55 protein-coding genes (1 of these 55 cut by a window edge) are annotated in these 55,024 nt (G+C 74.5%); 27 read left to right on the top strand and 28 right to left on the bottom strand.

Features of this window, described 5'->3' with window-relative positions; genetic code table 11:
• Positions 1 to 574 carry the 3' end of a glycosyltransferase family 39 protein gene (locus tag AC069X_RS03025; protein ID WP_478724459.1) on the top strand. Its footprint begins 920 nt before the window's first position, so 574 of the gene's 1,494 nt are visible here — the last part of the coding sequence; its start codon lies beyond the left edge, outside the window; its stop codon occupies positions 572 to 574.
• Positions 575 to 928: 354 nt separating this feature from the next.
• Here the strand turns inward: AC069X_RS03025 and AC069X_RS03020 are convergent, their stop codons facing one another.
• The 5 genes from AC069X_RS03020 to AC069X_RS03000 all read right to left on the bottom strand — a co-directional run bounded on the left by AC069X_RS03020 (position 929) and on the right by AC069X_RS03000 (position 5,257).
• On the bottom strand, positions 929 to 1,099 hold the full coding sequence (locus AC069X_RS03020) for a hypothetical protein (RefSeq protein ID WP_478724457.1): 171 nt from the start codon (positions 1,097 to 1,099) through the stop codon (positions 929 to 931).
• 51 nt (positions 1,100 to 1,150) lie between these two features.
• Positions 1,151 to 1,657: an NUDIX hydrolase gene (locus tag AC069X_RS03015; protein ID WP_478724455.1), complete on the bottom strand. Its 507-nt coding sequence runs from the start codon at positions 1,655 to 1,657 to the stop codon at positions 1,151 to 1,153.
• 106 nt (positions 1,658 to 1,763) lie between these two features.
• Positions 1,764 to 3,389 carry an apolipoprotein N-acyltransferase gene (lnt, locus tag AC069X_RS03010; protein ID WP_478724453.1) on the bottom strand — a complete coding sequence of 542 codons (1,626 nt, stop codon included), beginning with the start codon at positions 3,387 to 3,389 and terminating at the stop codon, positions 1,764 to 1,766.
• A 53-nt stretch (positions 3,390 to 3,442) separates the two neighbouring features.
• Entirely contained in the window at positions 3,443 to 3,958 is a 516-nt protein-coding gene (locus AC069X_RS03005) for a hypothetical protein (protein WP_478724451.1), read from the bottom strand.
• A gap of 123 nt (positions 3,959 to 4,081) precedes the next feature.
• Positions 4,082 to 5,257, bottom strand: a complete 1,176-nt coding sequence (locus AC069X_RS03000; protein WP_478724449.1) for an FAD-dependent oxidoreductase — start codon at positions 5,255 to 5,257, stop codon at positions 4,082 to 4,084.
• A gap of 107 nt (positions 5,258 to 5,364) precedes the next feature.
• Here AC069X_RS03000 and AC069X_RS02995 point away from each other — a divergent pair, with 107 nt between their 5' ends.
• Positions 5,365 to 5,967 carry a TetR/AcrR family transcriptional regulator gene (locus tag AC069X_RS02995; RefSeq protein ID WP_478724447.1) on the top strand — a complete coding sequence of 201 codons (603 nt, stop codon included), beginning with the start codon at positions 5,365 to 5,367 and terminating at the stop codon, positions 5,965 to 5,967.
• Positions 5,964 to 6,962 (top strand): ADP-ribosylglycohydrolase family protein, encoded by a 999-nt coding sequence (locus tag AC069X_RS02990; protein ID WP_478724445.1) that lies wholly within the window; start codon positions 5,964 to 5,966, stop codon positions 6,960 to 6,962. Before AC069X_RS02995 ends, AC069X_RS02990 begins: the two co-directional genes overlap by 4 nt.
• A gap of 282 nt (positions 6,963 to 7,244) precedes the next feature.
• On the opposite strand, the gene AC069X_RS02985 is transcribed toward AC069X_RS02990, so the two are convergent.
• Positions 7,245 to 8,396, bottom strand: coding sequence for a hypothetical protein (locus AC069X_RS02985; RefSeq protein ID WP_478724443.1), 1,152 nt, complete (start codon positions 8,394 to 8,396; stop codon positions 7,245 to 7,247).
• Positions 8,397 to 8,603: 207 nt separating this feature from the next.
• Positions 8,604 to 9,398 carry a glutamate racemase gene (locus AC069X_RS02980; protein ID WP_478724441.1) on the bottom strand — a complete coding sequence of 265 codons (795 nt, stop codon included), beginning with the start codon at positions 9,396 to 9,398 and terminating at the stop codon, positions 8,604 to 8,606.
• Positions 9,399 to 9,940: 542 nt separating this feature from the next.
• On the opposite strand from AC069X_RS02980, the gene AC069X_RS02975 reads away from it, so the two are divergent.
• From AC069X_RS02975 to AC069X_RS02950, 6 genes are all read left to right on the top strand, one after another.
• A complete protein-coding gene (locus AC069X_RS02975) occupies positions 9,941 to 11,119 on the top strand; it encodes a glycosyltransferase (protein ID WP_478724439.1) in 1,179 nt (392 codons plus the stop codon).
• Between the two features lie 263 nt (positions 11,120 to 11,382).
• Positions 11,383 to 11,928 (top strand): DUF6643 family protein, encoded by a 546-nt coding sequence (locus AC069X_RS02970; RefSeq protein ID WP_478724437.1) that lies wholly within the window; start codon positions 11,383 to 11,385, stop codon positions 11,926 to 11,928.
• 82 nt (positions 11,929 to 12,010) lie between these two features.
• Positions 12,011 to 12,838, top strand: coding sequence for an MOSC domain-containing protein (locus tag AC069X_RS02965; RefSeq protein WP_478724435.1), 828 nt, complete (start codon positions 12,011 to 12,013; stop codon positions 12,836 to 12,838).
• A gap of 210 nt (positions 12,839 to 13,048) precedes the next feature.
• Positions 13,049 to 13,648 carry an Rv1733c family protein gene (locus AC069X_RS02960; RefSeq protein ID WP_478724433.1) on the top strand — a complete coding sequence of 200 codons (600 nt, stop codon included), beginning with the start codon at positions 13,049 to 13,051 and terminating at the stop codon, positions 13,646 to 13,648.
• Positions 13,649 to 13,774: 126 nt separating this feature from the next.
• Entirely contained in the window at positions 13,775 to 16,258 is a 2,484-nt protein-coding gene (locus tag AC069X_RS02955) for a right-handed parallel beta-helix repeat-containing protein (RefSeq protein ID WP_478724431.1), read from the top strand.
• Positions 16,259 to 16,369: 111 nt separating this feature from the next.
• Complete coding sequence (locus AC069X_RS02950) at positions 16,370 to 16,855, top strand: SRPBCC family protein (protein ID WP_478724430.1); 486 nt, start codon at positions 16,370 to 16,372, stop codon at positions 16,853 to 16,855.
• A gap of 118 nt (positions 16,856 to 16,973) precedes the next feature.
• On the opposite strand, the gene AC069X_RS02945 is transcribed toward AC069X_RS02950, so the two are convergent.
• Positions 16,974 to 18,137: a PLP-dependent cysteine synthase family protein gene (locus tag AC069X_RS02945; RefSeq protein ID WP_478724428.1), complete on the bottom strand. Its 1,164-nt coding sequence runs from the start codon at positions 18,135 to 18,137 to the stop codon at positions 16,974 to 16,976.
• A 209-nt stretch (positions 18,138 to 18,346) separates the two neighbouring features.
• Here AC069X_RS02945 and AC069X_RS02940 point away from each other — a divergent pair, with 209 nt between their 5' ends.
• A complete protein-coding gene (locus AC069X_RS02940; RefSeq protein WP_478724427.1) occupies positions 18,347 to 18,889 on the top strand; it encodes an ATP-binding protein in 543 nt (180 codons plus the stop codon).
• Positions 18,890 to 18,999: 110 nt separating this feature from the next.
• Here the strand turns inward: AC069X_RS02940 and AC069X_RS02935 are convergent, their stop codons facing one another.
• Positions 19,000 to 20,262 (bottom strand): ROK family protein, encoded by a 1,263-nt coding sequence (locus AC069X_RS02935; RefSeq protein ID WP_478724425.1) that lies wholly within the window; start codon positions 20,260 to 20,262, stop codon positions 19,000 to 19,002.
• A gap of 164 nt (positions 20,263 to 20,426) precedes the next feature.
• Positions 20,427 to 21,101 (bottom strand): alpha-ketoglutarate-dependent dioxygenase AlkB family protein, encoded by a 675-nt coding sequence (locus AC069X_RS02930; RefSeq protein WP_478724423.1) that lies wholly within the window; start codon positions 21,099 to 21,101, stop codon positions 20,427 to 20,429.
• 37 nt (positions 21,102 to 21,138) lie between these two features.
• Here AC069X_RS02930 and AC069X_RS02925 point away from each other — a divergent pair, with 37 nt between their 5' ends.
• From AC069X_RS02925 to AC069X_RS02915, 3 genes are all read left to right on the top strand, one after another.
• Positions 21,139 to 21,882, top strand: coding sequence for a maleylpyruvate isomerase family mycothiol-dependent enzyme (locus AC069X_RS02925; protein ID WP_478724421.1), 744 nt, complete (start codon positions 21,139 to 21,141; stop codon positions 21,880 to 21,882).
• A 90-nt stretch (positions 21,883 to 21,972) separates the two neighbouring features.
• Positions 21,973 to 23,238, top strand: a complete 1,266-nt coding sequence (locus tag AC069X_RS02920) for a GDSL-type esterase/lipase family protein (RefSeq protein WP_478724420.1) — start codon at positions 21,973 to 21,975, stop codon at positions 23,236 to 23,238.
• A 165-nt stretch (positions 23,239 to 23,403) separates the two neighbouring features.
• Complete coding sequence (locus AC069X_RS02915; protein ID WP_478724418.1) at positions 23,404 to 23,733, top strand: CU044_2847 family protein; 330 nt, start codon at positions 23,404 to 23,406, stop codon at positions 23,731 to 23,733.
• An 11-nt stretch (positions 23,734 to 23,744) separates the two neighbouring features.
• On the opposite strand, the gene AC069X_RS02910 is transcribed toward AC069X_RS02915, so the two are convergent.
• Positions 23,745 to 24,755, bottom strand: coding sequence for a spherulation-specific family 4 protein (locus tag AC069X_RS02910; protein ID WP_478724416.1), 1,011 nt, complete (start codon positions 24,753 to 24,755; stop codon positions 23,745 to 23,747).
• Between the two features lie 179 nt (positions 24,756 to 24,934).
• On the bottom strand, positions 24,935 to 25,633 hold the full coding sequence (locus tag AC069X_RS02905; protein WP_478724414.1) for a TetR/AcrR family transcriptional regulator: 699 nt from the start codon (positions 25,631 to 25,633) through the stop codon (positions 24,935 to 24,937).
• A gap of 170 nt (positions 25,634 to 25,803) precedes the next feature.
• Here AC069X_RS02905 and AC069X_RS02900 point away from each other — a divergent pair, with 170 nt between their 5' ends.
• Entirely contained in the window at positions 25,804 to 26,262 is a 459-nt protein-coding gene (locus AC069X_RS02900; protein ID WP_478724412.1) for a nitroreductase/quinone reductase family protein, read from the top strand.
• Positions 26,263 to 26,402: 140 nt separating this feature from the next.
• Here AC069X_RS02900 and AC069X_RS02895 read toward each other — a convergent pair whose 3' ends face one another.
• Entirely contained in the window at positions 26,403 to 27,593 is a 1,191-nt protein-coding gene (locus AC069X_RS02895; RefSeq protein WP_478725083.1) for a geranylgeranyl reductase family protein, read from the bottom strand.
• A gap of 361 nt (positions 27,594 to 27,954) precedes the next feature.
• Here AC069X_RS02895 and AC069X_RS02890 point away from each other — a divergent pair, with 361 nt between their 5' ends.
• The gene (locus AC069X_RS02890; RefSeq protein ID WP_478724410.1) at positions 27,955 to 29,319 is read left to right on the top strand and encodes a M20/M25/M40 family metallo-hydrolase; all 1,365 of its coding nucleotides are present in this window, start codon (positions 27,955 to 27,957) and stop codon (positions 29,317 to 29,319) included.
• A 408-nt stretch (positions 29,320 to 29,727) separates the two neighbouring features.
• Here AC069X_RS02890 and AC069X_RS02885 read toward each other — a convergent pair whose 3' ends face one another.
• Positions 29,728 to 30,765 carry an NUDIX hydrolase gene (locus AC069X_RS02885; RefSeq protein WP_478724408.1) on the bottom strand — a complete coding sequence of 346 codons (1,038 nt, stop codon included), beginning with the start codon at positions 30,763 to 30,765 and terminating at the stop codon, positions 29,728 to 29,730.
• 224 nt (positions 30,766 to 30,989) lie between these two features.
• Between AC069X_RS02885 and AC069X_RS02880 the strand changes: the two genes are divergently transcribed.
• Positions 30,990 to 31,979, top strand: a complete 990-nt coding sequence (locus tag AC069X_RS02880) for a LacI family DNA-binding transcriptional regulator (protein WP_478725081.1) — start codon at positions 30,990 to 30,992, stop codon at positions 31,977 to 31,979.
• On the opposite strand, the gene AC069X_RS02875 is transcribed toward AC069X_RS02880, so the two are convergent.
• From AC069X_RS02875 to AC069X_RS02850, 6 genes are all read right to left on the bottom strand, one after another.
• Complete coding sequence (locus AC069X_RS02875) at positions 31,969 to 32,181, bottom strand: hypothetical protein (protein WP_478724406.1); 213 nt, start codon at positions 32,179 to 32,181, stop codon at positions 31,969 to 31,971. The two genes, AC069X_RS02880 and AC069X_RS02875, sit on opposite strands and share 11 nt — an antisense overlap.
• 167 nt (positions 32,182 to 32,348) lie before the next feature.
• Positions 32,349 to 33,647: a DUF6986 family protein gene (locus AC069X_RS02870; protein ID WP_478724404.1), complete on the bottom strand. Its 1,299-nt coding sequence runs from the start codon at positions 33,645 to 33,647 to the stop codon at positions 32,349 to 32,351.
• 184 nt (positions 33,648 to 33,831) lie between these two features.
• On the bottom strand, positions 33,832 to 34,794 hold the full coding sequence (locus tag AC069X_RS02865) for an electron transfer flavoprotein subunit alpha/FixB family protein (protein WP_478724402.1): 963 nt from the start codon (positions 34,792 to 34,794) through the stop codon (positions 33,832 to 33,834).
• Positions 34,795 to 34,853: 59 nt separating this feature from the next.
• Positions 34,854 to 35,639 carry an electron transfer flavoprotein subunit beta/FixA family protein gene (locus tag AC069X_RS02860; RefSeq protein ID WP_478724400.1) on the bottom strand — a complete coding sequence of 262 codons (786 nt, stop codon included), beginning with the start codon at positions 35,637 to 35,639 and terminating at the stop codon, positions 34,854 to 34,856.
• Positions 35,640 to 35,842: 203 nt separating this feature from the next.
• On the bottom strand, positions 35,843 to 36,373 hold the full coding sequence (locus tag AC069X_RS02855) for a flavin reductase family protein (protein ID WP_478724398.1): 531 nt from the start codon (positions 36,371 to 36,373) through the stop codon (positions 35,843 to 35,845).
• A gap of 284 nt (positions 36,374 to 36,657) precedes the next feature.
• Entirely contained in the window at positions 36,658 to 37,008 is a 351-nt protein-coding gene (locus AC069X_RS02850) for a TlpA family protein disulfide reductase (RefSeq protein ID WP_478724396.1), read from the bottom strand.
• Positions 37,009 to 37,224: 216 nt separating this feature from the next.
• On the opposite strand from AC069X_RS02850, the gene AC069X_RS02845 reads away from it, so the two are divergent.
• Entirely contained in the window at positions 37,225 to 37,953 is a 729-nt protein-coding gene (locus tag AC069X_RS02845) for a lysophospholipid acyltransferase family protein (protein WP_478724395.1), read from the top strand.
• A gap of 22 nt (positions 37,954 to 37,975) precedes the next feature.
• Here AC069X_RS02845 and AC069X_RS02840 read toward each other — a convergent pair whose 3' ends face one another.
• A complete protein-coding gene (locus tag AC069X_RS02840) occupies positions 37,976 to 38,554 on the bottom strand; it encodes a CGNR zinc finger domain-containing protein (protein WP_478724393.1) in 579 nt (192 codons plus the stop codon).
• 82 nt (positions 38,555 to 38,636) lie between these two features.
• On the opposite strand from AC069X_RS02840, the gene AC069X_RS02835 reads away from it, so the two are divergent.
• Complete coding sequence (locus AC069X_RS02835; RefSeq protein WP_478724391.1) at positions 38,637 to 39,887, top strand: MFS transporter; 1,251 nt, start codon at positions 38,637 to 38,639, stop codon at positions 39,885 to 39,887.
• On the opposite strand, the gene AC069X_RS02830 is transcribed toward AC069X_RS02835, so the two are convergent.
• The 5 genes from AC069X_RS02830 to AC069X_RS02810 all read right to left on the bottom strand — a co-directional run bounded on the left by AC069X_RS02830 (position 39,823) and on the right by AC069X_RS02810 (position 45,210).
• Positions 39,823 to 40,422 carry a transglutaminase-like domain-containing protein gene (locus AC069X_RS02830; protein ID WP_478724389.1) on the bottom strand — a complete coding sequence of 200 codons (600 nt, stop codon included), beginning with the start codon at positions 40,420 to 40,422 and terminating at the stop codon, positions 39,823 to 39,825. The two genes, AC069X_RS02835 and AC069X_RS02830, sit on opposite strands and share 65 nt — an antisense overlap.
• Before the next feature lie 95 nt (positions 40,423 to 40,517).
• Positions 40,518 to 41,579, bottom strand: coding sequence for a threonine aldolase family protein (locus AC069X_RS02825; protein ID WP_478724388.1), 1,062 nt, complete (start codon positions 41,577 to 41,579; stop codon positions 40,518 to 40,520).
• Positions 41,576 to 42,325: an SDR family NAD(P)-dependent oxidoreductase gene (locus AC069X_RS02820; RefSeq protein WP_478724386.1), complete on the bottom strand. Its 750-nt coding sequence runs from the start codon at positions 42,323 to 42,325 to the stop codon at positions 41,576 to 41,578. The genes AC069X_RS02825 and AC069X_RS02820 overlap by 4 nt, the downstream gene beginning before the upstream one ends.
• A 26-nt stretch (positions 42,326 to 42,351) precedes the next feature.
• Positions 42,352 to 43,758, bottom strand: a complete 1,407-nt coding sequence (locus AC069X_RS02815; RefSeq protein WP_478724384.1) for a DUF6421 family protein — start codon at positions 43,756 to 43,758, stop codon at positions 42,352 to 42,354.
• A 303-nt stretch (positions 43,759 to 44,061) separates the two neighbouring features.
• A complete protein-coding gene (locus AC069X_RS02810; protein ID WP_478724383.1) occupies positions 44,062 to 45,210 on the bottom strand; it encodes an LLM class flavin-dependent oxidoreductase in 1,149 nt (382 codons plus the stop codon).
• Positions 45,211 to 45,259: 49 nt separating this feature from the next.
• Here AC069X_RS02810 and AC069X_RS02805 point away from each other — a divergent pair, with 49 nt between their 5' ends.
• Both AC069X_RS02805 and AC069X_RS02800 read left to right on the top strand, forming a co-directional pair.
• A complete protein-coding gene (locus AC069X_RS02805) occupies positions 45,260 to 45,889 on the top strand; it encodes a helix-turn-helix transcriptional regulator (RefSeq protein WP_478724381.1) in 630 nt (209 codons plus the stop codon).
• A gap of 188 nt (positions 45,890 to 46,077) precedes the next feature.
• On the top strand, positions 46,078 to 46,770 hold the full coding sequence (locus AC069X_RS02800) for a glycerophosphodiester phosphodiesterase (RefSeq protein WP_478724379.1): 693 nt from the start codon (positions 46,078 to 46,080) through the stop codon (positions 46,768 to 46,770).
• A gap of 208 nt (positions 46,771 to 46,978) precedes the next feature.
• On the opposite strand, the gene AC069X_RS02795 is transcribed toward AC069X_RS02800, so the two are convergent.
• Entirely contained in the window at positions 46,979 to 47,518 is a 540-nt protein-coding gene (locus AC069X_RS02795; protein ID WP_478724377.1) for a GNAT family N-acetyltransferase, read from the bottom strand.
• A 131-nt stretch (positions 47,519 to 47,649) separates the two neighbouring features.
• On the opposite strand from AC069X_RS02795, the gene AC069X_RS02790 reads away from it, so the two are divergent.
• The 4 genes from AC069X_RS02790 (at position 47,650) to AC069X_RS02775 (ending at position 50,826) form a co-directional block, all read left to right on the top strand.
• Positions 47,650 to 48,264 (top strand): DUF5134 domain-containing protein, encoded by a 615-nt coding sequence (locus tag AC069X_RS02790; RefSeq protein ID WP_478724375.1) that lies wholly within the window; start codon positions 47,650 to 47,652, stop codon positions 48,262 to 48,264.
• Positions 48,265 to 48,366: 102 nt separating this feature from the next.
• The gene (locus AC069X_RS02785; RefSeq protein WP_478724373.1) at positions 48,367 to 49,305 is read left to right on the top strand and encodes a M56 family metallopeptidase; all 939 of its coding nucleotides are present in this window, start codon (positions 48,367 to 48,369) and stop codon (positions 49,303 to 49,305) included.
• Between the two features lie 182 nt (positions 49,306 to 49,487).
• The gene (locus tag AC069X_RS02780) at positions 49,488 to 50,153 is read left to right on the top strand and encodes a phosphatase PAP2 family protein (protein ID WP_478724371.1); all 666 of its coding nucleotides are present in this window, start codon (positions 49,488 to 49,490) and stop codon (positions 50,151 to 50,153) included.
• 37 nt (positions 50,154 to 50,190) lie between these two features.
• Positions 50,191 to 50,826: a TetR/AcrR family transcriptional regulator gene (locus AC069X_RS02775; protein ID WP_478724370.1), complete on the top strand. Its 636-nt coding sequence runs from the start codon at positions 50,191 to 50,193 to the stop codon at positions 50,824 to 50,826.
• 13 nt (positions 50,827 to 50,839) lie between these two features.
• Here the strand turns inward: AC069X_RS02775 and AC069X_RS02770 are convergent, their stop codons facing one another.
• Positions 50,840 to 52,327: an LVIVD repeat-containing protein gene (locus AC069X_RS02770; protein WP_478724368.1), complete on the bottom strand. Its 1,488-nt coding sequence runs from the start codon at positions 52,325 to 52,327 to the stop codon at positions 50,840 to 50,842.
• A 76-nt stretch (positions 52,328 to 52,403) separates the two neighbouring features.
• On the opposite strand from AC069X_RS02770, the gene AC069X_RS02765 reads away from it, so the two are divergent.
• From AC069X_RS02765 to AC069X_RS02755, 3 genes are read left to right on the top strand one after another with little or no spacing between them, the layout of a single operon-like run.
• Entirely contained in the window at positions 52,404 to 53,060 is a 657-nt protein-coding gene (locus AC069X_RS02765; RefSeq protein WP_478724366.1) for a DUF305 domain-containing protein, read from the top strand.
• A gap of 52 nt (positions 53,061 to 53,112) precedes the next feature.
• Positions 53,113 to 54,474: an FAD-dependent oxidoreductase gene (locus tag AC069X_RS02760; protein WP_478724365.1), complete on the top strand. Its 1,362-nt coding sequence runs from the start codon at positions 53,113 to 53,115 to the stop codon at positions 54,472 to 54,474.
• 36 nt (positions 54,475 to 54,510) lie between these two features.
• Positions 54,511 to 54,921 carry a hypothetical protein gene (locus AC069X_RS02755; protein ID WP_478724363.1) on the top strand — a complete coding sequence of 137 codons (411 nt, stop codon included), beginning with the start codon at positions 54,511 to 54,513 and terminating at the stop codon, positions 54,919 to 54,921.
• Positions 54,922 to 55,024 lie beyond the last annotated feature (103 nt).

Raw genomic sequence — 55,024 nt, 5'->3', positions numbered from 1 at the left:
CCTGGACCGGTACGTGCTGTTCAGCATGCTGGGTCTGGCCCTGCTGATCGGGGCCGCGCTCGCCGCCGCCGTACGGGCCTGCGCGCCCCGGCTGCCGAGGGCGTCGGCGCTGCTCGTGCCGGGGGTGGTCGGGATCGCGGTGGTGGCCCTGCTGCCGGTGGAGCTGGCCAAGCGGGCCCCGGCCAGCCGGGTCGACGACGTCCTGGCGGTCGCCGGTGAGGTGGCCCGGCTGAAGGGGCACGGGGACGCGGTGCTCTTCGTACCGGCCGCAAGGCGGGACACGGCCCTCGTGTCGCCGGGGGCCTTCGCGGGCCTGGCGGACGTGGCGCTGGCCGAGGACCCGGTGGCGTCGGCGACGCTGAAGGGCGAGGAGACCGAGGACACCGCGCTGCTGCGGGCTCGGCTGCTGGAGCGGCGCCGGGTGCTGCTGGTGACAGACGCGGCGCGGGTGGCGAAGCCGTCGGGGGCGCGCCGGGACCAGGTGAAGGCGGCGGTGCTGCGGGAGCACTTCACGGTGGTGGAGGACCGGCAGGTGCGCGGGCGCCGGGTGACGGTGTACGAACGCACGCGGTAGGGGGCCCCGGGGGCCGGCGCGGGCGCGGTGGCCGGGGGCCGGGACGCGATGCGGCCGGACGCGATGCGGCCGGGAGCGGGCCGGCGCGGGGGCCGGGGCGGGGATTCACAGCGGATTCACACGGAACACCGGGCTCCGGGCACAGTTTCGCCGGGGAGGCTCGGGTGCATGATCCCTCGCACCCTCCCCCGACCGTCCGGCCGCCGCCGGGGGGGAGGACCCCGACGCGGACATCGAGTTCGCGACGGTCGCCCCGGCCGACGGGGCGGAGACCGGGTCCGTGGAGGACGTGGCCGGCGGCTTCCCGGTGGCGGCCGCCGGGCAGCCGGGGGACGTGACGGTGACCGTCGTCGGCTACCCGAGCACCGAGGACGCCCCGCTGCGCTGCTCGAACGCGACGAGCCTGTACTCCGCCACGCAGCGCCGCATCGACTGCCCCGCCCTCGGCGGCGGCACCAGCGGCAGCCCCTGGCTGGCGGACGGCGCGCTGGCCGGGGTGCTGGGCGGCCACGAGGGCGGCGGCACGGTCCCGGAGGTCTCCTACAGCGCGGTCATGGGCGGCGGGGCACTGGAGCTCTACCGCGAGGCCGCGGGCTGGACGGTCCCGGGCGTCGGTGCCTCGAACCAGGTCGGTTCCTCCGTCAGGGAGCGCCGGATGCGGTCCAGCGCGAACGGCTCCAGCGGCGGCAGGGCGTCCGGTTCGAACCAGGCCACCTCCAGCAGTTCCCCGTCCGCGGACCGGGGCTCGCCGCCGGTGGCCCGGCAGCGGAAGGTGATGTCCTGGAACTGGCAGACGTCGCCGTTGGGGTAGGTGACGGGTTCGAGCATCTGGACGAGGACCACCCGCTCGGGGACGCACCGCACGGCCGTCTCCTCGTACACCTCGCGGACCGCCGTCTCGGCCGGCTGCTCCCCCGGCTCGGCGATCCCGCCGACGACGGACCACTTCCCGGTGTCGGCCCGGCGCCCGAGCAGCAGCCGGCCCCGGTCGTCGACGACGACGGCGGTGACGCCGGGCAGCAGGAGCAGCCGGTGGCCCGCGCCGCTCGCCCTGATCTCGCGGATGAACTCGGGTGTGGTCATGCCCCGACCCTAGGGCCTGCCCGTCGTCAGACTGCCGTCGTCGCCCGCGGGGCAGACGGGAGTCTGACGACGGGGCCTGGGGTGTCCGGGCCGCCGCCGTGCGGCGTCATGCGGCCCGGCGGGCGCGGACCCGGCGGGTCAGCACCGCGCCCAGTCCGCCGGCCGCGGCCAGGAGCAGCGCGTACTCGGGCAGCGGGCCCAGGCGGGTGGCCGGGGTCTGCCCGGAGCGCAGCGGGACCTCGGCGACGAGGGCGTCGGCGGTGAACAGCTCCGTCCGCTGCGTGACCTTCCCGTCGGGCTGGATGACGGCGCTGACCCCGCTGGTCACGGGGACGAGGACGGTCCGGCTGTGTTCGACGGCGCGGATCCGGTCCATGGCCAGCTGCTGGTAGGTCATCTGGGTCCGGCCGAAGGTGGCGTTGTTGCTGGGCACCGCGATGACCTGGGCGCCGGCCTGGACGGTGGAGCGGACGGCGTCGTCGAACGCGGCCTCGTAGCAGGTGACCATGCCGATCCCGCTGCCCGCCATGTCGAAGACGCCGGGCTCCTTGCCGGGGCCGAAGTCGCGGCGGACGCGGTCCACGTCGGAGCTGAAGAGCCGGACGAAGGAGCGCATCGGGATGCGCTCGCCGAAGGGCTGGATCTTGCGCTTGTCGTAGGTGTCGGTGGGGCCCTTGACGGGGTCCCACAGGATCATCGTGTTGCGCAGCGGTCCGGTCTCGGGGGCGAGTACGGAGCCGATCGCGACGGGCACGCCGATGGCCTTGACCGCGTTGTCGATGACGGCGTAGGCGTCGGGCTGGGTGTACGGGTCGATGTCGGAGGAGTTCTCCGGCCACAGGACGAAGTCCGGCTTGGGGACGCGGCCGGCCTTGACGTCCTCGGCGAGCTGGACGGTGCGCTTGGCGTGGTTGTCGAGGACCTGGCGGCGCTGGGCGTTGAAGTCGAATCCGGCGCGCGGCACGTTGCCCTGGATGACCGCGGCCACGGCGGTGCCGTCCTCGGCGGCGGCGGAGATGAGCGGGCGGGCCGCGAAGGCCGCGCCGACCGGCGCGGCGACGGCGAGCGCGGCCAGGGCGGCGGCGGAGCTCCGGGGGTGGCTGCGGACCGTGCGCAGGACCTCGTACAGGCCGAAGCCGCACAGGGCGACGCCGAAGGAGAGCAGCGGGGTGCCGCCGAGGGCGGCGAGCGGGGTGAGGACGCCGTCGGCCTGTCCGAAGGCGAGCTTGCCCCAGGAGAACCCGCCGAAGGGCGCGCGGGCCCGCAGGGCCTCGCCGGCGGTCCAGACGGCGGCGCCCCACAGGGGCCATGCGGGCAGCCGGCCGACGAGGGCGACGCCGAGGCAGGTGAGGCCGATGAGGAGGGCTTCGAGGGTGACGAGGGCGATCCAGGGGACCGGGCCGACGCCCTCGCTGGTCCAGACGAGGAGCGGCAGCAGGAAGCCGGTGCCGAAGAGGAACCCGAGGCCGAACCCGGCCCGGGCGCGGCGGCCGCGCAGGCAGCCGGCGAGCAGGGCGAGGGCGAAGGGGGCCAGCCACCACAGGGGGCGGGGCGGGAAGCTGAGGTAGAGCAGCACCCCGGCGAGGGCGGCCAGGGCGGCGCGCACCAGCCAGGCGGCCTTGTGCTCCCCCTGCCGGGGGGAGGCGGCGGCTTCGGACGGGGCGACCGCGGTGGCCGGTCCGGCGGGCTGCGAGGGCTCGCTCTCGGCGGCGCGGGTGACACTGCTGCTCATCTGGCGGAGTGTACGTCCCCTCGCGCCGGGGACCGGCAAGGAGCCGCCGCGGGTCAGCGGGCGAGGGTGCGCAGGTGGGCGCGGATGACCCGAACGGCGTTCTCCGCGTCGTCGACGGTGACCGTGAACAGCTTGCCGTCGCCGAGCCGCAGCTCCACGCCCTCGCCGCGCCGGACGATCACGGCGGTGCCCTTCTCGGGGCGCCAGCGGTAGCCCCAGCCGCCCCACTGCTGCGGGGTGATGCGGGGGCGGAACTCGGCGGAGGCCACCTCGGCGAGCCGGATCTTGCGGCGGGGCAGTCCGATGTGGCCGCAGCGCACTTCCAGGGCCTCCGAGTCGACGGTGACCGCCACGTACACGAAGGCGAGGGTGCCGTAGAGGATGAGCAGCCCGGCCGCGAGGCAGCCGACCACGGACATCAGCAGCGGGACGAACCCGCCGGTCCAGGAGTTGTCGACGGCCAGCTCGATCCCCAGCGCGAGACAGGCCGCACCGGCTGCGGCGAGCAGCCACTGCGCACGGTTGGAGGCCCGGCCCGTCCAGAGGGGACCCGGGGGGTGACCCGTCATGAGCAGCAGCGTACTCAGGTTCCGCATGTCCGCCACCGCCTCTGCGCCACACGGCGCATCGCGCTCCGAGGGCTGGCGCCTGCCCTCGCCCGGTCCGGGCAAACGCGTCCGGGAACGGCCGGTCTACGAGGGCAGGAGGCCGACCAGGGCGTCGCGCAGGGCGGGGCGGCGGGTGTTCACGAAGCGGTGCAGGGTCCGCGAGCCGAGGGCCACGCGCTGGGCGCTGCGGCGGCGCTCCGCGTCGTACGCGCGCAGGGCGGCGGGCAGGCCGCCGCGGCCGTGGGCGGCGACGGCGCGGGTGAGGGCCTCGGCGTCGAGGAGGGCGGTGCAGGCGCCCTGGCCGAGGTTGGGGGTCATGGCGTGCGCGGCGTCGCCGACGAGGGCGATCCGTCCGGCGGCGGTGAAGGAGGGCAGCGCCGGGTGGAGGTGGCGCATGTCGTACCGGATCCAGGTCGCGGGGTCGGTCTCGGCGAGCACCCGCGGTACCGGGTCGTGCCAGCCCTCGAAGGCGGCCCGCAGGCCCGCGGCGGTGGTGCCCTCGGGGACGGTGGCGTACCAGTTGGTGCGGCCCGGCTCGACGGGGGTCATCCCGAAGAACCGGCCCTCGCCCCAGGTCTCCCCGTACACCCCGGTCTCGAAGCCCGCGATGCCGATCCAGGCGACGGTGCCGAGGGCGCGCACCCGGCTGCGGGTGCCGAAGTGGGCGGTGCGGACGACGCTGTTGATGCCGTCGGCGCCGACGACGAGGTCGGCGTCGAGGCCGGCGGGGTCGAGGCCGGCGGGGTCGGCGAGGCGCCGTCCGTACTCGACGTCCGCGCCGCCGAGCCGGCCGAGTTCGGCGAGCAGCACGTCGATCAGGTGGGGCCGGGCGACGAGGAGTTCGGGGCGGCCCGCCTTGCGTTCGACGCGGTCCAGGGGGAGGGCGGCGAGCACCCCGCCGTCCGGGCGCCGGATGTGGGCCCGGCGGTACGGGACGGCCCGCGCCCGGAGGGCGTCGCCGAGGCCGAGCCGGTCCAGGGCGGACTGGGCGGTGGGATGGATGCCGAAGGCGGTGCCGTAGCGCTCCGGCGCGGTACGGCCCTCCAGGACGCGTACGGACCAGCCGGCGCGGCGGAGCCCGATCGCGGTGGCGAGCCCGCCGACGCCCGCGCCGACGACGACGGCCGTGCCGGGGGCGGCGGCGGCCCGCGCCCCTGCGGCGTCCGCGCCCGTGGCCGCGTCGGCGCGCGCCGTGCCGTTCGTGTCGTTACAGCCGTTCGTGTCGTTCCAGCCGTTCGTGTCGTTCCGGCCGTTCTCCATGGCGAACCCCTCGTTCCGTCGGACCAGCAGGGACGTGCGAACCGCACAGGACCACCACAACCGTGGTACCCCATCCGTGGTACCACGGTTGTGGTTATGCTGGCAAGGTGAATCAGGACCGGAGGGACCGGCTGCGCGACGCGGCCGTGGCGGTACTGGCCGGGGCGGGCGGGCGCGGGCTCACCCACCGGGCCGTGGACGCCGCCGCCGACGTGCCGCTGGGCACCGCCAAGAACTACTTCCCGAGCCGTGACGCGCTGCTGCGGGCCGCCGCCGAGCGCTGCCTGGAGCAGTACCGGGCCCTGGCCGCCGCCCTGGCGGCCGCCGGGCCGGGGCCGTCGGACCGGGCCGGGCTGGCCGCGCTGCTGGCGGGGCTGCTGCGGGACGTGGCCGGGCCGGGGCGGCCGCGCGTACTGGCCTACCTGGAGCTGCAGGCCGAGGCCGCCCGTCGGCCCTGGCTGGCCGGGCTCCTGGACCCGATCGCCGCCGGCGACTTCGCCGCGCACCGCGCCCTGCTGGCCGGAGCCGGCCTCCCGGCCGGACGGGAGCAGGTCCGCGCACTCACCCTCGCCCTGCACGGGACGCTCCTCCACCTCACCGCCGGCGCCCCCGGCACCCTGGCCTCGGCCGGGCTCGACGACCTCGACGGCTTCGCGCGCGGCCTGCTGGACGCCGTATGCCCGGCGACGCACCCCGGGGAGGCCGGGTGACCACCCGGCTCGACCGGGCCGTGGGAGCGGTGCTCGGCTCGGCCGCGGGCGACGCGCTGGGCGCCCCGTACGAGTTCGGGCCCGCGGGGCAACTGGGCGTACGCGGCGAGGAGATGGGCGGGGGCGGCGGCTGGGAGCCGGGCGAGGCGACGGACGACACCCAGATGGCCGTCCTCGTCGCGGAATCCCTGCTGGAGCACGGCGGCCTCGAACTCCCGGACGTCTTCGCCCGGTTCCGGCGGTGGGCCGCCGGGCAGCCCAAGGACATCGGGCTCCAGACGGAGGACGTGCTGACCAGCGGCCTGCCCTGGGACCGGGCGGCCGCCGCCCACTTCCAGGTCAACGCGCGGGCCGCGGGCAACGGTTCCCTGATGCGGGCCCCCGGCTCGGCGGTGTACTTCGCGCCCGGCGGGCGGGAGGCCACCATGGGCGCGGCCCGGCGGATCGCGGCCCTCACCCACGGGGACCGGGCCGCCTGGGAAGGCACCGCCCTGCTGCACGAGCTCGTACGGGTGGCCCTGGACGGCGGCGATCCACTGGCCGCGCTGCCGGAGGCGCTGGGCGCGGTGCACCCGGACCACCGCGACCGGTACGCCCGCGTGCTCGGCCCCGACTGGCACCCGGACCTGGCCACGGAGTTCAACGGGGCGGTGTGGCCCTGCCTGGGCTCGGCGGTGTGGGCCCTGCGCACGGCCGACGGGTTCGCCGGGGCGGTACGGGCCGCCGTGGACCTGGGCGGGGACACCGACACGGTGGCCGCCGTGACGGGCACGCTGGCCGGCGCGGTGTACGGGCAGGCCGCGATCCCCGAGCGGTGGACGGAGCCGCTGCACGTCCCCCTGCCCGGCTCCGGCGACCGCGTCCTGGACGCCGAGGCCCTGCGCACCCTGGCCCGGCGCCTCGCGGAGGCCGGCGAGGGGCTCCGCGAGGAGCCCGGCCAAGGACGTCGCACGGAGCCCCACCACAGCGCGACGCGAGGGCCGGCCGAGGCGTGACGCGGGGGCTGCCCGAGGCTGCCGCACGGGGGCCGGCCAAGGCAAGCGCGCGGAGCCCGGCCAAGGACGCTGCGCGGGGGTCGGCCGGAGCCTCCGCGTGGCAGCCGACCGAAACGGGCGCGCGCGGGGACCGGGACATGCGCCCGGGACATCACCGGGGCATGACGCGGCACCCGGCCGAAGCCCCCGCGTGGGAGTCGGCCCAGGCGTGACGTGGCGGCCGGACCGGGCCCGGGGCACCCCAGGGGTTGGGGTGCCCCGGACCGGTCGCGGCGGTCCGGGTCAGCCGCAGCCGCAGCCCCCGCAGCCGCCCCCACCTCCGTCGCCGCCGCCGCAGCTCACGCCGCCACCGCCGCAGCCCGTCGCGGTCGTGCCGGCGGTTCCGGTGGCCGTGGCCCGCTTGGCCTCCTTCTTCCGGTCGGCCTGCCTCCGCAGCCGCTCGTACTCCCGGCGGCGCGCCTCCTCCTGCTCCCGCCGCCCCCGGGTGGTCGCCCGGTAGGACACCCCGGCCGGGCTCCACGGTCCGAGCCCGTGCCGCCGGCGCGGCAGCAGGGGGACGCCCGTGACCTGGCAGGAGATGCCGTGGTCCTGGTGCACGGCGTACGCCAGGACCACCTCGGCCCCCTCGCGCGGCACCCCGTGGAGCAGCGCCTCGAAGGGTTCGGCGCGGGCGTCGACGTCGTGCAGCCCGTCCCGCGGCAGGCCCGCCGTCCCCGCGGCCAGCAGCCGGACCCCCGGCTGCGTGTCCCCCCGGCCCGGGCGGTAGCAGACCAGGGGCCGGGCGGTGGTGTCGTCGGCGTCCGGCAGCAGCCAGAAGTGCCCGGAGGGGGAGATCCGTACGCCGACCACCAGCACGGGCTGGTCGTCCGCGTACAGCCGTCGCGCGGCCAGGTCGGCGGTCCAGCCCCGGCCCAGCAGGGTGCCGCCGAGCACCAGCAGGACCAGCGCGACGCGCTGCTGGCCCACCGCGTCGTACGGCAGGGCGCCGGGGTTCGTCCCGATGTCCTCGACCAGGCCCTCCACGAGGACCCCGGCGGCGACGAGGCAGAGGAAGGCACCGGCCAGGATCCGCGTGTTGCCGCGCCGTTCCTGCCCGGAGGGGAGCCGGTCCGGCAGCGGGAAGCGGGCCGCCCCGGCGGCGGCGAGTGCCAGCCCCTCCTGCCGGCGCCGGGCCCGCAGCCGCAGCAGGGCGCCGGTCAGCGCGTACAGGGCGAGCAGGCCCACCAGGACGGCCGCGGGGCCGCCGTGCCCGGGCAGGGCCAAGGCGGCTTCGGTGACGAGCACGGCCGCGGCCCCCGCGGCCGCGCCCGGCAGGAACCGGTACCACAGGGGCAGGGCCACCAGCAGCACCGCCGCCGGATAGAACCGCCACGCCGTGCCCACCCGGTCGGCCGGTCCTCCGTCACGGAGGACCAGTACGAGTGAGACGGTCACCAGGACAGCGAGGAACCAACTCCCCGCACCAGGGGCGAAGATGACCGGGGTCCGGGCCTTGCGCCAGCGCCCGGACTCCTCAACGCCCCATGTCCGCACATCACTTGCCGGTATCACCCCGGCGGGAAGGTGCTTGGCATAGGCATCCACGGGCCCAGTATGCGAGCCCGGCCCGTCCGGTGAAACCGCCTTTCGCCGCCCGTCCTCTCAGCGCTGGTGGGCCTGCTCCCGGTCCGCGAGGAGCCGGCCTTCGGCGTAGCCCAGGGCGGCGTCCGACAGGACGGACGGCCGCCCGCTGTGCAGCACGGTCAGCCCGCCGGTGCGGGGCAGCTCCGGCGCCGGTTCGACGCCGATGCGGCGCAGCGCCTGTACGGCGACGGCCTCGGCGGAACCGTGGAACACGATCTCCGCTCCCCCGGTGCGGGCGGCGAGGGCGGCCCGGATGGTCTCCTCGACGAGCTCGTAGTGGGTGCAGCCGAGGACCACGTCCGTGACGTCGGCCGGGGTGAGCTCGGCGGCGGCCTCGACGGCGCGGACGACGGCGGCCTCGTCACAGCGGTCGACGGCGTCGGCGAGACCGGGGCAGGGCACCTCGGTGACGGGGACTCCGGCGGCGAAGTCGCGGATCAGCCCCCGCTGGTACGGGCTGCCGGTGGTGGCGGGGGTGGCCCAGATCGCCACCCGCCCGGCGGCGGCCGCGGCGGGCTTGATCGCCGGGACGGTGCCGACGACGGGGATCCCGGGCTCCAGATCGGCCCGCAGGGCGTTCAGGGAGTGCACGGAGGCGGTGTTGCAGGCCACGATCAGCGCGTCGGGGCCGTGCGCGGCCGCGGCCCGGGCGACGGCGCGGGCCCGCTCGGTGAGGTCGGCGGGCGTACGGGGCCCCCAGGGCATCCCGTCGGGGTCGGAGGACAGCAGCAGATCGGCGTCGGGCCGCAGCCGACGCGTCGCGGCGGCCGCAGCGAGGAGGCCGATTCCCGAGTCCATGAGCGCGATCTTCACCTGGTCACCTTAGTCGACCCGTCCACCCCACCCCGGCCCCGCCACCCCTCCCCACCCCGGACCAGCCCGGACCCCCGCCGACCCGGAAGCACCGCAGCCCCGCCCGGCCCCGGGACGCAGCCCCACCCGGGCCGGGGGGAACCGGACCGGGACCGGGGCCGAGGGCGGGGCCCCGGGGGGACCGTGCCGGGGCCCGGGGGGAACCGGACCGGGGGCTGGCGGCTGCGGGCCGGGCCCACCGGGGGGCCGGGGCCCGGAGGCGGGGGGCCCGGGGGCAGCCCGGCCGGGCCCCAGGGTCCGGGGCAGGGCCCCGGTTTCGGGAAGGGGCGGGGTGGGGGAAACAGCCCCGCAGCCCACCCCGCGCCGGGTCGGGAGCACCGCAGCGCAGCGGCGCCCAGGGGCCAGCCCTACCGGAGGCCGGGGGCCGGAGGCCGGGGCGCGGCCCTGCCGGGAGGACGGGACCCCCGCCGCCGGAGGCACCCGCGCTGCGACTCGCCCCGAAGACGGCGACACGCCCCCGCCCCGTCGGCGACACTGCCGCCATGGGCCTCCTCATCGCCGCCTGCGCCTCCCTCGCCGCCTGGCTCTGGCTGACCCTCGCCCACGGCATGTTCTGGCGTACCGACGTCCGTCTCCCGCCGCGCAGCGCCCCCGCCCGCTGGCCCGCCGTCGCCGTCATCGTCCCGGCCAGGGACGAGGCCGAGGTGCTGCCCCGCAGCCTGCCCTCCCTCCTCGCCCAGGACTACCCAGGCGAGGCCCGGATCGTCCTGGTCGACGACGGCAGCACCGACGGCACCGCCGCCCTCGCCCGCCGCCTGGCCGCCGAGCAGCCCGGGCTCCCGCTCGACGTGGTCGGCCCGGGCGACCCGCCGCCCGGCTGGACCGGCAAGCTCTGGGCGCTGCGTCACGGCATCGCGCATGCCCGGGGCCGCGCCGCCGGCCGGGGTCCCGAGTACCTGCTCCTGACCGACGCCGACATCGCGCACGAGCCCGACAGCCTGCGCGAGCTGGTCGCCGCCGCGACCACCGCCGGCCTGGACCTGGTCTCCCAGATGGCCCGGCTGCGCGTGGCCGGCTTCTGGGAGCGGCTCGTCGTCCCCGCGTTCGTGTACTTCTTCGCGCAGCTGTACCCGTTCCGCCGGATCAACCGTCCCGCGGCCCGGACCGCCGCCGCGGCCGGCGGCTGCGTGCTGCTGCGCACCGAGGCGGCCGTCCGTGCCGGGATCCCGGAATCGATCCGCCAGGCCGTGATCGACGACGTGTCGCTGGCCCGCGCCGTCCAGCGGTCCGGCGGGCGGATCTGGCTCGGGCTGGCGGAGCGGGTGGACAGCGTGCGCCCGTACCCCTTGCTCGGGGACCTGTGGCGGATGGTGTCGCGCAGCGCGTACGCCCAACTGCGCCACCGGCCCCTGCTGCTGGCGGGGACGGTGGCCGGGCTGGCGCTGGTGTACCTGGTCCCGCCGGTGGCGCTGTTCGCCGGGCTGGCGGGGTGGGCGGGCGGGGCCGCCACGGCGTGGGCGGGCGGACTCGCCTGGCTGCTGATGGCGGGGACCTACCTGCCGATGCTGCGCTACTACCGGCTGTCGGCCGCGCTGGCCCCGCTGCTGCCGTTCACGGCGCTGCTGTACCTCCTGATGACCGTCGATTCGGCCGTGCAGCACTACCGGGGGCGCGGCGCCGCCTGGAAGGGCCGTACCTATGCCCGCCCGAGCGACGCCTGAAACCCACCTGGACAGAAGCGGCAAAACCTCCGCCTGAGGGAACGTCATTCGAGGTCACGGCGTTGTGACAGCACGTCAGGCCGGGGTGGGCACAAGGGGCGACGAGTGAGCACGACTGACATCAAGACGGGGCGGAAGTGACGAATCGTGCACGTGAACGTCAAGTGAAAGCTGTGGCCCTGACCTGGGAATATGCAGGTCAGGGCGGTGTTGACGGCACCTGGCTATGGACCCCGTGAAGTCGTGGGCTTAACTTGTCTCCCATGACCTCCCCCCGCTCCACTTATGGCGGCGGTTACTACTCCGCGCCCTCCTTCCCGGACACCCCCATCTACGACTCCCTCGTCGCCGAACGCGGCACTCCGCAGATCGCCCCGATCCGCGTTCCGGCCGCCTACGAGGCCCCCAGTGCCGGTTACTCGAGCGGTGGATTCCTTCCGGCCCTCGCCTCGTCCATGCCCGCCCTGCCGCCCGCGGCACCGCAGCTGCCCGCGCCCTCGTACGGCTACGGCCATCCCCAGCAGGCCGCCCCGCAGCCGCAGCAGATGCCGGTTCCGCTTCAGCACGCGCCCGCCCCGTACATCCCGCAGCAGCAACAGTTCCCGGCCCGGACCGGGTACGTGCCGCAGCCCCAGCCGCAGCCGCAGCAGCCCCGCCCGGCCGCCATGGGCACCGGGTACGAAGCCATGCGTCCGGCGGCTCCGCGTCCGATGGCGCCCATGGCCCCGATGGCCCCCGTCGCCTCGGCGGCGGGCGTCCCCACGTACGAGGACCCGTACGGCCGCCAGTACCAGCAGCGCGCCTACTGACCGGAACGCCGGCGCTCCGCACACCGTGTCCCGTGCACACGGTTCCCGGGGGGCCGGCGGGGGCAGCTGTCACAATGCCCCCATGTCGAATTTGTACGTCCAGTCGCTCCACGTCCATCCCGTCAAGTCGGTAGCGGGGACCGCTCCCGGCGAGATCGTCGTGGAGCCCTGGGGACCCGCCGGCGACCGCCGCTGGGCCGTGGTCGACACCGCGGGCGCCGTGATCACCCAACGCCAGCAGGCGCGGCTGGCCTTGGCGTCGGCGCGGCCGCTGCCGGGCGGGCGGATCGAACTGTCGGGGCCCGGCATGCCCGCGCTCGTCGTGGAGGTGCCCGAACCCGGCCCGCTGGAGCCGGTCGTGCTGTTCGGCAAGAAGATCGAGACGGTGGTCGCGGCGACCGCGGCCGCCGAGTGGTTCACCGCCTACCTCGGGCAGCCCGCGCGGCTCGTGCACCTCGACGACCCGGCCGGCCGCCGCCCCGTCGATCCCGACTACGCGCTGCCCGGCGAGACCGTCAGCCTCGCGGACGCCTACCCGCTGCTGCTGGCCACCAGCGCCTCGCTGGACGCCCTCAACGCGCTGATCGCCCAGGGCGAGCACCCGGAGGAGGGCCCGCTGCCCATGAACCGCTTCCGGCCCAACCTGGTGGTCGGCGGGCCCGCCGCCGCCTGGGCCGAGGACGACTGGCGGCGCATCGCCATCGGCGACGCCGTCTTCCGCGGGGTCCGCGAGTGCGGCCGCTGCATCGTGACCACCACCGACCAGCGGACGTCGGAGCGTGGGCGGGAACCGCTGAAGACGCTGGCCCGGCACCGGCGCATCGGGAAGTCGCTGGCCTTCGGGCGCCAGCTGGTCCCGGTCGTCACGGGCACGGTGCGGGTGGGCGACGAGGTGCGCGTCCTGGAGTGACCGCGCCGTCCGCGCACAGACGTCCCGTCCGCGCACGGAGGTCCCGTCCACGCGCCGCTGACCACGGCAGGCAGACGGAATGACACCTTCGGGGGGCTTGCGGCATCCGCTGGAACCAACGGGCCGCGCGGGGCCGTTGGAGCATGCAAGACCGCATACACAAGACGAAGACAGGCATGGGGCAGGGGGAGCCGGACCGTGCGGACAGCAATGGGTGTATGGCGCTGGCGGCGCAATCCGCTGCGCCGGCCGACCGATCTCTTCGAAGCGTGGGTGGCGTTCGCCGCGCTGGTCTGCGTGCTGCTGGTGGCCCCGGCCGTCGGCTGGGTGGCGGGCCTCCAGGTGGACGGCACCTTGCAGCGGGCCGCGCGCGAGCAGCGGGACGAGCGGTACCTGGTCCCGGCGGTGGTGGTCCGGCCCGCGGCGGGCGCGCCCGCCGGGGCGGCCGCCGATCCGTCGGCGCAGCGTCAGGCGCCCGAGCGGACGCAGATCGTGGCCTCGTGGACCGCGCCCGACGGCAGCAGCCACCAGGGCACGGTCCCGGCGGCCGAGGAACCACCGCGCCCGGGCGACCGGTTCCGGATATGGACGGACATCCGGGGCCGGGTGGTGGGGCAGCCGCTCGATCCCGGCGCCGCGTCCTTCCACGCGGGCGCCGCCGGCCTGGCCGCCGCGCTGACCGCGGCCGCGCTGGCGGAGACGGTCCGCCGGCTGGTCGTACGAAGGCTCATGCATCGGCGGTACACAGGGCTGGACCGGGCGTGGGCGGCGGCGGGACCGGACTGGGGCCGGGCGGGCGCAGGCAGCTGACCTGGCCACTCACCGGCGCCACGCGCGCTACCGTGGAGCCGGAGGCCGCACCGGTCGCTCCAGTTGCTTTCAGTCGCTTCCGCCGGTCCGGCAGCGCGAACACCAGGGTGGGGGCACGACAGCACGATGGCACAGGGCACGGTCCAGGTGACGCACGGCGGGGCCTCGCGATGGCGGCGGCGTTCCGGTGAGTATCCGACGCTGACCGCCGCGCTCGCCGCGGCGGGCGACGGCGACGTGCTGTCGATCGCCCCCGGCACCTACCGGGAGAACCTGGTCCTGCGCCATGCCGTCACCCTGCGCGGGCCCGAGGGAGCGGTGGCCGGGTCCGTGCGCATCGCCCCGCTCGACGGGATCGCGCTGACGGTGTGCGCCTCGGCCGTGGTCCAGGACCTGTACCTGGAGGGGGCCGACCGGGCGGCTCCGGCACTGCTCGTCGAGGAGGGCTCGCCCGAGCTCACCGACCTGCGCGTGCACACCCGTTCGTCGTCCGGCATCGAGGTGCGCGGCGGGGCCCGGCCCTTGGTGCGCAGGTGCACCGTGGAGAACCCGGCCGGGGTCGGGATCTCCGTCCTGGACGGTGGCGGCGGGGTGTTCGAGGAGTGCGAGGTGGTGGCCGCCGGGCAGGCCGGCGTCTCCGTGCGCGGCGGGCACCCGCGCCTGGAGCGCTGCCGGATCCACCACGCCGTCGGCGCGGGCATCGCGGTCACCGGCGAGGGCTCGGGCCTGGAGGCGCTGGGCTGCGAGGTGTACGAGGTCAAGGGCGCCGGCGTGCAGATCGCGGCGCGCGCCGCGGCCCGGCTCACCGACTGCGCGGTGCACCGTACGTCGGCCGACGGGGTCACCCTGGACACCGACGCGGTGCTCACGCTCGCCGGCTGCGACATCCACGACATCCCCGAGAACGCCGTCGACCTGCGGTCCCGTTCGGTGCTCACGCTCAGCCGCACCACGGTGCGCCGGTTCGGGCGCAACGGGCTGTCGGTGTGGGATCCGGGGACCCGGGTCGACGCCGACTCCTGCGAGATCCACGACAGCACGGGCGACTATCCGGCGGTGTGGGTGAGCGACGGGGCCACGGCCTCGCTGGCCGCCTGCCGTCTGCACGACGTGCCGGACGCGCTGTTCGTGCTGGACCGGGGTTCGCGTGTGGACGTGGTCGACAGCGACCTCTCACAGGTGCGCAACACCGCGGTCTCGGTGAGCGACGGGGCGAGCGCGCGGCTCGACGACTGCCGGATCAGGGAGGCGGGCACCGGGGCGTGGTTCCGCGACCACGGCAGCGGCGGGTCCCTCGCCGACTGCACGATCGACTCCGTGCAGACGGGTGTGATCGTCACCAAGGGCGCCGACCCCACCCTGGAGCGGTGCACGGTCACCTCCGCCGCCGAGGCCGGCTTCTACGTGTCGGCGGGCGGCCGGGGCACCTTCACGGCCTGCCGGGTGACGGGCAGTTCGGGCTTCGGCTTCCACGTGATCGACGGCTGCCGCGCCACCCTGGCGCGGTGTCACACGGAGCGCTGCGCGCGCGGGGGCTACGAGTTCGCGGAGGACGGGCCGCTGGCCGAGGACTGCACCGGCGACGAGAGCGGCACGGTCCGGCCGGCCCAGCCGGCGGGCACGGCCGGCGGACCCGCCGGGGCGCTCCCTGGGAGCGCGGGACCGCGTACGGCAACGGCGGAGCGGGGCACGGCGGTTCGGGCGGCGGACCGGGTGCCGGCCTCACGGCCCGCGGCCGGAGCGGAGCCCGCGGAAGCGGTCCCGGCGCACACGCACGCGTCGGCGGCGGCGCGGGGCTCGGGCGAGGTGCTGGGCCAGCTCGACGCGCTGGTGGGGCTGGACAGCGTCAAGCGCGAGGTGCGTGCCCTCACCGACATGATCGAGGTCGGGCGCAGGCGGCAGCAGGCGGGCCTGAAGGCGGCGTCGGTGCGCCGGCACCTGGTGTTCACGGGCTCCCCTGGCACGGGGAAGACGACGGTCGCCCGGCTGTACGGGGAGATCCTGGCCTCCCTGGGGGTGCTGGAGCGCGGGCACCTGGTCGAGGTGTCCCGCGTCGACCTGGTCGGCGAGCACATCGGCTCGACGGCGATCCGTACGCAGGAGGCCTTCGACCGGGCGCGGGGCGGGGTGCTGTTCATCGACGAGGCGTACGCGCTGGCCCCGGAGGACTCGGGCCGGGACTTCGGTCGCGAGGCGATCGACACGCTGGTGAAGCTGATGGAGGACCACCGGGACGCGGTGGTGGTGATCGTCGCCGGGTACACGGAGGAGATGGAGCGCTTCCTGACGGTCAACCCCGGGGTGGCGTCGCGGTTCTCCCGCACCATCACCTTCGGGGACTACGGGCCGCAGGAGCTGCTGCGGATCGTGGAGCAGCAGGCGGAGGAGCACGAGTACCGGCTCGGCGAGGGCACCGGGGAGGCGCTGCTGAAGTACTTCACGGAGCTTCCCAAGGGCCCGGCCTTCGGCAACGGCCGCACCGCGCGGCAGACCTTCGAGGCGATGGTGGAGCGGCACGCCGGCCGGGTGGCGCAGCTGGCCGACCCGGGTACGGACGAGCTCACCCTGCTGTTCCCGGAGGACCTGCCGGCGCTGCCGGCCGCGTGCTGATCCGCCGGCGGGTGGGGACATCCGACGGGGGTCCGGCTATGGTGCGCGCGGCGCACCCGCGCCGCCGTACGTCTCGCCCGCGCCGCACGCCTCACCCCAGGGGGTAACGCCATGGCCCGCCGACTCCGTCCCGTGGAGCTGGACTTCATAGCCGAGGCCCCGGCCCGCCTGGCCTTCACGGCCCGGGCCGCGGCCCCGCCCGGCGCCGTGTACAGGGCGCTCGCCGAGGAGGTCACGGCCTGGCCGTCCTGGTTCCGGGCGGTCACGCTGGCCCGGCCGACCCGGGGCGGGGCGGGCCGGGAGGTCCGGCTGATGGGCGGGGTCCGCTTCCAGGAGACGATCGTGGCCGCCGATCCCGGGCTGCGGTACGCGTACCGGGTCGACGAGACCAACGCGCCGGGCGTGAGCGCCCTGCTGGAGGAGTGGCTGCTGGCCCCGGACGCGGCCACCGCCGGGACCCTCGTCCGCTGGACCTTCGCGGCGGGCGGCCCGGCCCCCTTCCGCCTGGCGCTGGCCGCGGCCCGCCCGGGCCTCGGCCGGTCCTTCCGTACGGCGGTCCGCACCCTGGACACCCGGCTCGCGGCGCGCACCCCCTGAGCCGCCGGCAGCCGTGCGCACACCCCGGACGCGGGCGCCGGACGCGGACCCCGTGCGCAGGCGCCCGGACCCCGCCCCGGAACCGCGGGCTCCGGCCTGAGGGCTGCGGCCCGCGGCCTCAGGCCTGCGGCTCGCGCCAGTCGCCGGTCTCCAGCAGGGTCCGGATCGTCTTCGCGTACGGGGCGATGTCGAGGCCCTGGGCCGCGAGCCACTCGTCCGAGTAGTACTTGTCGAGGTAGCGGTCGCCCGGGTCGCAGAGCAGGGTCACGACGCTGCCCTTGCGGCCCTCCGCCACCATCTCGGAGACGATCTTCAGCGCGCTCCACAGGCCGGTGCCGGTGGAGCCGCCCGCCTTGCGCCCTATGGCCTGTTCGAGGGCGCGGCAGGCGGCGACGGACGCCGCGTCCGGCACCTTCATCATGCGGTCGATGGCACCCGGCACGAAGCTCGGCTCCATCCGGGGCCGGCCGATGCCCTCGATGCGCGAGCCGCAGTCGCTGCTCGCGTGCGGGTCGTTGTTCGTCCAGCCGTCGAAGAAGCAGGAGTTCTCCGGGTCCGGGACGCAGACGCGGGTGTCGTGCTGCATGTAGTGGACGTAGCGCGCGATGGTCGCGGAGGTGCCCCCGGTGCCGGCCGTCGCCACGATCCAGGCCGGCTCGGGGTACCGCTCCAGACGCAGCTGCTGGTACATCGACTCGGCGATGTTGTTGTTGCCGCGCCAGTCGGTGGCGCGCTCGGCGTAGGTGAACTGGTCCATGTAGTGGCCGCCGGTGCGGGCGGCGAGGTCGGCGGACTCCTCGTACATCTTCATCGAGTCGTCGACGAAGTGGCATTCGCCGCCGTGGAATTCGATGAGCCGGCACTTCTCCGGGCTGGTGGTCCTCGGCATCACGGCGATGAACGGCACACCGATGAGCTTCGCGAAGTACGCCTCGGAGACGGCGGTGGAGCCGCTGGAGGCCTCGATGACCGGGCGGCCGGGGCGGATCCAGCCGTTGCAGAGCGCGTACAGGAACAGCGAACGCGCGAGGCGGTGCTTCAGGGAGCCCGTGGGGTGCGTGGACTCGTCCTTCAGGTACAGGTCGATGCCCCACGCCTCGGGCAGCGGGAAGCGCAGCAGGTGCGTGTCGGCGGAGCGGTTGGCGTCCGCCTGGACCTTGCGCACGGCCTCCTTGAGCCAGGCTCGGTAGTCGGCGTCGCTGCGGTCGACGTCGACCGTCGTCGTCACCGCGGTTCCGGCCGTGTTCGAGGCCGGTGTACCGGTGGTACCGGTGGTGCTCATGCGCCTTGCTCCTTTGTCGGTTCCGTGGCCCCCTCCTTTCGCAATGTACCCCCCTCACCTGCGCAAATGATGACTTTGGGTTTCCATGCGGATCGCTTTCGGTCTCATCCTGCCGCGTTCGGTTGCAAGCGGCGCCACGGTGGGTGACCCTGGTGACTGCGTCACCGAGGGTGCAGCACCCGTAACAATGATGTCGGGGAGTCGCAGCCGTGATCAGTCATTCCCGCAGGCACTGCGTCGTCGAACTGCAGGCCCTGCCAGCGCGGATCGGTCAGGTCCGCAGAATCGTCTCCGCGCAACTGCGCCACTGGCAGCTCGACCCGCTCATAGACCGGGCTGCGCTCGGCGTGACGGAGCTGCTCAGCAACGTCCACCGCCATGCGCAGCCGGACAAGGTGTGCACGGTCGAGATCGAGCTCCGTCTCGGGCGCCTGACCGTATCCGTCCACGACAGCGATCCGCGGCTGCCCGTCCGGCGGGCGGCCGATGACCTGGAGACCTGCGGACGCGGCCTGGCGCTCGTCGAGGCGCTCAGCGAGGCCTGGGGCGCCCGCCACCGCCCGGACGGCACCGGCAAGGTGGTCTGGTTCTCGCTGCGGGTGGCCCCCGCGGCGGCACCGCCGCGCACGGTCCGAATCGGCGTGAAGAAGACCGTACGCGAGCCCGCGCACCCGGTGCTCGCCGCCGTCGACGCGCGGGCCGTCGCGACCGGCGTGCCGGCAGCGTCCCCGGTCGGCGCCAGGCCCGGCTGACTCCCCCGCGGGCACCCCGCCCCCGGACCCGCCCCGGCCCGGAACCCGGCGCCGGACGGTCCCCAGGCCGCGGCGCCGGACGGTCCCCAGGCCGCGGCGCCGGACGGTCCCTAGGCCGCGGCGCCCAGCGCCCCGAGCGGGTCGTCCAGTACGGGCTGCCACGCCAGCTCCGCCGCCCCGACCAGGCTGTTGTGGTCGAGGGTGCACGGCAGGATCGGCACGCCCCCGCTGCGGCCCCACAGGCTGCGGTCGGCGACGACCGCGCGCAGCCGCTCCGGGTCGGCGTACAGCAGCTCCCGGTGCAGTCCGCCGAGGATGATCCGGTCCGGGTTCAGGATGTTGACCAGGCCCGCCAGCCCCAGCCCGAGCCGGTCGATGAGCTCCTCGGCGGCGGCCCGGACCAACGGCTGCGCGTACTCGGAGCGCAGCAGCTCACGGGCCTGCGCCAGCAGCGACACCTCGGGCCCGGGCGTGCGGCCGGCCGCGGTGAGGAAGGCCAGCGGGTCGGCCTCCACGTCCAGGCAGCCCCGGCTGCCGCAGTGGCAGGCCCGCCCCTCCGGGTTGACGGTGAGGTGGCCGACCTCCAGGGCCAGGCCCGCGCTGCCGCTGTGCAGCCGGCCGTCCAGCACCAGCGCCCCGCCCACCCCCCGGTGCCCGGTGGCCACGCAGAGCAGGTGCTGGGCGCTGCGGCCCGCGCCGTGCCGGTGCTCGGCGAGCGCGGCGAGGTTGACGTCGTTGCCGGTCAGGGCCGGTCCGTCGATGCCGGCCGCCTTCACGCACTCGGCGAAGATGGCCCGTACCGGAGCGCCGGCCGGCCAGGCCAGGTGCAGGGGGTTGAGGGCGGTCCCGTCGGGCTCCGCGACCGCCGACGGCACCGCGAGGCCCGCGCCGACGCAGCGCCGCCCCGACTCCGCCAGCAGCCGCGCGCCCGCGTCGACGACCGCCCCGAGCACCTGCGCGGGGTCGGCGGAAACGGTGACCTTGCCGGGTGCGGTGGCCACGATGCGCCCGCCGAGGCCGACCAGCGCGGCCCTGAACCCGTCCGGGTGCACCTGCGCGGCCAGCGCCACGGGGCCGTTCTCGTCGACGGCGAGCCGGTGCGAGGGCCGGCCCTGGGTGCCGCCCGCGCCGCCCGGGCGGGAGTCGACGCTGATCAGGCCGAGCGCCTCCAGCTCCGCGGCGACGGCCCCGGCCGTGGCGCGGGTGACGCCGAGCTCCGCCGTCAGGACCGCCCGCGTCGGGGCCCGGCCGGTGTGGACGAGCTCCAGCGCCGGGCCGAGTGCGCCGCGCCCGCGCTCCAGCTTGGTCCTCGCGGACGCCGCCGACGCCGTGCTCGCGTCCCCCGCCCCCAGCGGGGCCCCGTTGCCGTTCATGGAGGGATCCTCGCATGATCGGGCCACACCTCCCGCTCCCGGCCAGGCCGTCTGGTGCTGTGGCCGGAACGGCTCACCGCGTCGCGGCGCCCGGCACGGCACTAGGCCCTGTCGTCAAACTTCCGTCTGCCCCGCCGGCGACGACGGCAGTTTGACGACAGGCCCTAGGGATCCAGGCCGCCGACCCGCAAGGTGATGTTGAGGCGCCCCTTCAGCCCCAGTCCCGCCGGGCCGGTGCCGGGCAGCACCTTCGGCACACCGTGGTAGGCGAGCCGGCTGGGGCCGCCGAAGACGAACAGGTCCCCGCTGCGCAGCTCGACGTCCCGGTACGGGCGGCCCCGGGAGTCGGTGTTGCCGAAGCGGAAGAGGCAGGAGTCGCCGAGGCTGAGCGAGACCACAGGGGCCCCCGACCGCTCCTCGGCGTCGCGGTGCATGCCCATGCGGGAATCGCCGTCGTAGAAGTTCACGAGGGCGATGTCGTACGCCTCCGCGCGCGGCGGGGGCGTCCCGTACGCGTCGGCGACGGCCCGCCGGCCCAGCTCCGCGAGCCAGCCGGGCATCGGCTTGACGGGCGCCCCGTCCCCGTCGACGGCGGTGCGCGCGTAGGCGTACGGGTACCAGTGCAGGCCCAGGCACACCTGCCGGGCGGTCATCGTCCCGCCGCCGGGGGTGCGCACGGTGCGCAGCCCGGCGGGCGGCAGGGCCCAGGCGCGGCAGGCGTCGAGCAGCTCCCGCTGGCGCCGGGGCCCGAGCCAGTCGGGCAGGTGCACGGCGCCGGGCGCGATCTCGGCCCGCTCGCGCGGGAAGAGTTCCCCGCGCGGGAAGAGTTCCCCGTCCACCCCTCCATTGTCGGGGAGCGGCTGGCAGACTCGCGGCATGAAGATCATCGAGTACGTGGAGACCCTGGCCCGGGAGGGCGGGCTGCTCGCCGATCAGGCCGAGCGCGCGGGTACGGACGCCCTGGTGCCCACCTGTCCGCAGTGGCGGGTCGCCGACCTGCTGCGGCACACCGGGGCGGTGCACCGCTGGGCGGCCGGTTACGTGCGGGACGGCCTGGTGGAGCGGGTGCCGTTCCCGGAGCCGCCGGAGCTGACGGGGGCCGAGCTGCTGGCCTGGTTCCGGGAGGGGCACTCCGACCTGGTCCGGACCCTGTCCGGGGCACCGGAGGAGGTGGTGTGCTTCACCTTCCTGCCGACGGCGCCGCCGTCGCCGCTGGCGTTCTGGGCGCGGCGGCAGGCCCACGAGACGGCCGTGCACCGTTTCGACGCCGAGTCCGCGCGGGGGATCGCCTTCTCGCCGGTTGCCCCGGAGTTCGCGGAGGACGGGGTGGACGAGCTGCTGACCGGCTTCCACGCCCGGCCGCGCAGCCGCGTGCGGACCGAGGAGCCCCGGGTGCTGCGGGTCCGGGCGGCGGACACGGGCGCGGTGTGGACGGTCCACCTGTCGAAGGAGCCGGCCCGTACGGTGCGGGGGGACACCGGTGAGGAGCCGGACTGCGAGGTGATCGGGGAGGCGTCCTGGCTGTACGCGGCCCTGTGGAACCGGGTGCCGCTGGCCGGTCCGGGCGTACGCGGGGACGCGTCGCTGGCGCGGTTGTGGCAGGAGACGTCGGGCATCTGAGTCCGGGAGGAGGGCCGCGCGCCGGGTGGGGGCGGGAGGGACCGGGGAAATCGGCGTGCGGAGCCGGAGGCGGGTTGGCAGGCTGGCGCCATGAGCTCCGCGTCCTCCCCCTCCTCCCCCTCCTCCCCGTCTTCTCCGTCCGCGTCGTCCTCGTCGTCGCCCGGCTCCTCCGCGGCCTCACCCGGATGGACCACCACCCCCGTGGAAGAGCGCTGGCTGCGCGGGGCCCTGGAGGTGGAGCGCACGGCGCTCGGGGTGCGGCCGCACCGGCTGCCGGCCCGGGCCCGCGCCCAGTGCGCCGACGGGCAGCTGGCCATGGCGGAGGCCCAGCCCTCCGGGGTGCGGCTGGTGTTCCGCACCCGGGCGACGGTCGTCGAACTGGACGCCGTGCGCACCAAGATGGCCTACCGTGGCGCCCCGCCGCGCCCCGACGGCCTGTACGACCTGCTCGTCGACGGCCGGCCGGCCGGACAGGGTTCGGTGACGGGCGGGCACGTCGTGACGGTCGACATGGCCACCGGGTCGGCCGAGACGGCCCCCGGCCCGGTCGGCACGGTCCGCTTCTCCGGGCTGCCCGGCCGGGTCAAGGACGTGGAGATCTGGCTCCCGCACAACGAGGTCACCGAGTTGGTCGCCCTGCGGACCGACGCCCCCGTCGAACCCGTCCCGGACCGGGGCCGCAGGGTATGGCTGCATCACGGCAGTTCGATCAGTCACGGTTCCAACGCGGCGAGCCCCGGCACGACCTGGCCGGCGCTGGCCGCCGCCCTCGGCGGGGTGGAGCTGGTCAACCTGGGCCTCAGCGGCAGCGCCCTGCTCGACCCGTTCACCGCCCGCGCCCTGCGGGACACCCCGGCCGACCTGATCAGCGTCAAGATCGGCATCAACCTGGTGAACCACGACGCGATGCGGCTGCGCGCCTTCGGCCCGGCCGTGCACGGCTTCCTCGACACGATCCGCGAGGGGCACCCCACCACTCCGCTGCTGGTCGTCTCACCGATCCTGTGCCCCCTCCACGAGGACACCCCGGGGCCCACCGCCGCCGACTTCTCCGAACTCGCCGACGGCAGCCTCCGGTTCAGGGCGACGGGAGACCCGGCGGAAGTGGCCGCGGGGAAGCTGACCCTCAGGGTCGTCCGGGAGGAGCTGGCCCGGATCGTGCGCGGCCGGGCCGCCGCCGACCCGAACCTCCACCACCTCGACGGCCTCGGCCTCTACGGCGAGGCCGACTTCGCCGAGGTCCCGCTCCCCGACGACCTCCACCCGGGCCCGGCCACCCACCGCCTCATCGGCGCCCGCTTCGCCGCCCACGCCTTCGCCCCGGACGGCCCGTTCGGCGCCGGCCTCCTGCCGTAGGCCTCGCGCCGCAGTCCTCGAACCCCGGGCCGCGAACCGCAGGCCGCGAACCGCGGGCGGGGAGCCGTGCGGTGGGCCGGTCATCCGTACGGGCCACCGCGCGTGCGGCGCACCGGCGACTCCGGGATCGTCGGGAGGGAGCGGGGACCCACCGGAGGAGGAGCCATGACGCAGCTGGCCCGGATCCCGCTGGCGGACGGCGGCACCCTGCTCGTCGAGGCTCCCGGCGCGGCGCAGGGGCCGGTCAAGGCGGGGCGCGTCGGCGATGCCGTCCACCAGCTGCCGCAGACCCTCCAGGACGCCCTGGGCTCGGTCACCCAGGCGGCGCGCGCCACGCTCGACCAGCTGCGCAAGGCGGGCCCGGACGGGATCACGTTCGAGTTCGGCATCGATCTCGCGGTCGAGGCCGGGGCCGTGATCACCAAGAGCACCGCCAACTGCCACCTGAGGGTGACCATGTCGTGGACGAAGGACGCTCCCGGTGGGGAGGACTGAGGGCCGGAGCGTCAGCCGGCCGGCTCCGCCCCTCCCAGCGTGGCCGCGTAGGCGGTCTGGGAGCGGTACTTCCAGGCGGGGGCCGTGTCCCAGGGGTTGGGCATCGCGGCGCTCGTCGCGTAGGCGTAGCCGGCGCCGCGGGTGAACGCGGTGCGCAGGGTGGTGCGCATGGCGGCGCTGTCCGGGACCTCGTGGACGAGGTGCCAGAACGCGGTGCCGCTCGGGTCGAGTTCGGCACCGTCGCGGTAGCCGCCCCCGGTGCCGAAGACGTTCCCCTGCCAGCCGCCCGTGGTGTACGCCGCGTACGTGTCCTCGTACGTGACGAAGACGTCGGCCGTGCGGTGGGACGGGTCGAGGTAGCAGTCGGCGATGGCGGTGCCGGGGTTGTTGACGACGAGTTCGTCCACGTCCGGGTCGGCGGCGTGCATGGTGTCCTGGACGTGGCGGCGCAGTGCGGCGTAGTGGTCTCGGGTGGCGTTGCCGGGGCCGCAGTCGCGGCTGACCACGTCGAAGAAGATGCCGTCGACGTGGAGCCGGGAGCCGCCGTCTTCGCCGCCGTCTTCGCCCCCGTCCTCGTCGCCCTCGTCGTCGCCCTCCTCGTCGTCCGACGGCTTGAGGTAGTTGTCGATGGAGGCCTTCACGGCCTCGATGTCCCGGTTGCCGTGGTCGGTGTGGACGTAGCCGAGGACCTTGGTCTTCTCGCCGGTGGCGGTGGTGCCGGCGCGCAGGGCGTCCGCGCGGGCGCGCCAGGGGCCGTCGAAGGGGGCGTCGCCGTTGCCGGGGTTGAGCACGACGACGGAGGCGGCGGGGCCGGTGGAGGTGAGGGCGGACAGCACCGGGTCGTCGGCCCAGACGTAGGCGGGGACGCCGATCTCCAGGCCGCGCACACCGGGTATCCGGGGAGTGGGCGTCACCGGTGACGCCGTCTGTCTCGCCGAGGCGGGTACCGCCGGCGCCGGGGCGGCCAGCAGGCCGACCAGGACGACGGCGTACAACGCCTTCAGTACGCGGGCGGGTGGCACGGCTGTTCCTCCGGCTGCGGCGGGGGCGGGGACCCGAGGAACACTAGACGCGCGGAAACCCGGCGACGGGCGAACCACCCGGATTGGTATGAGGAACAGACAAGCGACTTGTCACCGGGGCCGGGTCGCGCACCCGGCCGCCCAGCCGATGCGGCCGAAGCGGCCGAAGCGGCCTGCGGCTATACGGCCGGCAGTCCGACCGAGTGCGCCAGCTGCCCGGACGCGTGCGCGAAGAAGGCCTCGCGCTCCTCGACGACCCGGTTGAACTGGCCGAACAGCTCGAAGGAGACGAGGCCGACGAGCTGAGCGCAGGCCGCGACCAGGGCCGCCGTCACCTCCGGGGGCAGGCCCTCGGCGAAGTCCCCGGTCATCCGGGCGGCTTCGGGGCGCAGCGCGGCGGGCAGGGGCGGCAGGGCGAGGCCGCGGCCTTGGTAGGCGGTGCGCAGGATGCCGATGAGGACGTTGGCGACGCGGGAGGCGGGGCCGACCGTGTCGAGGGGGGCGGTGTAGCCGGGGACCGGCGAGCCGTAGACGAGGGCGTACTCGTGCGGGTGGGCCAGCGCCCAGGTGCGGACGGCCCCGCAGACCTCGGTCCAGCGGGCGCGGGGCGGGGCACCGGCGGCGAGGGCGGTGGCGTCGGCGGCTTCGGCGGCGGCGCCGAGGCTGTCGTAGGCGTCGATGATCAGCGCGGTGAGCAGTTCGTCACGGCTGGGGAAGTAGCGGTAGAGGGCGGAGGAGACCATGCCCAGCTCGCGGGCGACGGCCCGGAGGGAGAGTTTGGCGGCGCCCTCGGCGGCCAGCCTGCGGCGCGCCTCGTCCTTGATGGCGGCGGTGACCTCGATACGGGCCCGTTCCCTGGCTCCTCGCACGGTGCTCATGCGGAGCAGTGTGCCATGCCCCTGGAGCAGTGCACAAAGATCAGAGCAGCGCACACTTGCGAGAGCACTGCTCTTGTTTTGGTGCACCGATCCGTGCACACTGATCTCAAGCGAGAGCAGTGCTCTCGGAACGAGAACTTCTTCGACCCCGCCAGCGCCCGGAGGCCACCATGACCGCGTCCGCCCCGTACTACGCCCAGGCCGGCCGCTTCGCCGTCCGCTTCAACGCACTCTTCGGCAAGCTCGCCCGCCTCGGCATCAGCCTGGCCGGCACGGCCGAGCTGTCGGTGCGCGGCCGCACCTCCGGCACGATGCAGCGCATCCCCGTCAACCCGCACACCCACGAGGGCGTCCAGTACCTCGTCTCGGCCCGCGGCCACTCCCAGTGGGTCCGCAACATGCGCGCGGCGGGCGGCGGCGAGCTGCGCGTCGGCCGCAGGATCCGCACCTTCACCACGGAGGAGCTGACCGATCCGGCGCAGAAGGCGGCCGTGCTGCGCACCTACCTGGAGAAGTGGGGCTGGGAGGTCAACCGGTTCTTCCAGGGCGTCACCGCCAAGTCCACGGACGCCGAACTCAGGGCCGCCGCCGGCGACCACCCCGTCTTCCGCATCACGGTGTCCCGCTGAGCACGGCCGGCTCCCGAAGGCCGTCCGGCGGCCGGCGGCCGCAGTGGCCCCCGGATACGGCGGAGCGCCGGCACCGAGGGAAACCGGCGCTCCGCGGCGGGCTCTCAGCCCCGCGAGCCCGCCGCGGTCCCGCGAAGCCCCTACCCCCGGCGGCCGCGCGCCTGGCTGTCGTCCAGGAGGTGCAGTGCCCTGCGGGCCAGCGGGTGCGTACGGACCAGGTCGGGCAGGGTCGTCGAACCGCGCGTGATGCGGGCGAAGGCCGTCCAGGCCGGCCGCAGGCCCGTGAGCACCGCGTGCATCAGCCCCGGACGGGCCTCGAAGACGGTCAGCATCCGCTTGCCGACGGCCATTTCCACACCGAGGCCGGCCTTGACCGCGAAGGCGTAGTTCAGGGCCTGGCGCCGCGCGTCCACCGCGTCCTGCGCCTCGGAGATCTTCACGGCCCACTCCCCCGCGAGCCGCCCCGAGCGCAGCGCGAAGGAGATGCCCTCCCGGGTCCACGGCTCCAGGAGACCGGCCGCGTCACCGGCCACCAGCACCCGGCCGCGCGAGAGCGGGGAGTCGGGCTTGCGGCAGCGCGTCAGGTGTCCGGAGGAGACGGCCGGTTCGAAGCCGGCCAGGCCCAGCCGGGCGATGAAGTCGTCGAGGTACCGCTTGGTGGCCGCCCCGTCGCCCTTCGCCGAGATGACCCCGACGGTCAGCGTGTCGCCCTTGGGGAAGACCCAGCCGTAACTGCCGGGCAGCGGACCCCAGTCGATCAGGACGCGGCCCTTCCAGTCCTCGGCGACCGTCTCCGGTACCGGGATCTCCGCCTCCAGACCGAGGTCGACCTGGTCCGTCTCCACGCCGACGTGGGCGCCGATCCGGCTGGCGCTGCCGTCCGCGCCGACCACCGCCCGGGCCAGTACGGTCTCGCCGTCCGCGAGCACCACCGCGACCGTACGGCGGTCCGGTACGGCCGCGCCGTGCTGCTCGACCCGGGACACGGCCGTACCCGTGCGGATGGTCGCGCCGGCCTTCTCCGCCTCCGCGACCAGCGCCGCGTCGAACTCGGGCCGGTTGACGAGCCCGAACAGCATGTTCTTCGAACGCCGGGTCCGGGCCAGCTTGCCGTCCAGGGAGAAGGTGACCGCGTGGACGCGGTCCTGGAGCGGCAGGACGAAGCCCGGCGGGAGGGCGTCGCGCGAGGGGCCGATGATGCCGCCGCCGCAGGTCTTGTACCGGGGCAGCTCCGCCTTTTCCAGCAGCAGGACGCTGCGCCCGGCGGTGGCCGCCGCGTACGCCGCCGACGCTCCGGCCGGTCCGGCGCCGACCACGACGACGTCCCACACCTCCCCCGTGCCCCCGCCCGGCTCACCCGCCTCGCCGGGCTCCTCTTCGGCCGCCTCCGCGTCCGTCCCTCCGGCGGCCCCGGCCGGGACCGCCCCCACCGGGGCGCCCGCCACCGGGGCCGCCTCCCGCGCGGTCCCCTCGTCCGCCCCCTGACCGGCCTGCTCTGCGCTCGCGCCGTTCACGTCGTCGTCGCTGCTCACGATGTGGTGCTGCTCCTGATCCCCGGTTGGTCCGATGCCGTGGAAATCCTACGGCGAGCTGCCGCCTCGTCCCTCTGTGCGAGGATCGTGACAGTCTTTCGCCTTGCATTCGCCGTACCCCGGCACCCATAACAACGTCGCACCCACGAGGAGCGTGCCCATGTCCCAGAATCCGATCGCCGAGACCGTCGCCTCGCTCATGCCCCGCGCCAAGGCGGAGCTGACCGAGCTGGTGGCCTTCCAGTCGGTCGCGGACTGGGCCCAGTTCCCGCAGAGCGAGAGCCAGGCCGCCGCGAACTGGGTGGCCGACGCCCTGCGCGCCGAGGGCTTCCAGGACGTGGCGCTGCTCGACACCCCGGACGGCACCCAGTCCGTGTACGGCTTCCTGCCCGGTCCCGAGGGCGCCCCGACCGTTCTCCTGTACGCGCACTACGACGTGCAGCCGCCGCTGGACGACGCCGCCTGGATCTCCCCCGCCTTCGAGCTGACCGAGCGCGACGGCCGCTGGTACGGGCGCGGCGCCGCCGACTGCAAGGGCGGCTTCATCATGCACCTGCTCGCCCTGCGCGCCCTGAAGGCCAACGGCGGCGTGCCCGTCAGCGTCAAGGTGATCGTCGAGGGCTCGGAGGAGCAGGGCACCGGAGGACTCCAGCAGTACGCCGAGGCCAACCCCGGGCTGCTGGCCGCCGACACCATCGTCATCGGCGACGCGGGCAACTTCCGCCTCGGCCTGCCGACGGTGACGGCCACCCTGCGCGGGATGACCCTGATCAAGGTCAGGATCGACACCCTCGGCGGCAACCTGCACTCCGGCATGTTCGGCGGGGTCGCGCCGGACGCGCTCGCCGCGCTGATCCGCCTGCTGGACTCGCTGCGCTCGGAGGACGGTTCGACGACCGTGGACGGCCTGGCCTCGGACGCCGTCTGGGAGGGCCTCCAGTACCCGGAGGCGGACTTCCGCGCCGACGCGAAGGTGCTGGACGGCGTCGAGCTGATCGGCGAGGGCACCATCGCGGACCGGCTGTGGGCCCGTCCCGCCGTCACCGTGCTCGGCATCGACTGCCCGCCCGTCGTCGGCGCGACCCCCTCGGTGCACGCGAGTGCGGGCGCGCTGATCAGCCTGCGCGTGCCGCCGGGCGTGGACACCGCCGAGGCCATCAAGCTCCTCGAAGCGCACCTCGTGGCGCACACCCCGTGGAAGGCGAAGCTGGAGCTCGAGGTCGTGGGCCAGGGCCAGCCCTTCCAGGCGGACACGAGCAGCCCGGCGTACGCGTCGATGGCGGCGGCCCTGCGGGAGGCGTACGACGGCCAGGAGATGCAGATCAGCGGCATGGGCGGGTCGATCCCCCTGTGCAACACGCTGACCTCCCTCTACCCGCGGGCGGAGATGCTGCTCATCGGTCTGAGCGAGCCGGAGGCGCAGATCCACGCGGTGAACGAGAGCGTCTCCCCGGAGGAGCTGGAGCGGCTGTCGGTCGCCGAGGCCCTGTTCCTGGTGAACTACGCGGCGTCCAAGAGCGTCTGACACCGTCCGAGGCCGTCCGAGGCCTGCCGAGGCCGTCCGGCTCCGACGCGGCGGGGTTCCCGCGTACGCCCAGGGCGCAGTGCACCCTGGGCGTACTCCGCTCCCGGCGAAGTCGGGCGTCCGGGGCGGGTGAGGGCACTACGGTCGCGGTCATGGATCTCGTTGAAGTCATCCCGGACCGGCTCCACATGCCGCGCTTCGCCATCGGCCAGGCCTGCCTCTGGCAGGACGGTGAGGCGACTGGGAACTCCCGCTGTACGCACACGCCCTGACGGTCGTCCCGCAGGCCCCGCCGACCCGGGTCGACCGGGAGCTGGAGGCCGGTGAGGTGCCGGACTTCGGCGGCACTGGCGGCGGCGGTCTGAGCACGGCGGGACCCCGGTGCGCACGACCGGGGTCCGGGCCGCGTCACGGGGTGGGGCGGCCCGACTCCAGGTAGAGCGGGGCGCCGCGCTCGCGGGCGCGCAGGGCGCCGCGCAGCCGTGCGTGGCGCTGCGGCGGCAGGAGGTCCGCGGCCTCCGCCTCGGTGACGAAGCGCCAGGCGCGCAGTTCCGGGCCGGGGAGCCGCAGCCGCGCGATCTCCCGCTCCGTCAGGCGCCCCCCGTCGAACAGCAGGCGCAGCCCCCCGTACGCCGGGGACCGGGGCGGCTCCCAGTCCACCACCAGCAGTCCGGGGACCCGGTCCAGAGTGAGGCCCAGCTCCTCCGCGACCTCCCGTACGCCCGCCCGGGCCGGCGCCTCGCCCGGTTCGACCACGCCGCCCGGGAACTCCCAGCCCGGCTTGTACGTCGGATCCACCAGGAGGACCCGGTCCCGGTCGTCGAAGAGCAGCACCCCCGCCGCCACCGTCTCCCGCGTCGGTTCCGGGGTCTGCACGATGTCGCACACCGCCGCCGTGCCGGTGCTGACGGCGTCGGCGATCCGCTGCGCCGTCTCCCGTACCGTCAGGCGGCCGTTGTCGATGAGGTGCGCGTCGGCGGTGAGCCAGCCGAGGGCCTGCTGGTAGACGGGGATGTGGTCGTACGCCCACTGGCGGACCCGTACGTCCACCACCTCGGGCGCGCCCGGCTCCTGGCGAGTGGCGATGCGCTCGCGAAGGATCGTTTCCTCCGGGGCGAGCAGCACGTGCCGTACCGGGATCCGGCGCGCGGCGAGACCGCCGAAGATCTCGTCGCGATACTCCTGCCGCAGCAGCGTCATCGGCACCACCAGCACCCCGCCCAGCTCCGCCAGCATCGCCGCCGCCGTGTCCACGACGAGCCTCCGCCAGCTCGGCAGGTCCTGGTAGTCGTCGACCTCCGCGAGGCGTTTGGGCGGCAGGAGCCGGCGCAGCGCGTCTCCGATGAGCTCCGGGTCGTACAGGCTGCTGTCCGGAAGGAGTCCGGCCAGTTCGCGGGCCGTGCTGGTCTTCCCGGCACCGAACGTGCCGTTGATCCAGACAATCACGTCTACCCCTCTCCCTATGGCTCGCCTCCGAAGCCTCCCGGTGGCTTGCCCGCCCCACCCTGCCACGGAAACCCGCTCACCGGCCGAGTGCTTATGCTCGGGGGCGGGGCCGGGATCACAGCCGGGGTCGCGGCCCTTCCGAGCCGCCCGCCGTCCCAGGAGGTTTCCCCGCCGTGCCGCAGCCCCGCCACCCGTCCGAGCACCGCTACGGCAACCGGCCGACCATGAAGGACGTGGCGGCACGGGCGGGCGTCGGCCTGAAGACGGTCTCGCGGGTCGTCAACGGCGAGCCGGGCGTGACCCCCGACACCGAGCGGCGGGTGCGGGAGTCCATCGAGGCGCTCGGTTTCCGGCGCAACGACAGCGCCCGGGTGCTCCGCAAGGGCCGTACCGCCACCGTGGGCCTGGTCCTGGAGGACCTCGCCGACCCCTTCTACGGTCCGCTCAACCGGGCCGTGGAGGAGGTCGCCCGCACCCACGGCGCCCTGCTCATCAACGGCTCCAGCGCCGAGGACCCGGAGCGCGAGCGGGAGTTGGCGCTCGCGCTGTGCGCCCGCCGGGTGGACGGGCTGATCGTCATCCCCGCCGGGGACGACCACCGCTACCTGGAGCCCGAGATGAGGGCGGGCGTGGCCACCGTGTTCGTGGACCGTCCCGCGGGCGGGATCGAGGCGGACGTGGTGCTGTCGGACAGCTTCGGCGGTGCCCTGGACGGGGTGGCGCACCTGATCGCGGCCGGGCACCGGCGGATCGGGTTCATCGGCGACCACCCCCGCATCCACACCGCGACGGAACGCCTGCGCGGCTACCGCGAGGCGATGGCCCGGGCGGGCCTGCCGGTGTCCGAGAGCTGGGTCTCCCTCGGCTCCACCGCCCCGGAACGGGTGGCTGCGGCGGCCGGGGCCATGCTGGCCGGCCCGGAGGCGGTCACCGCGGTCTTCGCCGGCAACAACCGGGTCACCGTCACCGTCGTACGGGTCCTCGCGGCGCTGCCCCGGCCGGTGGCACTGGTCGGCTTCGACGACTTCGAGCTGGCCGACCTGCTGCGCCCCGGCGTCACGGTGGTCGCCCAGGACCCGGCCGCCCTGGGCCGGGTGGCCACCGACCGCCTCTTCCAGCGCCTGGCCGGCACCCCCCTCCCCCCGACCCGCATCGAACTCCCCACCCGTCTCGTCCCCCGTGGCTCGGGCGAACTCCCGCCGGTCACCGGATGACCGCCCGCAGCACGGGCACGGTCCCGCCGGTGGCGGCGAGCCCGGCGACCACGGCGAGCGGGACCGGCACCCCGCCGAGGTGACTCACCCCGCCGAGGTGACTCAGCCCGCCGGTGACGAGGCCGGCGAGCAGGGCGCCGAGGAGCACGCCGGCGGCGTGCAGGGTGAGCAGGGGCGGATCGGCGTCCGGCGCTTTGGTCACGGGGTGATTCCACCGCCGTCGGCACCCTTGCGCCGCCCCCACCGGACGAACCCGTACCGCTTCCGGACACCGCCCCCTCACGTGTGCGGTGATGGACAGCGTGCGCCGGCTCGTGCCGACGGCCCGGCTCCGGTGATCCGGGGCCGGGCCGTGCGGGGGGCCGGGGGTCAGGCGGTCGCCGTCAGGGTGGCCGAGCGGCGCGGGATGGCGAACGCGTCCAGTTCGGCCCGGGTCAGGCCGGTGAGGGCGGTGACCTCGTCGTTGCCGACGGCGCCGCAGTCGAGGCCGCGGACCAGGTAGCCGGCCAGGGCCTTGGCGGTGGCCGGCTCGTCCATGACGTCGCCCTCGATCTTGGCGACGTACGCCTTCAGGCGCGCGGCGGCGGCCTCCAGGCCCTCGCGGTAGAAGGTGAAGACGGCCGCGTAGCGGGTCGGGAGGTGCGCCGGGTGCATGTCCCAGCCCTGGTAGTAGGCGCGGGCCAGGGCGCGCCGGGTCAGGCCGTAGTGGAGCTTCCAGCCCTCGTGGACCTTCTCCGTGGAGCCGATCGGCAGCACGTTGGTGGAGCCGTCGGAGACGCGTACGCCGGTGCCGGCGGCGGCCACCTGCATGATCGCCTTCGCGTGGTCGGCGGCGGGGTGGTCGCTGGCCTGGTAGGCGGCGGAGACGCCGACGCAGGCGCTGTAGTCGAAGGTGCCGTAGTGCAGGCCGGTGGCGCGGCCCTTGGAGGCCTCGATCATCCGGGCGACGGTGGCGGTGCCGTCCGAGGCCAGGATCGACTGGCTGGTCTCGATCTGGATCTCGAAGCCGATGCGGCCCGGGCGCAGGCCGCGGGTGCTCTCGAAGGCCTCCAGCAGCTTGACGAAGGCGCTGACCTGCTCCGCGTAGGTGACCTTCGGCAGGGTGAGGACGAGGCCCTCGGGCAGGCCGCCGTGCTCCAGCAGGCCGGAGAGGAAGATGTCCGTGGTGCGGATGCCGCGGTCGCGGACGTTGGACTCCATGCACTTCATGCGGATGCCCATGTACGGGGCGTTGGTGCCGTTGGAGAAGGCCTCCGAGACGAGGCGGGCGGCGCGGGCCGCGGCCTGGTCCTCTTCCTCGTCGGAGCGGACGCCGAAGCCGTCCTCGAAGTCGACGCGGAGGTCCTCGATGGGCTCGGAGGCGAGCTTGGCGCGGACGCGGTCGTAGACGGGTACGGCCAGTTCGTCGGAGATGCCGAGTACCTTGGCGAAGGTGGCGGCGTCCGGGGCGTGCTCGTCCATGGCCGCGAGGGCCTGGTCGCCCCAGGAGCGGATGGTGCCGGCGGCGAAGACGTCACCGGGTACGTAGACGGTGTGGATGGGCTGACGGGTGCCGGGGTCGCCCGGGTAGTGGCGCGCGAGTTCCGCGTCCACCGGCGCCAGGGAGGCGCTGATGCCCTCGCTGACCGCGCCTGCGAGGCTCGTCGCCACCTTCTCCTGCTGACCCATCGTGCACTCTCCTCTTTTCCGCTTCACGGAAGCTTAGATCCGCATAGCAGAATTTAGTCACGGGGTTCCGCTCCGTCAATGGTCCCTCCGCCGCCTGGGACAAACGACTCGGGGCCGTGCGGTGACAATCACCACACGGCCCCGTAGGCCCAAGACGCGCAGGTCAGGGACCAGGCGCGGGTTTTCAGCCCTTGCGGGCCTTGATCTCGCCCGTCAGCTGCGGGACGACCTCGAAGAGGTCGCCGACCACGCCGTAGTCGACCAGCTCGAAGATCGGGGCCTCGGCGTCCTTGTTGATGGCCACGATGGTCTTCGAGGTCTGCATGCCGGCCCGGTGCTGGATCGCGCCCGAGATGCCGGAGGCGATGTACAGCTGCGGGGAGACCGACTTGCCGGTCTGGCCGACCTGGTTGGAGTGCGGGTACCAGCCGGCGTCGACGGCGGCGCGGGAGGCGCCGACCGCCGCACCGAGGGAGTCCGCGAGGTCCTCGATGATCGCGAAGTTGTCGGCACCGTTGACGCCGCGGCCGCCGGAAACGACGATCGCGGCCTCGGTCAGCTCCGGACGGCCGGTCGACTCGCGCGGGGTGCGGGAGACGACCTTGGTGCCGGTGGCCAGGGCGCCGAAGGTGACGGCGAGCGCCTCGACGGCACCGGCGGCCGGGGCGGCCTCGACCGGGGCCGAGTTCGGCTTGACGGTGATGACCGGGGTGCCCTTGGACACGCGGGACTTGGTGGTGAACGACGCGGCGAAGGCGGACTGCGTCGCGACCGGACCCTCGTCACCGGCCTCCAGGTCGATGGCGTCGGTGATGATGCCGGAGCCGATGCGCACGGCGAGGCGCGCGGCGATCTCCTTGCCCTCGGCGGAGGACGGGACGAGCACGGCGGCCGGGGACACGGCGTCGTACGCGGCCTGCAGCGCGTCCACCTTCGGTACGACGAGGTACTCGGCGAACTCGGGGGCGTCGGCGGTGAGGACCTTGACGGCACCGTGCTCGGCGAGCACGGCGGCGGTGGCCTCGGCACCGGCGCCCAGGGCGACGGCGACGGGCTCGCCGACGCGGCGGGCCAGCGTCAGCAGCTCAAGGGTGGGCTTGCGGACGGCACCGTCCACGTGGTCGACGTAGACGAGAACTTCAGCCATGGGACTGCTCTCCTGCTATTGCGAAGTGTCTGGGGGCTTGAGGGGGGTGACCGAAGTCCTTAGATGAACTTCTGGCCGGCCAGGAACTCGGCCAGCTGCTTGCCGCCCTCGCCCTCGTCCTTGACGATCGTGCCGGCGGTGCGGGCCGGACGCTGCGCCGCGGAGTCGACCGTGGTGTAGGCGCCCTCGAGGCCGACCTCCTCGGCCTCCAGGTCCAGGTCGGACAGGTCCCAGGACTCCACCGGCTTCTTCTTGGCGGCCATGATGCCCTTGAAGGACGGGTAGCGGGCCTCGCCCGACTGGTCCGTCACCGAGACGACGGCCGGGAGGGAGGCCTCCAGCTGCTCGCTCGCGGAGTCGCCGTCGCGGCGGCCCTTGACGGTGCCGTCCTCGACCTTGACCTCGGAGAGCAGGGTGACCTGCGGGACGCCCAGGCGCTCGGCCAGGATCGCCGGGAGGACACCCATGGTGCCGTCGGTCGACGCCATACCGGTGATGACCAGGTCGTAGCCGGCCTTCTCGATGGCCTTGGCGAGGACCAGCGAGGTACCGATGACGTCGGTGCCGTGCAGGTCGTCGTCCTCGACGTGGACGGCCTTGTCGGCGCCCATCGACAGCGCCTTGCGCAGCGCGTCCTTGGCGTCCTCGGGGCCCACCGTCAGAACGGTGATCTCGGCGTCGTCCGCCTCGTCGGCGATCTGCAGCGCCTGCTCGACGGCGTACTCGTCGAGCTCCGACAGCAGACCGTCGACGTCGTCGCGGTCGACGGTCAGGTCATCGGCGAAGTGCCGGTCACCGGTGGCGTCGGGCACGTACTTCACACAGACAACGATCCTCAGGCTCACGCCGGCTCTCCTACCGCATCGTCTTTTTTCTGATACCGCCTTGTGCAGGCAGCATAGGCGCCTTGCCGGGCGGGTCCCGATCGGGGCGGCCCGCGCTCCGAAAGGAATGTTACTCGTCAGTACACAGTGGGTCTTCCCCGGTTGCAAGGCCACTGAACTGTGATCTGTCCAACGCCGCCCGAACCCACCCCAGCAGGGACGATTCAGTCCCGCAACGCGTTGAAGCGCCCCTGGTGGTACAGCAGGGGGCGCCCCTCCCCCGCCGGGTCCCCCGCCACCGCCTCCGCGATCACCACGCGGTGCGCACCGGCCGGCACCCGCGCCACGACCCGGCACACCATCCACGCCAGTACGCCGCCCAGCAACGGCACGCCGTGCGGGCCCGGGGCCCATTCGGTGTCCGGCCCGAAGCGGTCGGCGCCGCTGCGCGCGAAGAGGCCGGCCAGCTCCCGCTGGTGCTCCCCGAGTATGTGGACGCCGAGGTGCTCGCTGTCACGGACGGCGGGCCAGCTGGAGGCGCCGGTGCCGATGGTGAACGAGAGCAGCGGCGGGTCCGCGGACACCGAGTTGAGCGAGGTCGCGGTGAAGCCGGCGGGCCGGCCCCCGCTCTCCGCGGTGATCACAGCGACGCCGGCGGCGTGCCGCCGGAAGACCGAGCGGAGCAGCTCGGGGGAGCCGGGCAGGGGCTCACCGGCGGAGCCGAGGAACGCGGGCGGGGCCGTCGGGGCCGTCATCGGAAGTCGCTTCCTTCTGCCGCGGGGATCGCGGGCGCTGTGGGGGATCGGGAGCCGGGGCCCTGACCGGGGCCGTCAGCGATGCCGACAGCGCGCGCTCGCATGGCGGACGAGGTCCACGTGGAGCCGCGCGTAAAGCAGGAGTTCATACCGCATGCCGCCAGCCTGGCGATCTCACGCGCACGCAGTCAAGCCGCAGCGGACAGATGTCAGGCGCGTCACGCTGCGTGCGGGCGCGCGTACCGGCGCGCCGGGCCCGGCGGCCGTCCCCGCGCGGGGCGCCCTCACGCCACCGCCGCGCCCAGGGCGGCGATCACGTCCGCCTTGCGCGGCATCCCGGCCGCGCGCCGGACGATCCGCCCGGCCGCGTCCAGGACGAACACCGTGGGGGTCTTCTCGATGCCGAGTGCGCGCACGAGTTCGAGGTTGCGCTCGGCGTCGATTTCGATGTGCGCGACCCCGTCCACCATTTCGGCGACTTCCGAGAGGATCCTGCGCGTGGCCCGGCAGGGCTGGCAGAAGGCGCTGGAGAACTGCACCAGGCTGGCCCTCTCCCCCGGCTCCCGGCCCAGTTCGGCGGCACCGAGGGGCCCCTGTCCGTCCGCCCGCCGCGTTCCTTCTGCGTGCCCGCGCACACCTGCTCCCGTCCGCCCTGATCGCATGTACGTACCCTGGTCCGAGCACCCGTCCGGCGCGCGGCATTCCCCGCGTGACGAGAATCTCCCCCGGCTCGGGCGTCTGGGCTGGCCAGCGGGCCGCGTTTGGGGCACGATCCCCATGGCCGCGTACCTACGCTGCCGTAACTTCCGGCCGGGAGAACCTCCCCAGGCAGAAAGCGGGGTCTCCCCCTCATGGCTGAGCTCGTATACCCCCCGGTGATCGGTGCCGCGCACACCCTGTTCCGCGCGCTGGACATCCGGATCGACATGAAGGGCACCGAGAACATCCCGCGCAAGGGCGGGGCGGTCCTGGTGTCGAACCACATCGGCTACCTCGACTTCATCTTCGCGGGCCTGACGGCCCGGCCGCAGAAGCGCCTGGTCCGCTTCATGGCCAAGGAGTCGGTGTTCCGGCACAAGGTCTCCGGCCCGCTGATGCGCGCGATGAAGCACATCCCGGTGGACCGGCAGCAGGGCGAGACGGCCTACCAGCACGCCCTGGACTCGCTGCGTTCCGGCGAGATCATCGGAGTGTTCCCCGAGGCGACGATCTCCCAGTCGTTCACCCTCAAGAGCTTCAAGTCGGGTGCGGCGCGGATGGCTCAGGAGGCGGGGGTCCCGCTGATCCCCGTGGCCCTGTGGGGCACGCAGCGGCTGTGGACCAAGGGCCGCTCGAAGAACCTCAAGCGCAGCCACATCCCGGTGACCATGCGCGTCGGCGAGCCGATCGAGGCGCCGAAGGACCAGTTCGCGGGCGCGATCACCCGCCGCCTGCGCGAGCGCGTGCAGGAGCTGCTGGACGCGGCGCAGAGCGCCTACCCGGCCAAGCCGCAGGGCGCCGAGGACTCCTGGTGGCTCCCGGCCCACCTGGGCGGCACCGCCCCGACGGCCGCGCAGGTCAAGGAGCGCGAGGCCAACTGACCCCGCCCTCCGGCCCGCCCCGCTACTCCGGCCCCGCCGCCGCGTCGCGCCGTCTGCGCCGGTGGGCGGCGACCCTGGCGCGCGTGGCGCAGGCCGGGGAGCAGTAGCGGCGGGCGCTGCCGGGGCCGGTGCCGAGGAAGAGGCGGCCGCAGCCGTTCGCGGCGCAGGCGCCCCAGGCGAGGCGCCCGTACTCGGTGAGCAGCTGGGCGAGGACGAGGGCGCCGGAGGCGAGGAACCACTCGCCCCAGTCGGCACCGTCGCCCCGGTCCACGTGCAGGTGCCAGGGGTGGCCGTCGTGCCGGGTCAGCCGGGGGCGGGTGGCGTACTCCTCCAGCAGGGCGTTGACGGCCGCGGCCGCCCGGTCCTCGTCGGTCTCGGCGAGGACCTGCGCCATCCGCCGGACGGCCGCGCGCAGTCCGGCCGCCTCCGATTCCGTGAAGACCTCCGGAACGAGTTCCCCCGGGTGCTCCCCGTGCCGGGCGAGCAGCTCCGCCAGGGCGGAGCGCGGCAGGGCGGGGTCCGCGCGGACGGCCTCGCTGAGCTCGATCAGCCGCCGGGCCGCCTCGAATCCGCCGCCGCTCGATTCCCGCCGGTTTCCCATGCGCGGATCCTTTCGTCGTGCACCCATACGGCGTAACGTCTTGTGAGCTCAACACGTTACCCAATGCGGAGGGGGCTCGCCGATGGGCGGATTCGGGCGGTATCTGGCGGCGGCGCTCGCCGCGCGCTTCGCGTCCGAGGGCATGGGCATGGCGGTGGTGCTGCTGGCGCTGGAGCGTACGGGCAGTGCCGCGCACGGGGCGTTCGTACTGACCGCCTGGCTCGCGCCGCACGTGCTGGCCGCGCCGCTGGCGGGTACCGCCGCGGCCCGGGCGCGGCGGCCGCGGCGGTTCTACGCGGGGGCGCTGGCGGGGTTCACGCTGGCGGTGGCGGCGCTGTCCCTGCTGCTGGGCCGGGCTCCGGTGCCGGTGGTGCTCGCGGTGGCAGTGCTCGGCGGGACCTGCGGGCCGGTGGTGACCGGCGGCCTGTCGAGTCTGGTCGCGGGGCTCCTGCCGGCGGGCCCGGCGCGGGACCGGGCGTACTCCTGGGACGCCTCCACCTACAACGCGGCGGCGGTGACGGCCCCCGCGGCGGTCGCCCTGGTCGGGGCGCTGCTCTCGGCCGGGCCGGCGATGGCGGTACTGGCGGCCTCGGCGGCCCTGGCGGCGCTGCTGGCGGCGTCCCTGCCGTACGCGGAGCCGTACGGGGAGCCCGGCGCGGGCCCCTCCCCCGACGGGCCCCGCGCCGGGCTGGGAGCGGGACTGGCCGCGCTGTGGCGGGTCAGGGAGCTGAGGGCCATCACCTCGGCGACGACCCTGGCGTTCGTCGGCATCGGGTCGCTGACCACCACCTCGGTGCTGCTGGCGGCCGGGCTCGGGAGTCCGGGTGCGAGCGGGGTGCTGATGACGGCCTTCGCGGCCGGAGCACTGGCGGGGTCCCTGACGCTGGGCCGGATGACCTCGGTGGAGCCTGGCCGGCTGGCCCGCTGGGGCATGGCGGGGACGGGGGCCGCCCTGGCGGTGGCGGCGTTCACGCCGTCCGTGGCCCTGACGGCGGCGGCGTTCGCGGTGGCGGGGGTGTGCGACGGGCCGTTGCTGACGGCCACGCTGCGGATCCGCTCGGAGCACGCCCCGGCGGCGGTGCGGCCGCAGGTGTTCACGCTCGGGGCGGGGCTGAAGGTGACGGCGGCTTCGACGGGCGCCGCCCTGGTGGGGCTGGCCGCCGCCGCGCCGCCGTGGACGCTGCTGCTCGGGATCGCCGTGGTGCAGCTCGCGGCCGCCGCGCTGCACGCGCTGGTGGCCGTGGGCGGGGCCGTTCCGGCGGCGGGCGCTACAGAGCGGTCGGCAGGTTCCGCCACAGCGCCGGCCGGTCCGCGGACTCCTGGAGCGCCTTGAGCACGGCGGGGTGCGGGGCGGCGTGGAGCTCGGGGTAGTCGATCTCGCCGAGTCCGGGACGGACGGGGAAGGCGAGCCGCTCGCGGTCGAGGTCGAACCGGGCGTCGACGCCGGGCTTGTTGCCGCGCGGGTCGATCCGGGACCAGGCGGTGGCTCCGGGCAGCCGGACGGCGACGAGCCCGTGGACCACCTGGCCGGAGCCGTCGTCGTCGCCGAGGAGCTGGTAGCAGAGGGCGGCCGGGATGCCCTGGGCGCGCAGCAGGGCGGCGAGGGCGTGGGACTTCGCGTAGCAGATGCCGTTGCGGGTGGCGAGGACGTCGGAGGCGCGCCAGGAGACGCGGGTGTCCCCGGAGTCGGCCGAGTGCGGGATCGTGTCGCGGATGAATTCAAAGGCCGCTTCGGCGTATGAGTATGCATCGCCGGTTGCGGACCATAGGGCGTCGGCGGTTTCCTGCACGAGGGGATGCCAGTGATCCACGGCCTCGTCCGAGGCCAAGTAGGCGTGGATATCGGGGTTCTGCTGGATGAGCTGCATGGCCGGGAGCATAGGCATGCCTCCGGCCGTAGATCAATAGATTTACGGTCGGAGGCATATCTATTCAGTTCTCGGCCGGGGACGGCCAGGAGCGGCTAGCGGGCCAGCTCCTCCTTGAGGGCCTGGAGGAAGCCGTCCACGTCCTCCTCCTGGGTGTCGTAGCCGCACATCCAGCGGACGTGTCCGGCCGCCTCGTCCCAGAAGTAGAAGCGGTACCGCTGCTGGAGCCGGCGCGACACCTCGTGCGGCAGCTTCGCGAAGACCGCGTTGGCCTGCACCGGGTAGAGGATCTCCACCCCGTCGGTCTCGCGCACCCCCGCCGCGAGCCGCTGCGCCATGGCGTTGGCCTGGCGGGCGTTGCGCAGCCACAGGTCCTTGGCGAGCAGGGCCTCCAGCTGCACCGACACGAAGCGCATCTTGGAGGCGAGCTGCATCGACATCTTGCGGACGTGCTTCATCTGCCGGACGGCGTCCGGGTTCACCACGACCACGGCCTCGCCGAACATCATGCCGTTCTTGGTGCCGCCGTACGACAGCACGTCGACGCCCACCGCGTTGGTGAAGGTGCGCATCGGCACGTCGAGCGAGGCCGCGGCGTTGGCTATGCGGGCGCCATCGAGGTGCACCTTCATGCCGAGGCCGTGGGCGTGCTCGCAGATGGCCCTGATCTCGTCCGGCGTGTAGACCGTGCCGAGCTCGGTGTTCTGGGTGATCGAGACGACCTGGGGCATCGCCCGGTGCTCGTCCTCGAAGCCCCAGGCCTCCTGGTCGATCAGCTCGGGGGTGAGCTTGCCGTCCGGGGTGGGCACGGCGAGCAGCTTGATGCCCGCCATCCGCTCCGGCGCGCCACCCTCGTCCACGTTGATGTGGGCGGACTTGGCGCAGATCACCGCGCCCCAGCGGTCGGTCATCGCCTGGAGGGCGGTGACGTTCGCGCCGGTGCCGTTGAAGACCGGGAAGGCCTCCGCGTACGGCCCGAAGTGGCTGCGGATGACCTTCTGCAGGTGTTCGGTGTACTCGTCCTCGCCATAGGCGACCTGGTGGCCGCCGTTGGCCAGCGCGACGGCTTCCAGGATCTCCGGATGCACCCCCGCGTAGTTGTCGCTCGCGAAACCGCGGACCGCCGGATCGTGGTGGCGGCGGGCATCGGTCTTCACGGTTGTGGAGTGAGCCACAGACGCTGTCCGTTCACTTCGGAGGCGGGCCGTTCCCAGACGCCGGCGATGGCCTCGGCCAGCTCCTTGACGTCGGTGAAGCCCGCGAACTTCGCATTGGGACGCTCGGCGCGCATCGCGTCGTGCACCAGTGCCTTGATCACCAGGATCGCAGCGGCGGCGTGCGGCCCTTCCTCGCCCCCCGCCTTGCGGAAGGAGTCCGCCATGGCCAGGGTCCAGGCCTCGGCGGCCGCCTTGCCGGCGTTGTACGCGGCGTTGTTGGCGACCGGCTTGTGCGCGCCGGACTGGCTGATGAGGACGTACCGGCCCCGGTCGCTGCGCAGCAGTCCGTCGTGGAAGGCGAGCGAGGTGTGCTGGACGGTGCGGATCAGGAGCTTCTCGAGGAAGTCCCAGTCCGCGAGGTCCACGTCGGTGAAGGTCTTGCTGCCGCGCCAGCCGCCCACGAGGTGGACGAGCCCGTCGACCCGGCCGAACTCCTTCTCGGTGCGCTCGGCCCAGGCCTTGGTGGCCTCCAGGTCGAGCAGGTCGACGGTGTCACCGGTGACGGTGGCGCCGCCGTGGGCGTAGCGGGCGGCGTCGACGGCCTCGGCGAGGCGCGCCGCGTCGGCGTCGGAGGCCACGACGGTGGCGCCCGCCTCGGCGAGGCGCATCAGCGCGGCACGGCCGGCGGGGCCGCCGGCCCCGGCCACCGCCACCACCGCTCCGTGGAGCTTTCCGTTGCCGTTCATCCCTGCAGCCTCCTGTGCGCGGTCGCTCACGCGGCGACCCGCTCGGTGTCGTCCGCGTTCGCCGGGGTGATGCCCTTCGTCGAGGCGATCACACCCTTGAGCTTCTTGGCGAGGGCCTCGTAGAACATGCTGAGGGGAAACTCGTCGGGAAGCACGTCGTCCACGAGCTTGCGCGGCGGCTGCGTGAGGTCGAGGGCGTCGGGGCCCTTGGCCCACTTGGAGCCCGGGTGCGGGGCGAGGTAGGCGGAGACCAGCTCGTACGCCTTGAACCAGTGGACCAGCTTCGGGCGGTCGATGCCCGCGCGGTAGAGGTCCTCGATCTCGGCGCACAGCTGGTTGGTGACCACGGGGGCGCGCATCCAGTCGATCTTCAGCTTGTTGTCCGTCCAGCGCACGACGTCGTGCTTGTGGAGGTACGCGAAGAGCAGCTGGCCGCCGACACCGTCGTAGTTGCGGTTGCGGTCGCCGGAGACGGGGAAGCGGAACATCCGGTCGAAGAGGACGGCGTACTGCACGTCACGGCCGTGCTCGTTGCCCTCGGACTCCAGCTTCACGGCCTCCTTGAAGGCGGTGAGGTCGCAGCGCAGCTCCTCCAGGCCGTACATCCAGAACGGCTGGCGCTGCTTGATCATGAAGGGGTCGAACGGCAGGTCGCCGTGGCTGTGGGTGCGGTCGTGGACCATGTCCCACAGGACGAAGGCCTTCTCGCAGCGCTCCTGGTCCTCGACCATGCGGGCGATGTCCTCGGGCAGCTCGATGCCGAGGATGTCGACGGCCGCCGCGGTGACCTTGCGGTAGCGGGCCGCCTCGCGGTCGCAGAAGATGCCGCCCCAGGTGAAGCGCTCGGGGGCCTCGCGGACGGCGATGGTCTCCGGGAAGAGGACCGCGGAGTTGGTGTCGTAGCCCGGGGTGAAGTCCTCGAAGGTGATGCCGAGGAAGAGCGGGTTGTCGTACCGGGTGCGCTCCAGCTCGGAGAGCCACTCGGGCCACACCATCTTCAGGACGACGGCCTCGAAGTTGCGGTCCGGGTTGCCGTTCTGCGTGTACATCGGGAAGACCACGAGGTGCTGGAGGCCGTCGGCGCGCTGGGCCGCCGGGTGGAAGGCCAGCAGGGAGTCGAGGAAGTCCGGGACGCCGAAGCCTTCGGCCACCCACTTGCGCAGGTCGGCGACGAGCGCCTTGTGGTACTCGGTGGCGTGCGGCAGCAGCGGGGACAGCTCCTCGACCGCGCCGGCGACCCGCTCGACAGCGGCCTCGACGTCGGCGCGGGCGGGGGCGCCCTCGGCGTCGAAGTCGATCGAACCGTCCGCGGCCTGCCAGGGGCGGATCTCCTCCACGGCGGCCTTGAGCGCGGGCCAGGCGGGGTGGTCGACCACCCGCGCGCCAGCGGTTATCACGGCACCGCCGGAGCCCGGCACAAGAGTTTCCGTCATGTCACTTCCTCCACAGGAGAACCTCGCGTTAAGACAGCGTATGCATGCGAGGCTCTCCCGCTCAAGAGGAAACGAAGGAAAATATCCCGTGAGACCCCCTACTCCACCGGAAGTCTTCCCGTAACTCACGGTGGAATCCACCACTCCGCCTAGTAGTTGACGCTCGGGGCACCATCCGTCGGCGCTAAGGAAAAGAAGGGGAAACGGCCACCGTCCGCACGGCCGCTCCGCCGGGACTCCACCCGCCACCGGGCCCGGCACGAGGGGATCCGCGGCCCGGCGCGAGCGGTCCTCCGGCCGGGCTCACCGCACCGGGGCGCCGGCCCGCCCCCCTTCTCCGCGGAAGTGCGGGATGACCTTCTCCCCCCACTGCCGCAGGGTCTCCATGCAGGCCTCCTGCGGCACCGTGCCCATCTGCACCAGGCACATCACCTCGTCCGCGCCCGCCGCCCGCAGCCGCTCCACGTACGCGATGGCCTCGTCCGCGCTCCCGTAGGCGTGGTCGGCGTTGAAGGTGGCCGTGGAGGTCGGCCGGACCGGGATGTCCAGCTCGTGCAGCCGCGCCACCACCTGCTCGGCGGCCCGGCGCATCTCGGCCGGCTCGTCGGCGCCCGCCACCACCGCCTCGTCCGGGACGCCCGCGCCGCCGTACCAGTGGCCGATGGACTGGGCGAAGAACCGCTGCCCCCGGACGCCGATCCGGCGGGCCTCCTCGGGATCGTCGAGCACGATGGTCGGGCAGAGCACGGAGAAGTGGTCGTTGACGGCCGTGGACACGAAACGGCTGCCGTCGCGGGCCGCGCGCGCCGCGTCGTACACGGAACGCATCCCCGCGATGGACTCCGGCCCGGCGAAGCCCATGACCAGGGCGCCGACCCCCAGTTCGGCCGCCCGCACCAGCGTCTCGCCCCGGCTGCACGCCAGGAACAGCGGCGGATGGGGCCGCTGCGCGGGGCGCGGCAGGATCGGGTGCGGGGCGATGTCCATCAGTTCGCCGTGGTACTCCAGCTCCTCCTCCTGCCAGGCCTTCCCGATGATCCGCAGCGCCTCCTCCACCTCCGCGGCGGCGCGCTCCCGGTCCACCCCGCACAGCGAGGTCTCCTGCTCCGTGCCCCCGCGGCCGGCGCCCAGGTCGAGCCGTCCGCCCGAGAGCAGGTCGAGCATCGCGGCCCGTTCGGCCACCCGGACCGGATGGTTGAAGTTGAAGGGCATGCACACGACGCCGTGACCGATGCGTATGGTGTTCGTCCGGGCCGCGACGAAGCTCAGGAAGACCTCCGGCGCGCTCATGTGCGCGTACCACTTCAGCGAGTGGTGCTCGACGGCCCAGATCCGGTCGAATCCCATGCGTTCGGCGAGGACCGCCTGCTCGACGCAGTCCCGGATGACCTGGTGTTCCCGTTCCACGGTCGGATCGGCCAGCTGAGCCTCGAAGATCACGGAGAATTTCACGATGCCTCCAGGGATGCGTCCCGTACGCGGTCATACTTCGATTAGAAATATGACTAGTAGTCAGACGCAGAAGAAGCAAGACCTCCCGCCGACCGCGTGGGCGGTGCTCGGCCTGCTGTCCTTCCCCGGCGAACGCACCGGGTACGAGCTGAAGAAGTGGGCGGACTCCTCGCTGCGCTTCTTCTACTGGTCGCCCGCGATCAGCCAGATCTACGCCGAACTGCGCCGCCTGGAGGAACTGGGGTACGCGGCCTCCGCGCGCTCGGGGCCCGAGGAGGTCCGCGCCAAACGCCGCTACGCCATCACGGACGCGGGGCGCGAGGCCCTGTCCGGCTGGGCCGCCGACACCGCCGACGCGGGACCGCCGGTGCTCAAGCACGGCCTGCTGCTGCGGATCTGGCTGGGGCACCTGGCCGAGCCGGAGCGGCTGCGCGAGATGGTCGAGGAGCACACGGAGCGGACCCGGGGCGAGCTGGCCGCCGTACGGGAGGCGATGGGGCACGCGGCGGACGTACCCGAATGGGCCTTCCCGGTGCTCGCGCTGCGCTGGAGCGAGCGGCAGCACCTGGCCGAGCTGGACCTGGCAGAAGCCCTGCTGGCCGACCTCCGCGAGGCCGGGGCAGCGGGCACCGGCAAGGCCCCGCGTCAAGCCGGCGGGGACGCGCCCACCACCGGGTGACGCGGCACGGCGCCCCGGGCCCGCAGCACGGCGCACACCCCTGGCGGGAAGCGGCCGGAGGGCTTCCGCGGGCCCCTGCACGACCGGTCCCATCGCGGGCGGGGCGCACTAGCATGCGTCCTCACCGCGCGGCCGGTCGGGACACCGCGACCGCGCGGGGAGCCGCCCTCGACGGAAGCGAGAGAACCTTGACTTTCCTCACCATCGGTCACCGCGGGGTCATGGGTGTCGAGCCGGAGAACACCCTGCGCTCGTTCGTCCGCGCGGAACGCTGCGGGATGGACGTCATCGCGCTGGACGTCCGCCTCAGCAAGGACGGGGCCCTCGTCGTACTGCACGACGCCGAGGTGGACCGCACCACGAACGGCGCGGGCGCCGTCGCCGACCTGACCCTCGCCGAGCTGCGCGAACTGGACGCCGGACAGGGCGAGCGGGTGCCGCTCCTGGAGGAGGTCCTGGACGCCGTCCGGGTCCCGCTCCAGGTGTCGGTCCAGGACCGGGCGGCCGCAACGGCGCTCGCGGAGCTGATCGTGCGCCTCGACCTGGCCTCACGGGTGGAGGTGGCCTCCGGCGACGGAGACGTGCTCGCGGCGGTCGCCCGGCACGCCCCCGGGGTACGGACGGCCCTGCACCCGAACCGGCCCGGGGCGGCGGCCGAGGACCTCGTGGACCTCGCCCTGGCGGCGGGGGCGCGGACCGTGGCCCTGGACATCCGCCGGCTCACCCTGGAGACGGTGGAGGCGGCCCACGCCGCGGGCCTGCGGGTGACGGGCCGGGCGGTCAACACCCTGGACCAGCTGCGGCTCGCGCGGGCCCTGCAACTGGACGGCGCCGCCACCGACTTCCCGGAGATCCGCAGCACCGGCCGGTTCACGGCCTGAGCGGCGGGGGCCCGGGCACGCCCCCGGAGCCCCCTAGGGCCTGTCGTCAAACTTTCGTCGTCGCCCGGAGGGCGGCCCCGCGGCGTCTGGTGCGTGCTCTCGGCGTGCCGGGCGGCAGCCCTCGTACTGGACGTACTCGGGCTGCCGCCCGGTGCGGCGAGAGCGCGTGCAAGGCGTCGCGGGGCAGACGGAAGTTCGACGACAGGCCCTACAGGGCCTTGACGAGCAGCTCGAAGGCCAGGTCGTCGCGGAGCGGGACGCCGAAGCGCTCGTCACCGTAGGGGAAGGGGCTCAGCTCGCCGGTGCGCTCGTAGCCGCGGCGCACGTAGTAGGCGATGAGCTCCTCCCGTACGTTCACCACGGTCATCCGCATCTCCTTCGCGCCCCAGGCCTCGCGGACCCGGCGCTCGGCCTCGGCCAGGACCTCCTTCCCGAGGCCGGCGCCCTGGAGCCCGGGGCGCACGGCGAACATGCCGAAGTAGGCGTGGTCGCCGCGCTGTTCGAGCTGGCAGCAGGCGACGAGCTCGCCCGCGCGCTCGACGACCAGCAGGATGCCGTCCGGGTCGGCGATGATCGCGCCGACGCCCTCGGGGTCGGTGCGCTGCCCGTCCAGGAAATCGGCCTCCGTCGTCCAGCCGGCCCGGCTCGCGTCGCCCCGGTAGGCGGACTCCACGAGGGCCACCAGGTCCGGGACGTCCGCCTCCACGGCGCTGCGGAAGCTCAGGGCTGCGGGCTGGGCGGTCGGCATCGGGGGCTCCGTTCATCGCGGCGGCATATGACATGCCCGGTCGGACACGACGAGCCTAACCCGGGTCGGCGTGAGGGCGGTGTGAGCAGGGAATCCCTTCTGCTGACGCCGACGAACCGGGAGGTTCCGCCGTGCACGGATCCGCGATGCCGCTCACCCTGGCCTGGATGCTCGTCGCGCTGTGCGCGGCGAGCGGCGGGTACTGCCTGCTGCGGGCGCGCAGAGCGGACGGGCACCCGCGCGGGACGGCCACCGGCGAGGCGGTGATGGGCTTCGGGATGGCGGCGATGGCCCTGCCGGCCGGAATGGGTCCGTGGGGCCCGCAGGTCCTGCTGGCGGTGTTCTGCGGGGCGGCGCTGCACGCGTTGTGGCTGCTGCGCGGCGGGATGCACCACGCGCACCACCTGGTCGGCTCGCTGGCGATGGCGTACATGGCCCTGGCGATGACCGCCGGGCACGGGCACGGCCGGGCGGGGCTGCCGGCGGTGACGGGGGCGCTGCTCGTCTACTACGCCGGGTACGTGCTGCTCGGCGGGGCCCGGCTGCTGACGGCCGGCGGCGGGACGCGGCCCGTGCTCGCGGTGCCGGGCGGGGAGCCGCCGGCGGGCGTGGAGCCGCCGGGCACGGCCGCGGGCGCGGCCGGGGCCGGCGCGGCCGGGAGCGGCACGGCCGGGGCCGGGGACCTGACGCGGGCCTGCCGACTCGCCATGGGGACGGGCATGTTGGCGATGCTGCTGGCCATGTGAGGCCCGCCGCCCGGGTGTCGGGGCGCCGGCGGGACGTGTCCTGCGTCACCAATGCCCCGAGGCCGTACCGGTGGGCGGCGCCGCGCTCATAGGCTGGCGGACATGATGGTCCCCGCCGCCCTCCTGTTGCTCGGCGCACTGACCGCGGTGCTCGCGCCCCGCCTGCTGGCCCGGGCCGAGTGGCCCGATCGCGAACCGGTGGTCGCGCTGTGGGTGTGGCAGTGCGTGGTGGCCGCGACCCTGCTGTGCCTGGGGCTGTCGATGCTGCTCAGCGCGGCCGCCGCCTGGCAGGCGGTACGGGGCCGGCTGTTCTCCGTGGCTCCGCACGGCGTGGTCGACGCGTACGCGCTGGGGGCGGAGGGCGGCCCCTGGGCGACGGGTACGGCGCTGGCGCTGGCCTGCGGGGGGCTGTGGACCGGGGCGATGCTGGCCCGGGAGGTGCTGCGGGCGCGGGCCCGGCGGCGTGCCCGCGGGGCCGAACTCCTGGTGCGCGCCCCGCTGCTGCCCGGTGAGGACCCGGCCGCCGCGCGGCTGGTGGTCCTGGAGGGGCCGCGTCCCGAGGCCTGGTGGCAGCCGGGGACGGCGCCGCGGCTGGTGGTGACCACGGCGGCGCTGGGCCGGCTCAAGGGCAGCCAGCTCGACGCGGTGCTGGCGCACGAGCAGGGGCACGTGGCGGCCCGGCACGACTGGCTGCTGCACTGCTCGCGGGCGCTGGCGCAGGGCTTCCCGCAGGTGCCGGTGTTCGCCGCGTTCGAGGCGGAGATGCACCGGCTGGTGGAGCTCGCCGCCGACGACGTGGCCTCGCGGCGCTACGGGCGGCTGACGGTGGCCCTCGCCCTGGTGGGTCTGAACGAGGACCGGGGCGTCTTCGGGCCGTGCGGCCCCGAGGAGGCGCACGTCCCGCGGCGGGTGCGGCGGCTGCTGTCGGCCGCTCCTCGGCTGTCCCCGGTCCGCCGGCTGCGGCTGACGGCGCTGGCGGCGCTGGTGCCGGCGGTGCCGCTGCTGGTGGCCTTCGTACCGGGCCTGAGCGCGCTGGCCTGAGGGCGCGCAGGCCGGCCGGAGCCGTGCGCCGGCAGGACCCCCACACCGGCTGGAGCCGCGCGTCGGCAGGACCCGCACACCGGCCGGAGCCTGCGCCGGAAGTGCCCGCGCACCCGGCAGGACTCCCGTACCCGGCAGGGCCGACGTCCGGACGGGACCCGTGTGCTGACAGGATCGACGGCATGCGTAACACGTGGCTGTCGCGGGCGGGGGTGTGCTGCGCGCTGCTCGCGGCCGCGCTGACCGTCCTGGTGGTGTCCGGCTGGTGGCCCCTGATCGCGTACGACGAATGGGTGGCGCGGGGCCTGCACCCGTACGCCGTCACCCATACGGGGGTCACCGATGTGGTGCGGGTGTTCTCCGACTGGGTCTGGGACCCGTGGACGATGCGCGCCCTGGCCGCCGTGGCCTGTCTCTGGCTCTGGCTGCGCGGCGACCGGTCACGGGCGGTGCGGGTGGGGGCGGCGGCGCTGCTGGCCTCGGTGGTGCAGCAGGGGCTGAAGGCACTGCTGGGGCGGGCCCGTCCGGAGTGGCCCGATCCCGTCGACTCGGCGTTCTACGCGGCCTATCCGTCGGGGCACGCGATGACGGCCACGGTGGTGTGCGGGCTGCTGCTGTGGCTGCTGCCCGCGCGGACGCCACGGGGGCTGGTGGCCACGGCCTGGGCGGTGGCGGCCGTGTCGGTGCTCGGGGTCGGCTTCACCCGGCTCTACCTGGGCGTCCACTGGTTCACGGACGTGCTCGCGGGCTGGCTGCTGGGCGTGGCCGTGGTGTCGCTCGCGGCGTTCCGGCATGCCTGCCCGGGGCGATCCCCCGCGTCGCCCCGAGCAGACGGTCCCGTGCGCTGAGTATATTGGCTCGGAGCCAGTCAACGCAGGAGTAAGCATGGTCCCGCGCAGCCCGTCGGTCAATGAAGAATTGCGCAGACGTTCCCGGGAGCGCCTGCTGCAGGCTACGGTCGAACTGGTTGCCGAGCGCGGTTACGAGGCCACGAAGCTCGGCGACATCGCCGACCGGGCGGGCGCGGCGCGCGGTCTGGTCTCGTACTACTTCCCCGGCAAGCGCCAGCTCCTCCAGTCCGCGGTGCACCGGCTGATGCACCTGACGCTGGAAGCGGCGCTGGAGCGGGAGCCCCGCAGCGACGACGGCCGGGAGCTGCTGGCCCGGGCGATCGACGCGGTCCTGGGGCTGGCGAGGGACCAGCCCCGGCTGATGCGCACGCACATGGCGGGCATCCTCCAGGCGGAGGGGTTCATCCGCTGCCCGGAGCAGCAGCGCCTGGCGGAGCTGCTGCGGGGGGCCGTGGCCGCGTACGGTTCGGCGGACGTGGACACGGACTACCCGCTGCTGCGGGCGCTGCTGATGGGGGCCGTGGTCGCGGTGCTGCTGCCGGGGGCGCCGATGCCGGCCGCCCGGCTGCGGGCGGAGCTGTTCCAGCGGTACGGGCTGGACTGGGAGCTGGGTGTCCCGCCGGACGGGGAGCCGCCCGGCGGAACGTTTCCCCGCCAGGTCCCGGCGTAGGCCGGGGTGACCGTCAGCGGTACTCGGGCTGGGTCTGCACGTTGAGCCGGTCCAGCCGCACCCACTTGGCGCTGTCGGTGCGCCGGTCGTCGATCCTCAGCACGTCGAGGCCCTTGACGATGTCGTTCGAGTAGATGTGCCCGTTGTAGTAGTACGCCGACCACGAGCCGCCGAGGCCGAGCCGTTCGGTGCTCAGCGGGCCGCGCTCGAAGTAGCCGATCTCCTTGGGGGCCGCGGAGTCGGTGAAGTCCCACACGGAGACGCCGCCCTGGTACCAGGCCTGGACCATGATGTCGCGGCCGCCGCCGACCGGGATCAGCGAGCCGTTGTGGGCGACGCAGTTCTCCGTGGCGGCCTGGTGGCGCGGGATCTTGAAGTAGCTCTTGAAGACCAGCTCGCGCTGGTCGCCGCGGCCGGTGATGTCGTAGATCCCGTCGGCGCCCCGGTTGGGGCCGGTGGCCTCGTTGCAGGTGGCGCCGCCACCGCCGCCGAGCTCGTCGGTGAACACCACCTTGTCGGCCCGCTCGTTGAAGGTCGCCGAGTGCCAGAACGCGAAGTTGACGTTGTCCTGGACCCGGTCGATGACCCTCGGCCGCTCGGGCTCGCTGATGTCGAAGAGGATGCCGTCGCCCATGCAGGCGCCGGCGGCCAGGTCCTTGGACGGCAGCACGGTGATGTCGTGGCAGCCGGTGGTCTTGGACACGCCGGGGTTGGCCGGCGCGCCCGGGTTGCCGCCGTCCGGGAAGAGCACCGGGAAGCCGACGACGGCGGCCCGGGTCGGTGCCTTCTTCGGGACCTTGATCACGGAGATGCCGTCGTGCGGCGGCTTGCAGTCCGGGAAGGCCTCGTTGGGCGAGTACGAGGAGACGTAGACGTAGATGTCGCGGCCGCCCGGCACCAGGGTGTGGGTGTGGGACCCGCAGGCGGTCTCGACGGACTTGACGTACTTGGGGTTCCGCTTGTCCTTGATGTCGAAGATCTTGATGCCCTCCCAGGAGGACTTCTCCGTCGCGGGCTGCGAGACGCTGTTGCACGAGTCGTCGCTGCGGGAGGAGTCGGTGGAGAGGAACAGCAGGTCGCCGGAGACCGAGACGTCGTTCTGGCCGCCCGGGCACAGGACCTGGGTGACGACCTTGGGCGCCTTGGGATCGGCGATGTCGTAGATGGTGAAGCCGTCGTAGCTGCCGGCGTAGGCGTAGCCGCCCTGGAAAGCCAGGTCCGAGTTGACCGCGGCCGGGTTGGAGCTGGGGATGTTGGCCAGGTGCTTGATGTTGGCGCTGTGCACGATCTCGTCCTGGCCGGGGATCTCCCCGGGGGCGAGCTCGCGGTCCTGAGCGGGGCCGGCGCTCTGCCGGGATCCGGGGCCCGGGGTCAGGTCGCCCGGGTCGGGTGTGGCGGCCGCCGGTCCGGCGGTGGCCAGGAGGGTGGTGAGGAGTCCGGCGGCGGCCAGCGCCGCCCCCAGACTCCGGTGACGCACTCTGACGCTGTGGAGCAAGGTCACTGTGCCTCCCGTGGGGGCCCGTACGTTTCGCTCCTCATGGGAACGGAACCTGGACCCCGGCAGTATCGTGCTTTTCATGGACATGGCAAACGCATTAGTCGGCCGATTCCTGGGGGCGGCGCTGACCGCCGGCCTCCTCCTCACGCTCACCGGCTGCCGGGAGGACGACGCCGGCTCCCGCGCCGCGGGCGACGGCTCGCCGGTGGTAGTCGCCCCCGGAAAACCCGGCGGCCCGGCCCGCACCCTCACCCCCGAACAGGCCGCGAGGGAACGCCCCGACGACAGCCCCAACGCGGCCGACCACACCTACGTGCGGCACATGACCGAACACCACCGGCAGGCCCTCACCATGAGCGCCCTCGCCCCCGGCCGGGCCTCGGCCGAAGGGGTGAAACGCCTCGCGGAGCGGATCGCCGCCGCCCAGGGACCCGAGATCGGGGCCATGGAGAAGTGGCTCTCCCGGTACCCGGCGCCCGGCGGCGACACCGGCGGCCACGACCACGGCGCGATGCCCGGCATGGCGACGGAGCAGCAGCTCGCGGAACTGACCGCCGCCCGGGGCGCCGATTTCGACCGGCTCTTCCTCCGGCTGATGACCGCACACCACCAGGGGGCCCTGAAGATGGCCGGGGAGGCCCTCGCCCAGGGCAACAACGTCGCCGTGGAGGAGATGGCGAACGAGGTGGTGGCCACCCAGAGCGCCGAGATCGAGCGGATGCGCGCGATGGGCTGACGGGTCCGGGGGCCGGTGTCATGCTGGGAACACCTGCGGGAGGAGTACCGCCGTGCTTCGTGTCGCCGTCGTCGGTTCGGGCCCCAGCGGGGTCTACGCCGCGCAGACGCTGGTCCAGCAGCGGGAGGTGCCGGGTGTACGGGTCGACGTACTGGACCGGCTGCCGGCCCCGTACGGCCTCGTCCGGTACGGGGTCGCCCCCGACCACGAGAAGATCAAATCGCTGACCGGAAATCTACGGTCGGTCCTGGAGGACGAGCGGATCCGCTTCCTCGGCAACGTGGAGGTGGGCGGCGAGGGTCTGCCGGCCGCGCGGCTGCTGGAGCTGTACCACGCGGTGGTGTACTGCGTGGGCGCCGCCCGCGACCGGATGCTCGGCATCCCCGGCGAGGACCTGGCCGGGGTGCACTCCGCGACGGCCTTCGTGTCCTGGTACAGCGGTCACCCCGACGCCACCGCCTTCGACCTGGGCGGGGTCCGCTCGGCGGTGGTGGTCGGGGCCGGCAACGTCGCGGTGGACGTGACGCGGATCCTGGCCCGGGGCGTGCCCGAGCTGGAGCCGACCGACATGCCCCAGCCGGCGCTGGGCGCGCTGGCGGACAGCGGGGTGCGGACGGTGTCGATGGTGGCCCGGCGCGGCCCCTCGCAGGCCAAGTTCACCACCAAGGAACTCCGCGAACTGGGCACGCTGCCCGGGGTCGCCACCCGGGTGGAGCCCGCCGAACTCGCCCTCGACCCGGCGTACGGGGACCCGGGCGCGGCGGGGGCGCTGCCGGCGGTGGCCCGGCGCAACCTGGACGTGCTGCGCGGCTGGGCCGGAGCCGGCCCGGAGGGAGCCGGCCCGGCGGCCCGGGACATCCGGCTCCGCTTCTACCTGAGGCCGACGGAGGTGCTGGGCGGGCCCGACGGGCGGGTGCGCGGACTCCGCTTCGAGCGGACCGCCCCGGACGGCCGGGGCGGGGTGACGGGGACGGGTGCGTACGAGGACGTCGAGGCCGAGCTGGTGCTGCGCTCGGTGGGCTACCTGGGCGTGCCGATGCCCGGGCTGCCCTTCGACCCGGCCACCGGGACCGTGCCGCACGCGGCGGGCCGGGTGGTGCGCGAGGGCCGCGCCTCGGTGGGCGAGTACGTGGCGGGCTGGATCAAGCGCGGCCCGACCGGGGTGATCGGCACCAACCGGCCGTGCGCCAAGGAGACGGTGTCCTCGCTGCTCCAGGACGCCGGCGCACTGGCCCGGCGCGACCTCCCCGCCGACCCGCTGGCCGCCCTGCGCGCGGCGGGCGTGACCCCGGTGGAGTGGCCGGGCTGGCTGTCCATCGAGGCGGCCGAGGAGGCCCTGGGGCGCTCGCTGGGCCGCCGCTCGGTGAAGATCCCCGACTGGGCGGGCCTCCACGCGGCGGCGGGCCTCACATAGGGTGACCGGTTCCGTTACCGGTCAAGGGAGTTGAGGATGAGGAAGCCGTTGCGGCAGGGCGCGGGCGCGGCTCTGGCGGCGCTCGCCTGCGGGGCGCTGCTGACGGGCTGCACGGAGGAGTCCCGGGCGGCGGCCGCGCCGCCCGGTCCGAGGAGCACGACGGCGGCCCCGCCTGCGGAGGCCGTGGCGGTGGCGGAACGCTACCGGGCGGGCGGCGGGGATCCGGACGTGACCGGCATCGGGCAGGAGGCGACGCCCGACGGCGTGCCCCTGCTGATCGTCTGGACCCGCAACCCGAGCCAGGACGCCGAGTTCTTCGACCGGCAAGCCGAGTCGATCCCGCCGTACCTGGCCGCGAAGGAGGGGCTGTCGCTGCGGCGCGGGTACCGGATGAACGTCTACGGGCCGGACGGGTCCGGCCTCCACCAGTGGGACGCGGCGGCCTGACCCGACGGCCTAGATGAATGAGTCCGATGTTGGTGCTGGTCGCGACCATGGCGAAGGGCGCCCGTTGGTCAGTGTGTGAAGACAAACCTGGACGCCCTTCTGG

Source organism: Streptomyces sp. NPDC043896, from assembly GCF_056435605.1.
Note: the sequence above shows the minus strand (reverse complement) of the source record. Positions and strands in the feature narration are given on the sequence as shown.

What these genes read in the sequence shown, in the direction of transcription:
- AC069X_RS03015 (WP_478724455.1), bottom strand. Translation starts at nt 1,657, where the DNA reads ATGACCACACCCGAGTTCATCCGCGAGATCAGGGCGAGCGGCGCGGGC.
- lnt (WP_478724453.1), bottom strand. Translation starts at nt 3,389, where the DNA reads ATGAGCAGCAGTGTCACCCGCGCCGCCGAGAGCGAGCCCTCGCAGCCC.
- AC069X_RS03005 (WP_478724451.1), bottom strand. Translation starts at nt 3,958, where the DNA reads ATGACGGGTCACCCCCCGGGTCCCCTCTGGACGGGCCGGGCCTCCAAC.
- AC069X_RS03000 (WP_478724449.1), bottom strand. Translation starts at nt 5,257, where the DNA reads ATGGAGAACGGCCGGAACGACACGAACGGCTGGAACGACACGAACGGC.
- AC069X_RS02975 (WP_478724439.1), top strand. Translation starts at nt 9,941, where the DNA reads ATGGGCCTCCTCATCGCCGCCTGCGCCTCCCTCGCCGCCTGGCTCTGG.
- AC069X_RS02970 (WP_478724437.1), top strand. Translation starts at nt 11,383, where the DNA reads ATGACCTCCCCCCGCTCCACTTATGGCGGCGGTTACTACTCCGCGCCC.
- AC069X_RS02965 (WP_478724435.1), top strand. Translation starts at nt 12,011, where the DNA reads ATGTCGAATTTGTACGTCCAGTCGCTCCACGTCCATCCCGTCAAGTCG.
- AC069X_RS02960 (WP_478724433.1), top strand. Translation starts at nt 13,049, where the DNA reads ATGGGTGTATGGCGCTGGCGGCGCAATCCGCTGCGCCGGCCGACCGAT.
- AC069X_RS02955 (WP_478724431.1), top strand. Translation starts at nt 13,775, where the DNA reads ATGGCACAGGGCACGGTCCAGGTGACGCACGGCGGGGCCTCGCGATGG.
- AC069X_RS02950 (WP_478724430.1), top strand. Translation starts at nt 16,370, where the DNA reads ATGGCCCGCCGACTCCGTCCCGTGGAGCTGGACTTCATAGCCGAGGCC.
- AC069X_RS02945 (WP_478724428.1), bottom strand. Translation starts at nt 18,137, where the DNA reads ATGAGCACCACCGGTACCACCGGTACACCGGCCTCGAACACGGCCGGA.
- AC069X_RS02935 (WP_478724425.1), bottom strand. Translation starts at nt 20,262, where the DNA reads ATGAACGGCAACGGGGCCCCGCTGGGGGCGGGGGACGCGAGCACGGCG.
- AC069X_RS02925 (WP_478724421.1), top strand. Translation starts at nt 21,139, where the DNA reads ATGAAGATCATCGAGTACGTGGAGACCCTGGCCCGGGAGGGCGGGCTG.
- AC069X_RS02920 (WP_478724420.1), top strand. Translation starts at nt 21,973, where the DNA reads ATGAGCTCCGCGTCCTCCCCCTCCTCCCCCTCCTCCCCGTCTTCTCCG.
- AC069X_RS02915 (WP_478724418.1), top strand. Translation starts at nt 23,404, where the DNA reads ATGACGCAGCTGGCCCGGATCCCGCTGGCGGACGGCGGCACCCTGCTC.
- AC069X_RS02905 (WP_478724414.1), bottom strand. Translation starts at nt 25,633, where the DNA reads ATGAGCACCGTGCGAGGAGCCAGGGAACGGGCCCGTATCGAGGTCACC.
- AC069X_RS02900 (WP_478724412.1), top strand. Translation starts at nt 25,804, where the DNA reads ATGACCGCGTCCGCCCCGTACTACGCCCAGGCCGGCCGCTTCGCCGTC.
- AC069X_RS02890 (WP_478724410.1), top strand. Translation starts at nt 27,955, where the DNA reads ATGTCCCAGAATCCGATCGCCGAGACCGTCGCCTCGCTCATGCCCCGC.
- AC069X_RS02880 (WP_478725081.1), top strand. Translation starts at nt 30,990, where the DNA reads ATGAAGGACGTGGCGGCACGGGCGGGCGTCGGCCTGAAGACGGTCTCG.
- AC069X_RS02870 (WP_478724404.1), bottom strand. Translation starts at nt 33,647, where the DNA reads ATGGGTCAGCAGGAGAAGGTGGCGACGAGCCTCGCAGGCGCGGTCAGC.
- AC069X_RS02865 (WP_478724402.1), bottom strand. Translation starts at nt 34,794, where the DNA reads ATGGCTGAAGTTCTCGTCTACGTCGACCACGTGGACGGTGCCGTCCGC.
- AC069X_RS02855 (WP_478724398.1), bottom strand. Translation starts at nt 36,373, where the DNA reads ATGACGGCCCCGACGGCCCCGCCCGCGTTCCTCGGCTCCGCCGGTGAG.
- AC069X_RS02845 (WP_478724395.1), top strand. Translation starts at nt 37,225, where the DNA reads ATGGCTGAGCTCGTATACCCCCCGGTGATCGGTGCCGCGCACACCCTG.
- AC069X_RS02840 (WP_478724393.1), bottom strand. Translation starts at nt 38,554, where the DNA reads ATGGGAAACCGGCGGGAATCGAGCGGCGGCGGATTCGAGGCGGCCCGG.
- AC069X_RS02835 (WP_478724391.1), top strand. Translation starts at nt 38,637, where the DNA reads ATGGGCGGATTCGGGCGGTATCTGGCGGCGGCGCTCGCCGCGCGCTTC.
- AC069X_RS02830 (WP_478724389.1), bottom strand. Translation starts at nt 40,422, where the DNA reads ATGCAGCTCATCCAGCAGAACCCCGATATCCACGCCTACTTGGCCTCG.
- AC069X_RS02820 (WP_478724386.1), bottom strand. Translation starts at nt 42,325, where the DNA reads ATGAACGGCAACGGAAAGCTCCACGGAGCGGTGGTGGCGGTGGCCGGG.
- AC069X_RS02815 (WP_478724384.1), bottom strand. Translation starts at nt 43,758, where the DNA reads ATGACGGAAACTCTTGTGCCGGGCTCCGGCGGTGCCGTGATAACCGCT.
- AC069X_RS02805 (WP_478724381.1), top strand. Translation starts at nt 45,260, where the DNA reads ATGACTAGTAGTCAGACGCAGAAGAAGCAAGACCTCCCGCCGACCGCG.
- AC069X_RS02795 (WP_478724377.1), bottom strand. Translation starts at nt 47,518, where the DNA reads ATGCCGACCGCCCAGCCCGCAGCCCTGAGCTTCCGCAGCGCCGTGGAG.
- AC069X_RS02785 (WP_478724373.1), top strand. Translation starts at nt 48,367, where the DNA reads ATGATGGTCCCCGCCGCCCTCCTGTTGCTCGGCGCACTGACCGCGGTG.
- AC069X_RS02780 (WP_478724371.1), top strand. Translation starts at nt 49,488, where the DNA reads ATGCGTAACACGTGGCTGTCGCGGGCGGGGGTGTGCTGCGCGCTGCTC.
- AC069X_RS02775 (WP_478724370.1), top strand. Translation starts at nt 50,191, where the DNA reads ATGGTCCCGCGCAGCCCGTCGGTCAATGAAGAATTGCGCAGACGTTCC.
- AC069X_RS02765 (WP_478724366.1), top strand. Translation starts at nt 52,404, where the DNA reads ATGGACATGGCAAACGCATTAGTCGGCCGATTCCTGGGGGCGGCGCTG.
- AC069X_RS02755 (WP_478724363.1), top strand. Translation starts at nt 54,511, where the DNA reads ATGAGGAAGCCGTTGCGGCAGGGCGCGGGCGCGGCTCTGGCGGCGCTC.